Genomic DNA, 56174 nt, shown 5'->3' with positions numbered 1-56174 from the left:
ATTGGATCTTCATCTCGTCAGCCGCGGCCGGGGTGCAGATGATCGGGAATGAAATTAGCAGCAACGACGAAAATCTAATCATGGGCACGCCCCAAAAAGAAACCAGTGTATCGGCAGGGCCGCCTGATGCCAAGTTTACCCGTTTTTCGCTCTCGCAGCCCTCTTCGGGACGTCACAAAGAGGCCCGCCGTAGCGGGCCCTGTGGAGATGGAGAAAGTCCGGGTCACTTCTGATCGACGTTGCTGGTCCCCGAACCGGGTGTGCCGATCGGCAAGCCGTTCGCCGCATGACCGACGCCAACGCCCGGCGCACTGACCGCTCCTGGAGTTTGATCGTGTGGAAGCGTCTTGATCCCCGTTCTTGCTTGTTCCGCGGGGCTCATCTGGCCCTTGTTGTCGCTGTTGGCACCGTTGGTTGCCGTGATGCCGGACCTGTCGCTTCCGTTTGGCGTGCCCGTCTGTGTCGACCCGGACGCGGTGCCGCTCGTGCCCGAGCTGCCCGGTGCGGCCGGTGTGCTCGCGGTATTCCCGTTCGGCGTCGGGGGCTGAACGTTCGGGTTGACTGGAGAGTTGTTCGTGTGAGCGCCGGTCGAGGTTCCGTTTGTGCCCATGCCGGATGGCGCCGAGGGGCCTCCATTGGCGGCGCCAGACGTGCCAGTGCCTGCGCCTGAGCTGGCAGATGATCCGGACCCGCCGCCGCTCGCGGCCGCGCCACCTGCGCCTCCGCCGGCACCGCCACCACCACCTCCGCCGCCGCCTTGTGCGAAGACGGGAGCGGCAACAGCGAAGGACAGTGCGGCTGTAAGAAGAAGCGATTTTCGATTCATGACCTTCTCCGGTGTAAAGAAGGTCAACGACGCCGAAATGGCGATTGTTCCTTTCAATCCACTCGCTTCAAGGGAGAGGGGCGTCTCCGGCGGCAATGAAATAGGCCGCCTCAGAGGCGGCCCTTCATTCGTCCGGCTCGATTACCGGGTGTTGGTGCAAATACCCGGATGCGCGTCGCACCACTTCTTGGCATGGTCCGGGGCATAGCCATTCTTGATACCCTCGGCGACACACTTCGCGACGGTGCACTTATCCGCCTTTTGGTCGGTGTTCTTTTGGGCGAATACCGGTGTTGCTACCAGAGCAATAACTGCAATCATCAGGGCGCGCATGAAAACTCCTCGTTGGGGAAACCAGCAATGCTGCATAGGTAGACTCATTCCGCAACCACTTGGCGAATCTTCCGTTCGGAATTTTCAGTAGTCCACTCCCTCAGGGATACCGGCTCGTTCACTTCAAGAGATCGAAATGAAGCTCGGCCAACGGGCTTGGACGTGGGAGTGCGTGCTGGCCTACCCGGACTTCTTGCGGTGAGCGGGTTGGGTTCTGATCTTGCCGCGCTTCAGGGATGCCGGGCCGGCCGCTTGCCTGACTTCACCGCAGCCTCATCCCCTACATCCACCCCGGCATTCCGCAGCAACACCGTCGCCGCTTCCTTCGCGGCACGCGCCATGGCTGGGTCGTCGCGGACGAGGTCCTGCGCGATCGAGCCGTCGACCAGCAGCACGAGCTGCGTTGCGAGCGCCTCCGCGTTCGTCACGCCAAGCTCGTTCAGGCGGTCGCGAAACCAGACGCGGCGGCTTTCCTTGAAGGCGATGGCGATCTTCTTCACGGCGCGGTCCGCCGGGCCAAGCTCGGCGACCGCATTCACGAACGGGCAGCCGCGAAAGTCTTTTGCGGCGAAGCGGCGCTCCAGCGAATCGAAGGTGGCGAGGATCTGCTCGACCGGGGGCTTGTCGGAGGGGCGGGGCTGCACGAAGCGGCGCTCCAGGTAGGCCGCGATCAGCGCGTCCTTGGAGGGGAAGTGGTTGTAGAGCGTGCGCTTGGAGATGCCGATCTCGGCCGCGATGGTGTCGACGCCGATGGCGCGAATGCCCTGCAGATAGAACAGCTTGTCGGCGGTCTCGAGGATCCGCTCTTTCATCGTCTGTGGGGCGGGCGGGGGAGCCATGCGGCGGTGAATGTCCTGTTGGCTTGACAGTGTACGCCAACCATAGCCTAAGTACACAGGTCTGTGTAACCAAAATCAACCGATATTGCAGACTACGGCGCTCGCGCCCCCAAGGGAGACAAAAATGCCCCTGTTGCAGGTTCTGCGCCCGACATTGCCCATCCTGATCGGCGCCTCGATCATGCTGACGCTGAGCATGGGGCTGCGGCAGAGCCTCGGCATCTTCATGCAGCCGCTGACCCACGACATCCATCTGTCGATCTCCGACTTCACGCTGGCGCTGGCCGTGCAAAACCTCGCCTGGGGCTTTCTCCAGCCGCTCGCCGGCGCGATGACCACGCGCTACGGCTTCCGTCCGATCATGATCGCTGGCTCCTTCATGTACATCGCGGGCCTGGTGCTGATGGCAACCGCGAGCGGTCTCGTCGCCATCATGATCGGCGCCGGTGTGCTGATCGGGACGTCGCTGGCCTGCACCGCGGCGGCGATCGCAATGTCGGTGGCGGCGCGCGCCGTGCCCGCGACGGTGCGTTCCACCGTGCTCGGCATCGTCTCCGGCGCGGGCTCGCTCGGCGCACTGCTGTCGGCGCCGATCGGGCAGATGCTCAACGAGGGATTTGGCTGGCGCGTCGGGCTCGCCGGCTTCGTGGTGATGTCGGTGCTGATGATCCCCGCGGCCTGGTATGCCGGACGCGTCGACGCGGTCCCGCTGCCGAAGCCCGCGACTGACGAGATCGTCGATGCCACGGCCATGATCGCGGCGAAGACCGCATTCGGCAACGCGTCCTTCGTGGTGATGACCTGCGCCTATCTCGTCTGCGGCATGCAGCTCGTGTTCCTCACGACGCACCTGCCGTCCTATCTCGCGATCTGCGGCCTCGATCCGATGCTGAGCGCGCAGACGCTCGGCATGATCGGCGGCTTCAACGTGCTGGGCTCGCTGTTCTTCGGCTGGGCCGGCCAGCGCTGGAACAAGCTCGCGCTGCTCGGCGGCATCTACATCTTCCGCTCACTCGCGCTGGCCTGGTATTTTACGCTGCCGGCCACACCGGCCTCGACCCTGCTGTTCGGCGCGATCATGGGCTTTTTGTGGATGGGTGTCGGCCCGCTGGTCGCGGGCGCGGTCGCCGAGATGTTCGGCCTGCGCTGGCAGGCGATGATCCAGGGCCTCGCCTTCATGAGCCACCAGATCGGGAGCTTCCTCGGCGCGTATGGGGGAGGGGTGCTCTACGACGCGCTCGGCTCCTATACGATGGCCTGGCGCATCGGCGTCGCGCTGGGGCTGGCCGGCGGCATCGTGCAGGTGGCGTTCGCGCTGATCCGGCCGTCGCAGCCGCCGACGCCGGTGTTGCGGACGGCGTAGGCGAGCCGTGTCTTCAGTGGTGCCGGCTTTCGGGAGCCGGTTCGAAGTCGCACGGCTTTGTTGTCATTGGGGGCTTCAAGCCGAAGCGGTGGTCATCACCCGCGAGCAAGCTTCATGACAGGGTTCGAAGCTCTTCGACACCGACCGGCGGTTTGCTTCGCCAGTCGACGATGAAGGCACGTTTTGCGAGCCCATTCTGAACGCGAGCTATCTGCGTCCGCTCCGCAGCGAGCCGAAGCCGCAACAGGGGATCGCGCGTCCCCGAGACAGTGAGGCTTTTATTGATGACCCAGCCATATGGTTCGACTTCGGCACGCCGCAAGTCATCCTGAAGGGAGGCGGCCTCGGAAACCGGCGTCGTCTCCGGCAGCGTCACCAGAATCACCCTTGTGTGGGTTGGGTCCTGCAGTCTCATCAGCGGGGTAACGATCCGTCCCGGACCGCTCGTCGCAAGTTGGCTCGTCATCTGGCGGTGATAGGCGCCGGTGGCGTCCAGCAGGAGCAGCGTATGGCCCGTCGGTGCCGTATCGAGCACCACGAAAGCGCTCCGGGCCTCCGCAACGACGTGCGAGAAGGCATGGAAAACAGCGACCTCCTCAGTACACGGCGAAGCAAGATCCTCCAGCAGAAGAGCCTTACCCTGCGCGTCGAGGTCACGGCCACGATTCGCCATGATTTTCGCGATATAGCGCTCCGTCTCGGCCCGGGGGTCGATCCGGTCGACCGTCAGACCTGGCATCACGCCATCGACGACGAAACTGACGTGAGCTGCGGGATCGGTCGTGCTGAGATGGACGGCGTGACCCCGCTTCGCCAATCCCACCGCGATGGCGGCAGCAATCGTCGTCTTTCCGACGCCGCCCTTGCCCATCACCATGATGAGGCCACGCTTGCCCTGCGCGATGTCATCGACCAACCGGTCCAGGCCCGGCAAGTCGACCGGTTCTGTGTTTGACTCGCTGGATAGAACCGATGGCTGATTGGTGGGCGACAGGAGCGCCCTTAGAGCGGTCAGGCCGACGATGTCGAAGCCAAGCAAAGGAATCTCGTCTCGTGGCAGTTTCGCGAGCGACGCCGGCATCGCGGCCAGCGCCTCGTCCTGGTCCCGCTCAAGGGCAACCGCAACGACATCAGTCGGGTCCGTGGCGTGGAAGCGCCCGTTCACCACGAGGGCCTGATTCGAGAGATTGAGCGCGTCAAGTTCGCCCGATGTCCTCGCCGCCTCGCGGACGGCGCCGCGATCGGCGCGGGTGACCAAAATGATGGTGGTCTGCCTGGCATCACCCAGGGCCTGGAGCGCCTTTCGAAAGCGGTCCTCCTGCATCTTCAGACCTGAATGCGGGCCGAGGCAGGACGCGCCCCGATCGTTGTCCTTGAGAAAGCCCGTCCATGCCTTGGGCAGGCTAAGGAGCCGCAGCGTGTGACCGGTCGGAGCGGTATCGAATATGATGCGATCGAACCCAGCCACATCGCCGTCGAGCAGTCCCACGAACTCGTCAAAGGCGGCTATTTCGGTGGTGCAGGCGCCGGAGAGCTGCTCACGCACAGTCGATCGCTCGCCGGTGGTAACTTCGGGTCCGAGCTGTTCGAGGACTCGGCTACGATAGTTTTCGGCAGCTGCCTCGGGATCGATATTCATCGCCGAGAGTCCGGTCACGTTTGGCACCGGCGTAGGGCGATCGGTCAAAGTGACTGCGAGCATCTCGTCGAGGTTCGATGCAGGGTCGGTGCTGACGATGAGAACGCGCAGTCCACGGTCGGCGAGGCCAACGGCCGTGGCGCACGCAAGAGAGGTTTTGCCGACGCCGCCCTTTCCGGTGAAAAACAGATACGGGGTTGGGGCGGTCAGCGCGCGAAAGTGCGGCATCGTAGGTTCTCCTGGGGCTGTCGCGGTCATGCGACGGATTTTCGCCTGGTCCAGGTGCCGCGATGAGCACTGCGTTCGAGATGATTCATCGGCTCAACGCTTCCGGCATGCCGGACGACCGCCGCGCCCAGGCAGCTCATATCTTCTTTTCGCGAAGACGCGCTCAATTCATCGATTCAAGCGCAAGCGCGATTCCCTGGCCGCCGCCGATGCAAAGAGTGACAATACCCTTTTTGACACCATCGCGTTTCATAGAATGCAGCAGTCGAGTGGTAAGCACCGCGCCGGAGGCACCGATCGGATGACCATGCGCGATCGCGCCGCCCTCCACATTGACGATGCTGGGTTCGAGGCCCAGATCCTTCGCAACCGCAATTGCGATCGCCGCGAACGCCTCGTTGATCTCGATGCGCTGGATGTCCGAGTTTTTCCAGCCGGCCCGTTCGAGTGCCTGCTTTACCGCCGGAACCGGCCCCAATCCGAACATGCCTGGTTCGACGGCGCCGATTCCGTAGGCGACCAGGCGCGCCATCGGCGCCAGGCCCTTCTTGTCGGCCCAAGCGCGATCGGCCACGATCATCGCCGACGCGCCGGTGTTGAGCCCGGGCGCGTTGCCGGCTGTAATGGTGCCATCTTTACGGAACGCCGGCTTCAGCTTTCCGAGGCTTTCCATCGTGGTATCGGGCCGGTTGTGCTCGTCCTTGTCGAACTTTGTCGGACCCTTGCGGGAGGCAATTTCGACCGCCACGATTTCCGCGGCAAATTTGCCACCAGCCTGTGCCGCAGAAAAGCGCCGCTGTGAGCGTTCGGCCCAACGGTCCTGCTCTTCGCGGGTGATCTGATGTGAGGCCGCGAGATCTTCCGTATGCCATCCGGAATGTTGACCGGAGAAAGCGTCATTAAGACCATCCATCAGCATCGCATCGAATATCTTCGCGTCACCCATGCGATAGCCCCAGCGCCCGGAGCCCATGAGATACGGGGCACGGTCCATGTTCTCCATGCCGCCGGCAATCGCGCTGTCTGTGAATCCGAGCATCACCTCCTGAGCAGCACTCGCAATCGCCTGCGCACCCGAACCGCAGACTCGGTTGACCGTCAGCGCCGGAACACTAACCGGAACGCCGCCATTGATGGCCGCTTGCCGGGCTGGGTTCATCTTGTTGCCGGCCTGAATGACGTTGCCCATGACGATAGTGCCGACATCGCCGGGAGACAGTTTCGCGCGTTCAAGCGTAGCACGGATTGCCACGGCACCAAGATCGACCGCAGGTAGATCCTTCAGCGCGCCGCCATACGTGCCGATCGCTGTACGCACGGGTGAGCAGATCACGACTTCCTTATTGGCCATCAGTCATCTCCGATTCTGAAGCCGCACCGCTTGCGATGGGATATCGGCCAGTACTTAGTAACAGCGTCCGCCGGGGACTTTGTTGAGATGAATCAACGGACGTAGGAAACAGCCCGCGAATTAACGACCATGGGCCGCTCTCTGCGTGAGGCGCTACAGAACCATTCCGAGGAATGTCGTTTGTTGCATCCGAAGCCGGCATTGCAGTGGCCTGCGCTCACGTTGTTGTTTGACCGAGAACGGAATTGCCTGATCTCATACTTAAACGAGTCAGGAATTGAGCGCGTCGTAAACCATGCCCAAGATGACGCTGTAAGTCAGGAGCATCGCCAGCGAGAACAGTGCTGGCGAAATGCCAAGTCCAGCCTGCACTCCGAAAAATCCTAGCCCGATCATGGGAAAGAACACCAACCCCATGGTCGCCCATCCGAGCACGCCGTATGCCATCCCTTTGATCGCTCCGATATTGCCGGGCAGCCATCGATAGAGATGGCCAAAGGCGAAACTGACGAAGGTTGAGCCATTCAGGAATGAAAGTAGCCACGGCACCACTGGATGGATTGCCGTGCCGGTCACATGGCTCAGCGTCGCCTGGAAGCTTTCGTAGGGCTGGAATGATGGAAGCAGTCCAGCCCAAAACTTGAAGTACATCAGCAGCGAATGCGCGATGCTTCCGCACAATCCTGCAACAACTGCCTTCCAAATCATGTTGCCTGAAGGCATGCCAAGTCGTCCATTCTCGGAAGTAGCTTTCCAACATGGGCGCGCGGTCGCTGCCACTCGTTGCAATCATGGGCTCAATTCGGTTGAGGGCGTCAATCTCGTCTCGGCTAGTACGGCAGGTGCATGTCGGTTCCCGACGACGACGATCGGAACGGCAATGAAGCCGCTAATCAGAAGCAGCCAATCCTGCCGAACGTCCAGGAAGATAGCTGCGCTCCCACCGATGATTGACCAGATGAAGGGGATCACCAGGAGCCAGTATGAGAAGCGGTCGGTCGTCATAAGTAAAAGACCGAAGGTGAAGATGGTAACCGGGCAAGGAGCTACACCGAACATCGGTAACGTCGGCCAAGAATGCCCCGCTGCAATTCCGATCATCGGATAGATGAGAGATGCGTAGAGAATAAACCCCGCGCCGATCACTGCTCGAAGCCCGAAACTCATCGCGAAGCGAAGTCGGCCGCGGACGACACCCGTGTAGAGCAGTGCCACGCCCTCTATGACGAACAAGACGCCAAAGGCGAACGCGGCCTTGTTTACCGAGGAGAAGAAGACGCCGTGATAGAAAATGCCGGTGCTCAGCCACATCAATCCGAGGACGGCTGAGACAACGCGATCAGAGGCGCGGCCTTTCCAGAGAACGGCGGCGACGGCGATGGCGCCAAGCGCATAGGCAATAATTTGCGCGGGCCAGATCGCCGTATTGTAGGCCGCGAAGACGCTGAGGAACTGCTCAAGCGTGAAGGGAAGCATGGTGCGCTCCTGCCCGATCGTTTGAGCGTAGAGGACTGCGTTGCTTCGCTGCTTGATGAGGATCAACGTCCCTCGGGGTCAGCTCGCGGCCGAGGGGCGACATGGAGGCTGTCCGTCGCAGCCGCCGACACCGGTGCTGCGGATGGCCTTGCGGCCAGCAGAGCTCTTGTGAGAGCGCGGCTAGGACGCCGCGACCGTCACCTTGACCGAGACGGGCAGCGGAGGGCGCAGCCCTCGAGCCAACGCCGGACGTCTCGATTTAGGCTGTCTCTCCGGCAGCTTTCCGAAATACGCGACGGTCAGTGTCAGCGCGCTTCTGACGGCGGGCTCGACCTTCGCACAAATAAACCAGCAGACCAGAACAAGCATGCCCAACGCGACCCATACGGCCGAGGTGGCATCGAAGCCGGCATCGACCAGGGCACGAATGATTGCCGTGCCAATGACGTTGTGGGTGAGATAGAGCGGATAGGTGATCAGTCCGAGCGTTCTCAAATAGGCTGGCGTCTTGGGGGACGCGATGCCCGCAGAATGCCTGTGCCGATTCGCGGCGAGGGCAATGAGGAGTACCGCAGCCGCCCAAACCGCGATCGGCACAAGGGCTGATTGATCCGAGATGGCGGGGATGGACGTCAAGAAGAACGAGGCGAAAAAGTAGATTTCCGCTGCGCCCGAAAGACAGGTGATGGCGATTGCGAGCTGTTCGAGCGCCGTCAATTGTCTGTTCGCGGAAATGAACAGCCAGATCCCCAGCGCAAAGAAGCAGCCATGCGTCAGCAGGAATGCCGCGCACGGCACCCGAAACATCAGGATGACAAGATAAGGCAAGTCGGACGGCGTCGTGCATGACAGCACGAGCAGCGCGACGGCATTGAAGATTGCGCTGTAGATGGTGAGGCCCCAGGCCAGGTGTCGCAGGGTGACCTTCTTCGTGAACATCGCGCAGAACACGAGACCATAAAACGCCGTCTCGGCGGCCAGCGTCCAATAAACCTCGTCGAGCCACTGTCCCGTGACTCCCTTGGGAACCATCAGCATCGCGTGAATGTAGGGCAGAACGAGTTCGGATGCCGGTCCGCTCCCGAAGATAAAAAGAACGAGGAAGGTCGCGGTGGCGCAAACCCAAACCGCCGGATAAATCCGGAGTGCGCGACCAAGAAGAAACTCGCCCGGCGAAGATGTGCTTGCAGAATTCGCGATGACGAAGCCGGAAATGACAAAGAAGATTTCAACGCCGACCCAGCCGAACCATGTGAAGGGCGCGGCGGACGGGTAGAGAACATCGGCGGCGACGGTGCGTTCGAAACCCGGGACGCCAATCGACACCCAGGCCCAGGACCAGAACATCTGGTGAAACATGGCGACGCCGAGGGCGGCAGCGAAGCGCAGCGGATCCAGCAACGGCAAATGGCTCTTCACGGGAATGGACCGGGTTCATGCAACGATCCCGCTGGAGGTATTGAATTGCTCCATCAAGCTCTTTGAGATGGGTCACACTTGCTTCCTCGCGCTCCAGTCCATTGCCGTCGCAGGTCGGATTGTTGCGTGATGGGCGTCACAGAGCCGGAACTTGCCTTTTGGCAGGCTCCGCCTAGGCTGCGCATACTGCTATCTGGGGCTGTCATGAGCGCGTTTCGCTGGCTTTTATCGTGTCTTTTCATCGGACTGTCCTGCGGCTCAGCACAAGCCGAGCGCCGCGTCGCGCTGGTGATCGGAAACTCCGCCTACAAGAGCGTGCCGAAGCTTGCCAATCCGGCGAACGATGCCGCCCTGGTCGGTGGCATGTTCAAGAAGGCGGGGTTCGACTGGATCGACGTCAGGGCCGATCTCAATGCCTCCGCGATGCGAAAGGCTCTGCGCGATTTCGGCGGACGGGCGCGAGACGCCGAGGTCGCCGTCATCTATTACGCCGGTCACGGCATCGAGCTCGACGGGACCAATTACCTGATCCCGACCGATGCCACTCTGGAGACCGACAGCGACGTTCTCGACGAGACCGTGGGGCTTGATCGTGCGCTGTTCGCGGTCGAGCCCGCGAAGCAGCTTCGGCTTATCATTCTCGATGCCTGCCGCGACAATCCGTTTGCCAAGACCATGAAGAGGACTGTTGCTGCACGCGCTATCGGCCGCGGTCTCGCCAAGATCGAGCCGACCAGTCCGAATACGATGATTGCATTCGCCGCGAAGGCGGGGTCAACGGCTTCGGATGGCGATTCCAGGAACAGCCCATTCGCTGCAGCGCTTGTCGAGCGCTTGCCGACACCGGGCCTCGACTTGCGCAAGGCGTTCGGATTCGTCCGCGACGATGTATTGAAAAACACCGGCTACAAGCAGGAACCCTATGTCTACGGCTCGCTCGGCGGCGAAGATGTCTCGCTCGTCCCCGCAAAGCCGGTCGTTGCCGGACCGCAGGCAAACCCCGACAGCGAGATCCGGCGCGACTATGAATTGGCGCTCCAGCTCGGCACTCGCGATGTGTGGGCCGCCTTTCTCAACCGATATCCAAGCGGGTTCTACACCGACTTGGCCAAGGCCCAGCTGAATCGGATTGCTGCCGAGGATGCGCGTGCTGCGGCCGCAGAGAAGGCTCGGCAAGCCGAAGAAGAGAAGGCCCGGCTCATCGTCGACCGAGCCAAGAAGGGCGAGCAGGACAAGGCGGCAGCCGCCGCCAAGGCGGCCGAGGATGCCCGGCTCGCAGCCGAGAAGGCCAAGCAAGTCGAGGAAGCCAAGGCGGCCGCAGCCGAGCAGCGGAGGAAGGAGGCCGAGGCGGCAGCTGCGACGGCGCTCGCCGACAAGCTCAGGGCCGAGAAGGCCCTCGCCGACAAGCTCGCGAGCGACAAGGCCGTTGCCGAACTGGTCGGGAAGCAGGCGGCCGAGAAACAAGGCTCTACCGCCGCGGAGGAGAAGATCGCAGCTGTAACACCTTCTTCGATCGTGCCAGCGATGTCACCGCAGGAAGTGACAAGACTGGTGCAGTCAGAACTCCGCCGCGTCGGTTGTCTGGCAGCCTCGGCGGATGGCGACTGGAACGCTTCGTCACAGCGCTCCCTGACGCTGTTCAACAAGCATGCGGGGACCAAACTAGACACCAAGCTCGCGAGCTTCGATGCGCTGGATGCCATCAAGGCGAAGTCAGGCCGGGTTTGTCCGCTGGTTTGCGATCAAGGTTTCAGAGCAGAGGGGGATGCTTGTACGAAGATTGTCTGCAAGAGCGGCCTTGAGCTCCAGGAGGATGGAAGTTGCACGCGGCCCAAGAGCGGGGCGACAGCCCGATCTTCGCCGGCGGACGCCGCAGGCACGAATGCGAAACCGCAACGATCGATTCCGTCCGTCGATTTTTCGTCCGGTCGCAAACTCCCCGGAGAGCCGCCGGACGGGTCAATTCCAACCGGTGCGCGAATGATCGTCCAAAGCAGCGCTTGCGGTCGCGGACAGGTGCTGGAGCTGATCGGAGGATCTGTCGCTCACGGCGTTCGTCGCCAGAAGCGATGCATTTCAGCTAATTGATCGCAGCGGCCCCGCAATGGTCAGTCGCGTGAGACCCCAGGGAGACCAAATGCATCAATTCCGCTCATTGATCGAACTCGGTCAATTTTGCTCGATCTCGCAATATGATTTGTCGCTGGGACTGCCCGATGAAGCTGAGAATGTCACGGTCCCTGAGTTGTGACAGGGCACGTGACACCGTTTCCAGCGTCAGCCCCAGATAGTCCGCGATATCGCGACGGTTCATGGGAAGGCTCATCACTCCGGCCGCAGTCAAGCGGACGTCCATTTCGATCAAGAAAGCCGCGACTTTCTCGATTGCCGTCTTCCTCCCGAGCAGCAGCATGTGAGTTTCGGCATGTTGAAGGCTGCCCGTGACGAGCCTGAGCACATTGTTCGTCGCGGTCGCACTGCCACACTTCTGTTCGACGACATGCTGGCGATCGGTCAGCCGGACAATCGTTTCGACAATCGCCTCAGCGGTAAATCGGTGAGCTGAACCGTTCTCGACGCCGAAGATATCACCGGGCAGATGAAAGGCCATGATCTGTCGCCGACCGTCAGCCAACAATTTATAGCTCCGAACCGCTCCGCTCTTGACCTGGTAAAGATATTGGATCGGCTCCGCTTCTCCGAAGATCTCGGTGCCGCGTCGATACTTGAATTCGCTGCAAAACACCGCGTGCCCGGCGAGCGCATTCAGTTCGCTCGAGCTTGGCCGTTGAGGCACAATTTGTTGCTTTCTTACGAGCATCGTTCCTCCCCCGCGTTTTGCGGAACCCAACTGAGGGTATGGGAAAAAGCGGCAGGCAAGGTTGAGGAAGATCAAGTTCAATGTGATGAGCGCAGCGGTACGGAAGCAAGGCGACAAAGGCCGCCAGCTCTTGGGTGCGCTGGCGGCTCAATTGGGGGAAGTCGCTGGGTTCGCTAGGCACTGTTTTGGTTTAATGATCCGCCGGCAGACCATGTTGATCTGAATCGAGTTAAGCCCTTGCCGCAATGATCACGGGCGGAGGCGTAAACCAAGATGCCTGTGGTGGTTCAGATTTTTGAGTTCGCGGCCAACGCACGTCCGCTCGAAGATGTGCCGCAAAGCCGGGACCACGTCTCCGTATTGCGCTATGTAGCTTCTGGGTTCGGTTCTGCGCAGCCGCGCAAGGGCCCTGCAGCGCGTCCGGGACACGAGAGGATGGGGCGCATAATGAAACGGGGCCCGAAAGGGCCCCGCAAAAGTCTTCTACGTTCCGCGATCTTCTTACTTGATCTTGGCTTCGCGGAATTCGACGTGCTTGCGCGCGACGGGATCGTACTTCTTCTTGACCAGCTTGTCGGTCATGGTGCGCGAATTCTTCTTGGCGACGTAGTAGAAGCCGGTGTCGGCCGAGGACACGAGCTTGACCTTGATGGTGACCGCTTTGGCCATGTTCAGAACCTCAGGAATGAAGGGAATCTGGAGCCGGCCAAATGGCCCGCGTTGGCCGGCAACCTAGCCAGAAACGGCCTGATGTCAAGATTTTAGGGCTCGAAAACCGCTCAAATCGGCCCGATTACGCCTCGAAGAACCGGTTTTTAGGCCGCGGCAGGCCCAGATTCTCTCTCAAAGTGGGCCCTTCGTACTCTTTCCGGAAAATCCCGCGGCGCTGCAGCTCCGGGACCACCTTGTCGACGAAATCGTCGAGGCCGGCCGGCAGGAACGGGAACATGATGTTGAAGCCGTCGGAGCCGCGCCCGACCAGCCATTCCTCCATCTGGTCGGCGATGGTTTTGGCCGTGCCGACGAAGGATAGCCCGCCATAGCCGCCGACACGCTGGGCGAGCTGGCGCACCGTGAGCTTGTCGCGCGCGGCGAGGTCGACCATCCGTTGGCGGCCGCTCTTGCTGGCGTTGGTTTCGGGGATTTCCGGCAATTGCCCATCCGGGTCGAAGCCGGAGGCATCCGTGCCGAGGATGACCGAGAGCGAGGCGATGGCGCTCTCGTAATGCACGCGGCTGTCGAGCAGCGCACGCTTCTCCCTGGCCTCGTCGACGCTGTCGCCGACCACGACGAAGGCGCCGGGGAGGATCTTGAGGTGTTCGGGATCGCGGCCGACCTTCTCCATGCGGCCCTTGATGTCGGCATAGAGTTTCTGGCTGTCGGCAAGGCTGCCGCCGCCGGTGAAGACGGCTTCCGCGGTCTCTGCCGCGAGCTGCCTGCCGTCCTCGGAGGCGCCGGCCTGCACGATCACCGGCCAGCCCTGGACCGGGCGGGCGATGTTGAGGGGGCCGCGCACTTTCAGATATTTGCCGTGATGGTCGAGCACATGCATCTTCGCGGGATCGACGAACACGCCGCTTTCGACATCGCGCACGAAGGCGTCGTCGGCAAAGGAATCCCACAGGCCCGTGACGACGTCGTAGAACTCGCGGGCGCGCTTGTAGCGCTCGGCGTGCTCCATGTGGTCGTCGAGGCCGAAATTCAGGGCCGCATCCGGGTTCGAGGTGGTGACGATGTTCCAGCCCGCACGTCCGCCGCTGAGATGGTCGAGCGAGGCGAAGCGCCGCGCGACGTGATAGGGCTCGTCGAACGTGGTCGAGCCCGTCGCGACCAGGCCAATCCGCTCGGTCACGGCCGACAGCGCCGACAGCAGCGTGAACGGCTCGAACGAGGTGACCGTGTGGCTGCGCTTGAGCGCATTGACCGGCATGTTCAGCACGGCGAGGTGATCGGCCATGAAGAAGGCGTCGAACTTGCCGGCCTCGAGCTTCTGGATCAGCGTCTTGATGTGGCCGAAGTTGAAATTGGCGTCCGGCCAGGCCCCGGGATAGCGCCAGGCGCCGGTGTGGATGCTGATCGGGCGCATGAACGCGCCAAGCTTGAGTTGCCGTTGTGCCATCGCCCGGTGTCCGTTCTTGGTGTCGTTCCGGAAGACATAGGCATGCCGCGGAACTCCGCCATCGGGGAAGGCGGGAAGATTATTTTGTTTTTGAGTGGCCGCTCAGCACATTCCCGTCATTCCCGGGGCGCCGCGTAGCGGCGAACCCGGAATCCATCGAGCAGCAAGGACGGTGATGAATGGATTCCGGGTTCGCGCTTCGCGCGCCCCGGAATGACGGAGGAGAGACGTGGGCCCCGCGCGGCCAGTCAGCTCAAAATATCCTTCTGCATCTTGCCGCCGTAGAAATGGAAGAACGGCACCGGCGCATCGTGGCGGAGCGGGCCGGTGGCGAGGCGCGCGTCGAGTTCGTTGAGCACGTTGCGCGTCATCGGATGCAGATCGGCGAGCGGCTTTGAGCCGAGCTCGACCCAGACCAGCTCGACCAGCTCGGCATCGGCATGGATCACGCCGTCGACGCGATGGGCGATCGCGGAGGCGTCCGCCGTGAAGAAGCGCGTGTCGAAGCGCTTGACGCGACCGGGCGGGGTGATCGCGCGCGCGATCAGGAACAGGCTGGACGGGTCGGGCAGCAGGCCCGCATCCGCGAACGGCCTCCAGGCGCCTTCGAGCTTGGCCTTCACCTCGGCTTTGCGCCCGAGGCAGAGACCGGTCTCCTCGCAGGCCTCGCGGATCGCGGCAATCGCCAGCGACTTCGCGCGCGAGGCGGGCGTCTTCGGGCTGCCCTTGGCGAGATTGGCTTCCAGCTCAGCGGTGACAGGCGCCGCGCACGGCACGCGATAATCGTCCTTGTCGACGCGGCCGCCGGGGAAGACGAATTTTCCGGGCATGAACACCACGTTGTCGTGGCGCTTGCCGACCAGCACTTTTGGAGTTGTGCCGCTGCGATCGACCAGGATCAGTGTCGCCGCATCCCGCGGGCGGAAATAAGGATGGTGATCGGCTTCCTTGCCCTCGTGGATCTTTGCCTTCTCGGCTTGCGAAATATCCGTCATGTCCTCACCCAAACCACTTCTTGCTTATTTTGCTTACACCGGCGGAATACCATCCGTCGGGTTGTCGTCAAACCCATGCATGCGCAGAGCCCATTGCAATCCGACCACGGCTCCCTTCACCGGCTGCAGCAGTGCCAGCGAGGCGACGAAGGTGAAGGGCAGATAGGCCGCGAAGCTGATCCAGACCGGCGTGGAGTAATTGGTCTCGATCCAGAGGACGGTGGGCACCACGATGTGGCCAACGATGACGATGACGAGATAGGCGGGCAAATCGTCGGCGCGATGCGGCGTGACATCGAGGCCGCAGACCGCGCAATTGTCCGCGGTCTTGAGAAAGGCGCGGAACAGCTTTCCCTTGCCGCAGCGCGGGCAGCGGCCGCGAAAGCCGCGCCTCATCGCAGCAAAAACGTCGCGCTTCTCGACGAGGCCGGTCTCGCGGGTCCATATCTTCGGCGCCGTGCTCACCATGCCTTGCCCTTCTGGCCCTTGCCCTTGCTTTTTCCCTTGGCTTTTTTGCCCTTCCCGGGCTTTTTCGGCCTGTCCGGCTTGCGCTTTTTGTCGGGGCTGCGCCCGGGATGCGCCTTGAACGAGGGGCGGCGCTGCGGACCGGAGGACCTGCGACCGCGGGGCGCGGTCTCACCGGTCGAGGACAGCAGCTCGAAGCGCAGCGCGCCTGCGATGGGAGCTGCTTCGATCAGGCGGACGTCGACGACGTCACCGAGCTGATGCATGGTGCCGCTGCGTGTGCCGACCAGGGCGTGGCGGCCTTCGTCATAATTGAAATATTCCGTGCCGAGGGATCGGATCGGGATCAGGCCGTCGGCGCCGGTCTCAGCGAGCTTGACGAACAGGCCGGCGCGCGTGACGCCGGAGACGCGGCCCTGGAAGCTCGACCCGATGCGGTCGGCGAGGTGATGGGCGATCAGGCGGTCGACGGTCTCGCGCTCCGCTTTCATCGCGCGCCGCTCTGTCACCGAGATGTGGGCTGCGACTTCGCTCAATGTTTCCGGCGTCTCGGTGTCGGGCAGCGCGCCTTCGCCGAGGCCGAGCGCGCGGACCAGTGCGCGGTGCACGACGAGGTCGGCATAGCGGCGGATCGGCGAGGTGAAATGCGCATAGCGGCGCAAATTCAGGCCGAAATGACCGTAATTCTCCGAGGAGTATTCGGCCTGCGCCTGGGCGCGCAGCACGACCTCGCTCACCAGCGGAAAGTGGTCGTGACCTTCGAGCTGCGCCAGCACGCGGTTGAACAGAGCGGGGCGCAACGCGCCGCCCTTTGCGAACGGAACGTCCAGCGTCTCCAGGAATTCCGCGAGCGCGTGGACCTTTTCCAGGGTCGGCTCGTCATGCACGCGGTAGATCAGCGGCAGCGACTTCTTCTCGAGCATCTCGGCTGCCGCGACATTGGCGAGGATCATGAACTCCTCGATCAGCTTGTGCGCGTCGAGCCTGTCGGGCACGACGACGCGGTCGACCGTGCCGTCGGGCTTCAGCAGGATTTTGCGCTCGGGCAGGTCGAGATTGAGCGGATCGCGCTCGTCCCGCGCGCGCTTGACGCAGGCATAGGCCGCATAGAGCGGCCTCAGGATCGGATCGAGCAGGGGGCCGGTGGTGTCGTCCGGCCGGCCGTCGATCGCGGCCTGCGCCTGGGCATAGCTCAGCTTGGCTGCAGAGCGCATCAGGATGCGATGGAAGCTGTGCGATCGTTTCCGCCCGTCCGGGGCGATGATCATCCGCACCGCGAGCGCGCCGCGCGGCTCGCCCGGCACCAGCGAGCACAGATTGTTGGAGATGCGCTCGGGCAGCATCGGCACGACGCGGTCGGGGAAATAGACCGAGTTGCCGCGGTCGAGAGCGTCGCGGTCGAGCGCGGTGCCGGGCCGCACGTAGAAGCTCACGTCGGCGATGGCGACATCGACGATGAAGCCGCCCTTGTTGTTGGGATCGGGATCCGGCTGCGCGTGCACCGCGTCGTCGTGATCCTTGGCATCCGGCGGATCGATGGTGACCAGCGGGACGTCGCGCCAGTCCTCGCGCCCCTTCAAATTGGCCGGCTCCGCCGCTTCGGCCTCGCGCTCCGCAGCGGGGCGGAATTGCAGCGGGATGTCGTGCGCGTAGATCGCGATCAGGCTGATCGCCTTCTCCGACTTGACCGAGCCGAGCTTCTCCTTGACGCGGCCTGACGCCAGCCCAAAGCCGCGCGAGCGGATGATGTCGACGCTGACGAGATCGCCGTCCTGCGCGCCGTGCGTCTCGGTCGGGGCGATGTTCAGCTCGCGGTCGGCGGACTTCTTGTCGACGGGGATGATCCGCCCGCCGCCTTCGGGCAGGCTGCGGAAGACGCCGAGGATGCGGCTCTTGGTCTTGTCGAAGACCTTGATGATGTGGCCGCGATAGGCCGGGCCTTCGGTTTCATCCGAGCGCTCAACGCGCAGCAGCGCGCGATCGCCAACGCCGGCCGCGGTGCCGGGCTTGGGCCGGCGCGGCATCGTGATGAGGATCTTTGGCGGTTCGCCGCTTTCGACCTCGTCCCATTCGGTCGGGGAGGCGACCAGCTCGCCGTCGGCGTCGCGGCCGGTGATGTCGGCGACCAGCGTCGGCGGCAGGCTGTCCGGCTCTGAAATCGTATGGCGCTTTTTCTTGACGAGCCCGTCGTCGGCGAGCTCGCGCAGCATGCGCTTGAGCTCGATGCGGTCGGCGTTCTTCAGGCCGAACTCGCGCGCAATTTCGCGGGTTCCGACCTTTCCGGGATTTGCCTTGATGAAGGCGACGATGGCTGCCCGGTCGGGAAAGCCACGGTCATTCTTGCGTTTCACTTAACCTCTATTTGGTGCCGGCACTTTTCTTGGCCGGAGCTTTGGCGCCAGCTGCCTTGGTCGGCGACGTCTTGATGGCCGAAGTCTTGGCCGTCGACGACACGGCGGCGCGCGCCTTGCTGGTGGATTCGGATTTGGGTTTGGCCGCCTTCTTCGCGGCCGGCTTTTTGGTTTTTGGCGCGGCGTCATCGCCGTCGGCGGCCTTCGCCGCAGCCTTCTTGGCCTTGGCCGGCTTAGCCGCCTTCTTCGGCTTCTTGCCGCCGCCCTTGGCCGCGCGCTCGTCGATCAACGCGATCGCCTGCGGCAGCGTGATGGCGTCTTTCTCGATGTCGCTCGGGATCGTCGCGTTGACGCCGCCGGCCGTGACGTAGGCGCCGTAGCGGCCGCCCTTCACCGTGACGGTGCCGAGGGTGGGATGATCGCCGATCGCTTTGCCGGGATCGGCGCCGAAGCGGCGGCTCGGGCCCTTGGCGATCTTCTCCGCGATCAGGGTCACCGCGCGGTTGATGCCGATGTCGAACACTTCGTCGCCGGCCTCGAGGCTGGCATAGGTCTTCTCGTGCTTCACGAACGGCCCGAAGCGGCCGAGACCCGCGGTGATAGGCTCACCGGTTTCCGGATGCTTGCCGATCTCGCGCGGCAGCGACAGCAGCTTGAGCGCAAGCTCGAGCTCGACATCTCCAGGGGACGTCCCCTTCGGAATGCCTGCGCGCCTCGGCTTCTCGCCCTCCGCATAATCCTTCTGCTCGCCGAGCTGGATGTAGGGGCCGAACCGGCCGGCCTTGACCCAGACATCGCGCCCCGTATCAGGGTCCTGGCCGAGCGAGCGGTCAGCCGTGGCCTCGCCGTCGGCGGCGAGCTGACGGGTGTAGCGGCATTCCGGATAGTTCGAGCAGCCGACGAAGGCGCCGAACTTGCCGGCCTTGAGATTCAGCCGCCCGTTGCCGCAGCTCGGACATTGCCTGATGTCGCCGCCGTCGGTGCGCGCCGGATAGATGTGCTGTCCCAGCATGTCGTCGAGCACGTCGAGCACCTGGGCCACGCGCAGATCCTTGATCTCGTCGACGGCGCCGATGAAGCCGGTCCAGAAATCCTTCAGCACCTGCTGCCAGGAGATCTCGTTGTTGGAGATGCGGTCGAGCTGCTCTTCCAGATTGGCGGTGAAGTCGTATTCGACGTAGCGGGCAAAGAAGCTCTCGAGGAACGCGACCACGACGCGGCCCTTGTCCTCGCCGTGCAGGCGCTTCTTCTCGAGCTTGACGTAGCCGCGGTCCTTGAGGACCTGGAGGATCGAGGCATAGGTCGAGGGCCGGCCGATGCCGAGCTCTTCCATGCGCTTGACCAGCGAGGCCTCGGAGAAGCGCGGCGGCGGCTCGGTGAAGTGCTGGGTGACGGCGAGCGACTGCCGCTTCAGCGCGTCGTTGGGGCTCATCGCGGGCAGGCGGCGGGAGTCCTCGTCCTCCTCGTCGTCGCGGCCTTCCTGATAAAGTGCGAGGAAGCCGTCGAACTTGACGACCTGGCCGGTGGCGCGCAGGTCCAGCGTGCGGCCGCCGACCTTCGCCGTGATGTCGACCGTGGTGCGTTCCAGCTCGGCCGATTCCATCTGGCTCGCGATGGTGCGCTTCCAGATCAGTTCATAGAGTCTCGCCTGGTCGGATTCGAGCTTGCGGCTCATGCTGTCGGGGCGGCGCGACATGTCGGTCGGCCGGATCGCTTCGTGGGCTTCCTGGGCGTTCTTGGCCTTGGCCTGGTACTGGCGCGGCGCGTCCGGCACGTAAGCGTTGCCGTAATCCTCGCCGATCACCTTGCGTGCCTGGGTGATCGCGGACGGATCGATCTGCACGCCGTCGGTACGCATATAAGTAATGAGTCCGGTGGTTTCGCCGCCGATGTCGATGCCTTCATAGAGCCGCTGCGCGATGCGCATGGTGTGCGCCGGCGCAAAGCCATATTTGCGGCTGGCTTCCTGCTGCAGCGTCGAGGTGGTGAAGGGCGCCTGCGGATTGCGCCGGGCCGGCTTGGCATCGACCGCGGTCACTGCGTAGGCGGCTGCTTCCAGCGCCTTCTTGAAGTCTTCGGCTTCCGCGCCGGTGCCGATGTCGAGGCGCTGGATCTTCTTGCCGTCGGCGCCGACCAGACGGGCCTCGAAGGCGTCGCCGCGCGGCGTCAGCAGGGTCGCGATCAGCGACCAGTATTCGCGCGCGACGAACTTTTCGATCTCGAGCTCGCGGTCGCAGACCAGCCGCAGCGCCACCGACTGCACGCGGCCGGCCGAGCGGGCGCCCGGCAGCTTGCGCCACAGCACGGGGGAGAGGGTGAAGCCGACCAGATAGTCCAGCGCGCGCCGCGCCATATAGGCGTCGACCAGCGCACCGTCGATCTGGCGCGGATGCTTCATGGCGTCCGTGACCGCCTGCTTGGTGATGGCGTTGAACACCACGCGCTCGATCTTGTGGTCCTTGATCGCACGCTTCTCTTTCAGGACCTCCAGTACGTGCCAGGAGATGGCCTCGCCCTCGCGATCAGGGTCGGTTGCGAGAATCAGGCGATCGGCGTTCTTGAGGGACTTGGCGATGTCGTTGAGCCGGCCGGCCGCCTTGGGGTCGACCTCCCAGATCATCTTGAAATTGGCGTCGGGATCGACGGAGCCGTTCTTCGCGGGCAAGTCGCGGACATGGCCAAACGAGGCCAGAACCTCGTAGGACGAGCCCAAATACTTGTTGATCGTCTTGGCTTTCGCCGGCGACTCCACAATGACGATATTCATGTAGTTCCAGTAACTTATGGGGAAATTTGGGGCCGAATTCGATGAGATTCGGGTCGGCCCTTTCGTCCCGAACATGGGTGGTGAGGCCCTCGCTGTCAAATCGAGGGGTGTTGAAAGCCATCCCGATGGGAAAAGTTTCATATCGAGAAAGTTGCAAATTACCACCTTTGAGTTGCGGCCGATGTCGGCGTAATGTTTCTGCGGGGCGATGGATTCGGGTGGGGGCTGGTGACTAAGCCAGGAAAGAAACGGGCGGGCGCCGCGGCGCGCGCGGCGGGAGGCTCGCGTCACGAGGAACCGGGGGAGGGTGGCGTCGAGGAGGCGGTCGCCTTCATCGCCGAGCAGGTCGGGGCACTGCGCAAGCTTGCCGAGCGGCACAAGCTGGACGTGCTGCATTATCTCCTGGGAATGACCAAGCTGGAGGCCGACGAGCATCTGCGGCTACGGAGCAAGCGCAAGCTGTCGTAGCGGCGAAGACCGAGCGGATCCGTCACGCACGCTCTCTTTCTCTCTCCGGAGTCGTCCTGGCGAAAGCCAGGACCCATACCGCGAGGTCCATCGACCTGAGCGCGGTGCCAATTCCGGGGGACGCGGCTTCGCCAAACTCCTCCTTGTGGTAATGGGTCCTGGCTTTCGCCAGGACGACGTTGGAGAGACAGCGCGCGCCCGCTGACCGCCGCGCGGCGGCGGCCGCGACTTCAGCGTGGTATCCGCGTCGGCAAGGTACCGCGGGCCCTTTTCCGTCAGCACATACGCCTGATAGGCGCTGCGCCCGCAGTGACGCTGGGGTTAGCCGTTGCGGCTTGCCATTTTGGCCAATCGCTGGCCGAGATATTCGGCCGTGCTGAGGTCGCTTTGAGGCAAGGTGCTGTCGACCAAATGCGTCGCAAGGCCAAGCTGGCTGCCCAAACGATTGCGGCCGCTCGGGTCCTCCCCGCCCGGAATATCCAATCCGCACCACAGCATTCCGTGCTGCGCGGCCAGAATGGAAAAGTAGGACAGTGTGTGGAGTTGATCGCCGCTTGCGCAGGCGCCCGTGGTGAATCCGGCTGCGATCTTGTTGCCCCATTGCTGCCGGCTCTATCGATCGCTCGAAGCGTCGGCAAGCGCTTTGAATTGAGCGGCTGGTCCGCCCATGTAGGTCGGGCTGCCAAACGCAACTGCGTCGGCGCGGTCGATCGTCTCCAGTAAGCTCTCATTCTGGAAACGGCCTGACACGATGTCCTCGCCGGTGATGCGACATAGCGTGACCCGCGCCCTGTCATCCGCGCCGCGCGCAACCGCATGCGCCAGCTTCTCCGTGGTGCCGGAGATGGAAAAATAGACGATGGCGAGCAGGGGCATGGTGGTGCCACTTTGCGGTGTCCCCCATCTTTGACGCCGTCGATGGTTTGTACAAGCCCTGCCGCGCAACGTTCGCACTCTCTCCGGAGTCGTCCTGGCGAAAGCCAGGACCCATACCGCGAGGTCTGTCGACCTGAGCGCGGTGCGAATTCCGGGTGACGAGGCTTCGCCAAACTCCTCCTTGGGGTAATGGGTCCTGGCTTTCGCCAGGACGACGATGGAGAGACAGCGCGCCGCTATCCCGCCGACCGCCGCCGCGGCGCCGGCCGCGGTTTCAGCGTTGTATCGGCTTGCGTCAGCAATCGCCCATCCTCGGCGCGCAGCTCGAGCTTCTTCACCGGTCGGCCCTTGGCGCGATCGACCAGGATGGTCGCGATCTCCGACGGGCGATCGTCGAAGGCCTCGCTCCATTGCCGCAGGGCTACCAGGATCGGGAAAGTACCGCGGCCCTTTTCCGTCAACACATACTCCTGATAGGCGCTGCCGTCCGACGCGGGGGCCGTCGTCAGGATTCCGTGGTCGACCAGTGCGCTCAGCCGCGTCGACAAGATGTTTTTGGCCATGCCGAGCTTGCTCTGAAACTCGCCGAAGCGGCGCAGGCCGAACAGCGCCTCGCGGATGATCAGCACCGACCAGCGGTCGCCGATCGCTTCCAGCGATCGCGCGATCGGACACGCATCGCCCTCGAAGCTCGTTCGTTTCACCATGGTCTGGTCCTTTCGCGATCGCACGGTCCTGTCGCCGATCACGCGCTCGTGTGGTTGCATCATAAAACCATATGTCCTAGATGGCAATCATAGTTTTATGATGCAACCACTGGAGGCGAACGTGAGACTGAAGAACAAGACGGCCCTGATCACCGGCGGCAATAGCGGCATTGGACTGGCAACGGCAAAGCTGTTCGTGGCCGAGGGCGCCAAGGTGGTGATCACCGGGCGCAACAAGGAGACGCTCGAGGCGGCCGCGAAGGAGCTCGGTCCGAACGCGCTCGCGCTGGCCGCGGACGCCACCGACATCGCCGCCACCGAAGCTGCGATCAAAAAGGGCGCCGAAAAGTTCGGCAAGTTCGACATCGTGTTCGCCAATGCCGGCATCGCCGGCGGCACGCCGCTCGGTTCGGCCACGCTGGAGGTCTTCGAGAAGGTCATCAGCACCAATCTGACCGGCGTGTTCTTCACCGTTCAGTCCGCGCTGCCTTATCTCAACGACAACGCTTCGATCATCCTCAGCGGCTCGGTGATCTCCGTGCTCGGCATTCCCGGCTATTCGGCGTATGGCGCCGCCAAGGCCGGCGTGCGGGCGATGGCGCGGATCATGGCATCAGAACTGTCGCCGCGCGGCATTCGCGTCAACGTGGTCGCGCCCGGTGCGATCCGCACGCCGATCTGGGGGCCTGCGACCGCGACGCCCGAAGCCGAGAAGGCGTTCGAGAAGCGGATCGCACTGACGACGCCGCTGGGGCGCATTGGTGAAACAGATCACGTCGCGAAGACGGTGCTGTTCCTCGCCTCCGACGATTCCGCGCATGTGCAGGGCCAGGAAATCTTCGTCGATGGCGGCGCGGTCGCCTCGCCGAGCGGCGCGCCGATCTATCGCGGCTGATCGATTGAAGTGAAAATTGAATCGGTCGGCGCGCGCAAACCGGTTGCGCCGGCCGGTTCCCACGCCTCGCGAGCTGTATTTTCTGAACCTTGCGTGAGGCGTTGAACCTTCGCTTGCGCTGCCAAGACACTTTTACGGGCAGGGTCACGAAGACTCATTTTCAAGGGAGCCCGATATGCCAAAGGCAGTACGTATTATTTCCCCGATTTCAGCACCGCGTATTTACACCGAAAACTCCGCAGCTCCCGCCAAGCGTTCCGACACCTCCGAGTTCATCGGGATCGTTCTTTTCTCCGGCATCGGCCTGTTCGTTTCGCTGGTCGCCGTCATCCTGGGCATTCCGGGCGCCTGGTTCTAACTTCGCCGATCGCGCGCCGTTCAATCAGCCGCCGCGACCGAGTTGCGGCGGCTGATGATGTGCGGGTTGCCTCAGGCCGCGCGCAGGGTGGTCGCCGCCTCGAGCGCGCTTGCGAGCGACTTCTCGCGATGCTCCGGCCCGACCTGGATGCCGTCGGCACTGATGAATTCGGGACTGTGAATGCCCATGAAGCCGAACACGCCGCGCAGATACGTTTCCAGATGCTCCAGCGACGAGGCGGGCGAGCCAGCGCCGTAATAACCCCCGCGCGAGATCGCGAAGATCACGCGCTTGCCGCCGGCGAGACCCTGCGGTCCGTTGGCCCCGTAGCTGAACGTCTTCCCCGCCACCAGGATCCGGTCGATCCAGGCCTTGAGCTGGCTCGGAATCGTGAAATTGTACATGGGCGCGCCGATCACGACGATGTCGGCGGCAAGGAATTCGGCCAGCGCGGCCTTGCTGGCGGCGAGGTCGGGGCCGAGTTCCTCCGGGGCAGGCGCGCCTTGCGCGGCCGCGAGATGCGAACCGGAGAGATGGGCGAGCGGGCTCCGCGTCAGGTCGCGATAGACGATGTCGAGCGATGGCGTCGCCTGCCTGAGACGATCGACGATGGCGGCGGAGACCTGCCGGGAAACGGAGTGGGAGCCGAGCACGCTGGAGTCGATGTGGAGGAGTTTCATTCGGGATCACCCTGGTATAAGTTTGTAACCAGAGCTACATGAGTGACTATCGAAATCCCCGCAAGAACGCACCTTTTTGAGCCATGGGCACATCCCTGAAACCTGCGCACATCGATTTGCCTGCCACGCCGATGCCGGATCCCAACCATGCGGACTGCCGCGGCGTCGCCTCGATCCTCGCGCGCGTCGGCGACAAATGGAGCGTGTTCGTCATCATGATGCTGAGCGATGGGCCGAAGCGCTTCAACGAGCTCAAGCGCATGATCAACGGCATCTCGCAGCGGATGCTGACCTTGACGCTGCGCGGGCTCGAGCGTGACGGCCTGGTCACACGCACGATCTTCCCGACCATTCCGCCGCGCGTGGACTACGAGCTGACCGATCTCGGCCGCGGGCTGCAACAGCCGGTGAAGGCACTCGGCGAATGGGCGATCACGCATCAAGAGCAGATCGCCTCGGCGCGGACGCGCTTCGACAAGCGGAACACTCCTTAGAGCAGCGAGACCAAGCCTCCGCCGTGGCGTTCGAGCCGGCCGGCGAGTTCGAGCTCCAAGAGCACGGTGCGCACGATCGCAGGCGAGGCGCCGGACATCCGCACGAGATCGTCGATCGTGACAGGGGCAGGGCCGAGCAGGCCGGTGATCTGGTCGCGGTCGTGTCCTTGCGGATCGCTTTCGAGCGGCTCGCTGTCGGGCTCGCTCGCGGTGCGCATCAGCGGCCGCTCCATGATCGGTGCGACAGCGTTGACGACGTCGGCGGCTTCGGTGACGAGCGTCGCGCCCTGCTTGATCAGATCGTTGGTGCCGGCGGCGCGCGGATCGAGCGGCGAACCCGGCACCGCGAACACTTCGCGCCCCTGTTCGGCGGCCATTCGCGCGGTGATCAGTGAGCCCGAGCGATGCGCCGCCTCCACCACGACGACGCCGAGCGCGGCGCCCGAGATCAGCCGGTTGCGGCGGGGGAAGTCGCGGGCGCGCGGCTCGTGGCCGAGCGGCATCTCGGAGATCGCGGCACCCTTGCGGTCGAGGATCGAGGCCAGCAGGTCGCCATGCTCCGGCGGATAGATGCAGTCATGGCCGCCGGCGAGCACGGCGATGGTGCCGCTCTCGACGCTGGCGCGGTGCGCGGCCTGGTCGACGCCGCGGGCGAGGCCGGAGATGACGACAAAGCCGGCTTCACCAAGTTCGCGGGCGAGCTGACCGGCGAATTTCAAGCCTGCACCGGAGGCGTTGCGCGAGCCGACGATTGCGATCATCGGCCGCATCAGCGTTGCATTGTCGCCGCGCGCGGCGAGCAGCGGCGGCGCATCGTCGAGCGTTGCCAGCCGCGCCGGATAGCCGTCCTCGCCGGGCGCGAGCCAGGCGATGCCGAACTTGCGGCTCGCGGCGAGTTCGGCTTTCGCCTCGTCGGCGCTACAGATGCGCGCCGATCGCTGCGCACCGCCGCGGCGTGCGAGATCCGGCAGTCGCTCCAGCGCCGCGCGCGCCGTGCCGAAATGATCGACCAGCGACCGGAACGTGCGCGGCCCGACATTGTCGGACCGGATCAGCCGCAGGCGGTCGATCCTGTCGGCCTCGGTCAGCTCCACGCTCGGATTGATGGCGTCCACGGCAGCTCCTTGCAGGCACAGCATGGAACAACCTGAGGGCGTGGGCAACCGTGTCGTGCGCTTGCGCGGCGTCGGCTCGATGCTAAAAGCGATACCAATAAGAAGGGTATTGCCATGATCTCACTCGCCGATCTCCAGCGCCGCATCGAAGCGGGCGAGCTTTCGCCCGAGGCCGCCATCGCGCAATCGCATGCGGCGATCGAGGCCAGGGAGAAGGACGTCCACGCCTTCGTCCGTCACGACAGCTCCGCGAAGGCGCAAGGCGCCGGGCCGCTGCGCGGCATCGCGGTCGGGATCAAGGACATCATCGACACCGCCGATTTTCCGACCGAGATGGGATCATCGATCTATCGCGGCTGGCAGCCGCGCGCGGACGCGCCTGTCGTGATGATGCTGAAGCGGGCGGGCGCCACCATCATCGGCAAGACCACGACCACGGCATTCGCCTCGCGCGATCCGACCCCGACGCTCAACCCGCATAATCTCGGGCATACGCCGGGCGGCTCGTCCTCGGGCTCGGCCGCGGCCGTCGGTGCCGGCATGATCCCGCTGGCGCTGGGCACCCAGACCGGCGGCTCGGTGATCCGTCCCGCCGCCTATTGCGGCACCGCCGCGATCAAGCCGTCGTTCCGGATGCTGCCGACGGTCGGCGTCAAATGCTATTCGTGGGCGCTCGACACGGTCGGCCTGTTCGGCGCGCGCGCGGAAGATCTTGCGCGCGGACTGCTCGCGATGACCGGCCGCACCGAATTCGCCGGCATCGTTCCGGCGAAAGCGCCGCGCATCGGAGTCGTCAGGCAGGAGTTCGCCGGCGACGTGGAGCCGGCCGCGGAGGAGGGGCTGCAAGCCGCGATCAAGGCGGCGACGCGGGCGGGCGCCAGCGTGCAGAACATCGATCTGCCGCAAGCGGTGCAGGAGGCCTGGCGCATTCATCCGATCATTCAGGACTTCGAGGCGCATCGCGCGCTCGCCTGGGAATTTTCCGAACGCCACGACGAGATCGCACCGATGCTGCGCGCCAGTCTCGATGCGACGGTCGGTCTCACACCCAGGGACTACGACGACGCACGCCGGATCAGCCGTCGCGGGCGTCGCGAGCTTGGCGAGTTGTTCGAGGGGTTCGACGTGCTGCTGACCTATTCGGCGCCGGGCACGCCGCCGGCCAAGGAGCTCGCGAGCACCGGCGACCCCCGCTACAACAGGCTGTGGACGCTGATGGGCAACCCTTGCGTCAACGTGCCGGTGCTCAAGGCCAATGGCCTGCCGATTGGCGTGCAGGTGATCGCGCGCTTCGGCAACGACGCGCATGCGCTGGCGACGGCGTGGTTCCTGGAGCGGGCGCTGGCGAAATCAGGCTAGCGCAGGTTCGAGGGCGACGGTGCGCTGGCCGGATGCGGCCGGCGCTGCGCTGTGATCGGTACCTTGCTTGAGCCAGCGACCGGCGGCCTCGCGGCCGCTGCGGTGAAGCGCGCGAATGAAGCCGCGGCCGAGATCGGTGGACGAGCGCTGCGCCAGGCCGTCGACGAAATCTTCCGCGGCGATCCTGGAGAGCCGCAGCGACGATGCGGCCTGCGATTGCGCCCATTCAATCGCCGCGATCTCGGCATTGAGGGCGGCGTTGGCCGCGATCTGGTCCAGCCTGCGGTCGATCGCGGCGAGCGTGATCGGCACGTAGCTGTCGCGCGCCGGCGTGACCTGGACCAGCAGGATTTCGGCGCTCGTCGTGTCCTGCAGGAGCCGCAGCAGGGGCGGGTTGCCGCCGAGGCCGCCGTCCCAATAAGCCTCGCCATCGATCTCCACCGCGCAATGAACCAGTGGTGGACAGGTCGAGGCCAGCGCGACGTCTGCGGTAATCACGTCGTTGCTAAAGATCTGCTGCTGCCCGTCGCGGATTCGGGTCGCTGCGATCAGAAGCTTCGGGCAACGCGCATCGCGCAACGCGGAAAAGTTGATGTCGCGCGACAGCGCCTGCCGCAGCGGATCGAGATCGAACGGATCGAACTGGCCGGAGCGCAGCGTCGGACCGAACGCGACCGAGCTTCCCGCCGGCGAGAAGCCGCCGATCAGCATCAGCGATCGGAACGAGGCCTCGTGCATCAGCCGGATCCAGAACCGGTTCAGCCGCGCGCGGGCGCCTTCACGGCCACCCTCGGCGAAACCGGAGGCGAGCAGCAGTGCGTTGATGGCGCCGGCGCTGGCACCGCTGATGGTCTCGATCGCGATGGATGGCTCTTCCAGCAGACGCTCCAGCACGCCCCAAGTGAAAGCGGCGAAGGTGCCGCCGCCCTGAAGCGCCAGCGACAGTTTTTGCGGAGGCCATGAGTTAGCAGGGGGCCGCGCGGGTTCAATTGGTGCAGCAGCAATCACAGCCTCAACTGTCAGAGGAGCTTGCGCGATGCGAGCAGGCGGCGGCGCTGGTGGCGCAACGGGCAGAGGCTTGGGAGCAGGAGCCGGCGAGGGCCCAGCGGACCAGATATCCGTCGTCGAGAGCAGCCGGCTTGCTGCGGTGCAGGCAGCACCTCGCAAATCGCCATCGTCTTGCGCGCTGACAATCTTCTCGCTCATTCTGAGCAACCGCTTAGAGCCATGCCCACGATCAGGGCCAAGGCCTGGAACCCGTTCGTCCATACAGCCGTGATTCGGCTGCAAGTTGCGAACACCATTTGCGATATAACGCAGAAGGGGTGCCGCGGTATCCGTGGATTCCCGGCTTATGCCTTCTCGCCGATGCGGCTTTCCTTGCCCGATTGCAGCCGCTTGATGTTCTCGCGATGAGCGTAGAACAACAGCAGCGTCAGCACCGCCGCCAGCGCGGCGAGCGCGGGTTGGCCGAACCACAGCAGGAACAGCGGGGTGATGAACGAGGCCACCAGGGCCGAGAGCGAGGAATAGCGGGCGGTAAAGGCAGTCGCCAACCAGAGCAGGCAGAACACCACCGCGGCCGGCCAGAACAGCCCGAGCATGATGCCGATATAGACGGCGACGCCTTTGCCGCCTTTGAACTTGAGCCAGACCGGGAAGAGATGGCCGAGGAAAGCGCCAAGCCCGGCCAGGATCGCGGCATTGGGACCGGCGATGTAGCCGGCGATCACCACCGCCACGGTGCCCTTGAGCGCGTCGAACAGCAGGGTTGCGGCGGCAAGGCCCTTGCGCCCCGTGCGCAGCACGTTGGTGGCGCCGATGCTGCCGGAGCCGATCGAGCGGATATCCTGTGTGCCGGCGAGTTTCGTCAGGATCAGTCCGAACGGAATCGAGCCGAGCAGGTATCCGATGACGAAAGCCACCGGCAGAAACAATTCAAGCGCCATGTCTGCAAATTCCTTGGCTGCAGCTCCGCACGTCAGACGTGCTCGTACACCGTCCGCCCGCCGACAATGGTGCGCACCACGCGCCCTGTAAAGCGGGCCTCGTCGAACGGCGTGTTCTTGCAGGGCGATTTGAGGTCGGCGGGATCGACCACCCAGGGAACATCGGGGTCGATCACGATGACGTCGGCGGGGCTGCCCGTGCGCAGGGTTCCGCCAGGCAATCCCAAAATCTCGGCCGGCCGCGTCGACATCGCCCGGATCAGCGTCTTGAGGTCCAGCTCATCATTGTGCACGAGGCGAAGGCCCGCCGGGAGCATGGTCTCCAGCCCGATGGCGCCCGGGGCTGCTTCCGCGAAAGGCAGGCGCTTGACCTCGACGTCCTGCGGATTGTGGTCGGACATGATGACGTCGACGAGGCCGGAGGCGACGGCGGCGACCAGCGCGCGGCGGTCGTCCTCGGTGCGCAGCGGCGGCGACAGCTTCAGGAACGAACGGTAAGGGCCGATGTCGTTCTCGTTCAGCGCAAGGTGGTTGATCGAGGCCGAGGCGGTCACGGCGAGGCCGGCGTCGCGGGCGCGCTTGAGCACGTCGAGCGACTCGATGCAGGTCAGTGAGGCCGCGTGATAGCGACCGCCGGTGAGCGCGACCAGGCGCATGTCGCGCTCCAGCATCACGGCCTCCGCCGCGTTCGGGATGCCCATCAGGCCGAGCCGCGATGCGAACTCGCCCTCGTTCATCACGCCTTCGCCGACGAGATCGCGATCCTCGGTGTAGTGCACGATCAGCGCGTCGAAATCGCGCGCGTAGGTCAAGGCGCGGCGCATCACCTGCGCATTGATCACGCTCTTGTCGCAGTCGCTGAAGGCGATCGCGCCGGCCGCCTTGAGCAGGCCGAACTCGGTCATCTCCTCGCCGCGCATGCCCTTGGTCAGCGCCGCCATCGGCTGAATGTTGACGATGGCGGTGTCGCGGGCGCGACGCATCACGAAGTCCACGGTCGCCGAATTGTCGATCACCGGCAAGGTGTCGGGCTGGCAGATGATGGTGGTGATGCCGCCGGTCGCTGCCGCCTGGCTCGCGGACGCAAAGGTCTCGCGATGGCTGAAGCCGGGCTCGCCGACGAAGGCGCGCATGTCGATCAGGCCGGGTGCGACGATCTTGCCGGCGCAGTTGACGACATCGGTGCCCTCGGGGACGCCGGCAGCGCCAATGCCGCGGCGGGCCTCTCGGATGATGCCGTCGGCGATCAGGACATCGCCGGGGCCATCGAAATCCCTGCTGGGGTCGACGACGCGGGCGTTGGCAAGCAGGATGGGTCGGCGGTCGGTCAACATGAGCATCACGCGTTCGGCAGGTTGCGGGCGAGCGCTTCCAGCACCGCCATGCGCACGGCCACGCCCATTTCCACCTGTTCGCGGATCAGGGACTGCGCGCCGTCAGCAACCGCAGTGTCGATCTCGACGCCGCGGTTCATGGGGCCGGGATGCATGACGAGGGCGTCTGGCTTGGCGTAGGCGAGCTTCTTCTGGTCCAGCCCGAAATAATGGAAATACTCGGAGGTCGACGGCACGAAAGAGCCGTTCATGCGCTCGCGCTGGAGCCGCAACATCATCACGATGTCGGCACCGTTGAGCCCCTCGCGCATGTCGCGCGCGACCTCGACGCCCATCCGCTCGATGCCGGGCGGCAGCAGCGTGGAGGGGCCGACGACGCGGACGCGGGCGCCCATCGCGTTGAGCAGGATGATGTTGGAGCGGGCGACGCGCGAATGCAGCACGTCGCCGCAGATCGCGACCACGAGGCCTTCGAGCCGGCCCTTGTTGCGGCGGATGGTCAGCGCATCGAGCAGGGCTTGCGTCGGATGCTCATGCGCGCCGTCGCCGGCGTTGATCACGGAACCGTCGACCTTGCGGGCCAGCAGTTCCACCGCGCCCGAGGCGTGATGGCGCACCACCAGGATATCCGGGTGCATGGCGTTGAGCGTCATGGCGGTGTCGACCAGCGTCTCGCCTTTTTTGATGGATGAGGAGGACACCGACATGTTCATGACGTCGGCGCCCAGCCGTTTACCGGCGAGCTCGAACGAGGATTGGGTCCGGGTGGACGCCTCGAAGAAGAGGTTCACCTGCGTCCGTCCACGCAGGACGGTGCGCTTCTTGTCAACCTGGCGGTTGAGCTCGACATATTCTTCGGACAGGTCGAGGAGGCCGGTGATGTCGGCCGCGGAAAGGCCCTCGATGCCCAGCAAATGCCGGTGGCCGAGGACGAAGGTCGATTTCGATGTCATTAAAGCGAGAGCTATAGGCGGGGATGGCCGGGGGGGCAAGGACCAAAGCCCGGGCGGGGAGTTATCCCCCGACACTTGCCGGAGGGAGGGCTCCGCCAGCCCGTGTTCGGGGCTACCGCTTTGCACTAGACTCGCGCCATTCGTTGCGTCACGGGCCGGATCATGACGGACATGCGGTATTTTAATCGACTGGTGCGCAATGCTGCTGCGCTGGCGGCGGTTTGCCTTGTCGGTGTGGCGACACCGGCGCTGGCGGAGAAGCGCGTGGCGCTCGTGATCGGCAACGACCTCTATCCTAACCTCCCGCCGGACCGTCAATTGAAGAAGGCGACCAATGACGCAACCACCATCGCGGATGCGCTGCGATCACTCCGTTTTGAGATCGTGCTGGGGACCAACCTCGGCCGCCAGGGCATGATCGACCGGCTCGCGGATTTCACCGCGCGGCTCGAGCCGGGCGATACCGCTGCCGTGTTTTATGCGGGGCATGGCGTTGCGATCGCCGGTGTGAACTACCTCGTGCCGAGCGATGTGCCTGCTGTCACCGAGGGCGCTGAAGCGCGGGTGCGCGGCGCCTCAATCGCGGAGCCCGATGTGATCGCGGAGCTCCAGGCGAAGTCGGTGCGCGTGGCCTTCGTCGTCATCGATGCCTGTCGTGACAATCCGTTTCCGCGCGCCGCGGGTCGTTCGATCGGGAACACACGAGGGCTCGCTGATGCCCGGCCCGCGCGCGGGATATTCACACTCTATTCGGCGGGGATCGGCCAAACCGCGCTCGACCAGCTCGGCAGCAACGACACGGCTCATAATTCGGTGTTCACGCGGATATTCGTCGAGCAGCTGAAACGGCCCGAGCTGCATCTCGGAGATCTCGCGGTTGAGGTGCGCGAACGCGTGGCAGCTCTAGCGCTGATGGCGACCGATGGCGGCGGCCAACCCGCGCCGCACGAGCAAACACCGGCCTATTACGACCAGACCCTCGGCGGGCGCATCTATCTCTGGGCGCCGCTGTCGTCGGAGCGGCCAGTGGCGGGCATGCTGGTGAAGCCGCAGGCCGGGCCTGCGGTCGCGGAGCGCGCGACCATGCGTCCACCGCGCCCTTCCGCGCCTGGTGAAAGCTGCGCCCGCAGCGGCTTTGAAACTTATTGCGTCAGTTCGATGCTAAAGCCGCAATTCGGCAATTCATACGGCGCGACGAACCTGTTTGACGCCTCGACGGGGACGGCCTGGGTCGAGGGCGCGCCAGGCAACGGTATTGGCGAATGGGTCACGGTCGAGTTCGAAACCCTGCGGCGGGTCAAATCGATCCATGTGCAGAACGGCTACCAGAAGAGCCCCGACATATTTGCCAAGAACAATAGGGTTCGCCAGCTCCGCGTGTTGTTCTCCGGCGGCGAGTCGCAGATCTTCATCCTCGACGACAAGCTGTCGGCGCAGCTGCTGGGATTGCGCTCGCCAATAGCCGCCTTTTGGCTGAAATTCATCATCGACGACGTCTGGGCCGGCAATAAATACACGGATACCGCGATCACAAAACTTCTGGTCAACTCGGATACGGTGCAATGACCGCAAAGACTAGGATCGCGGCGCGCGCAGCGCTTATTGGGCTGCTTGCGACGTCGGCCCTCGCGCCGGTGCGGGCACAGACATTGCCCGGCGGTTTCGTCTATTTGCGCGACATCGACCCCAGCATCATCCAGGACATCCGCTACGCCACCTCGAACAATTTCGTCGGCCGTCCGCTCGCCGGCTACGGCGCCGGCGAATGCGTGGTGAAGCGGGAGGTGGGCCTGCGGCTGAAGGCGGTGCAGCAGGAACTGGCGGCGCAAAATCTCTCGCTGAAGATGTTCGACTGCTACCGGCCGGCGCGGGCCTCGCTCGACATGGTCAAGTGGTCGCAGAACGGCCACGAGACCGCCGCCGAGCGGCGCTACAATCCCAAAATTCCCAAGACCGAGCTGTTCCGCCTCGGCTACATCGCAAGCCGCTCGCAGCATTCGACGGGTGCTGCGCTCGACCTCACGCTGGTCGATCTCAAGGCCGACAATTTAGGCAAATACGACCCGTCAAAGGCCTACGCCGACTGTACCGCGCCGGTCGAGTCGCGCCCGCCCGAGGGCAGCGTCGACATGGGCACCGGCTATGACTGCACCGACGTGAAAGGGCACACCGCCGCACCGTCGATCAGTCCGGACCAACGCGCCTGGCGCAAGCGGCTCGTGGCAGCGATGGCGAGGCAAGGCTTTGTGAACTATGCGAAGGAGTGGTGGCACTTTTCACTGCCGGGGGCGGGAGGGGCGGCCTATGATTTCCCGATCCAGCCCCGGCGGAACTGATTCCGCGCCGAGGACACGAGATGACCCAGCCCAGCTTCGCGACCCACGAGGTCTTCAACCAGTCACCGCAGTTCGATGACGTCGATCTGTTCGCCGCGGACCAGCCGCTGGTCGCGGCGGTCAGGACCAATGGCGGTGCGGCCGCGGAACGGGAGCTCTCGGAGTTCGGCAAGCATTGGGGCTCGGCTGCGATGGCCGATCGCGGGCGCGTCGCAAACGAGAACACGCCGAAGCTGCGCAGCTTCGATGCCAAGGGCAATCGGCGCGACCAGGTCGAGTTTCACCCGGCCTATCATGAACTGATGGCCCACAGCGCCCGTGCCGGCGTGCACAATTCGACCTGGACCGCGGATGGAAGACCCGCGGGCGATGCCGCCGAGGTCGTCCGCGCGGCAAAATTCTACATGGCCGCGCAGGTCGAGACCGGCCATCTCTGCCCGATCACGATGACGCGCGCCTCCGTGGCGGCGCTGGCGATGCAGCCTGATCTGCTCGCCAGGGTGATGCCGGTGCTGTCGACGAAAAGCTACGATCCCACCTTCGCGCCGTGGTGGGAGAAGCGCGGCATGACGCTCGGCATGGGCATGACCGAGAAGCAGGGCGGCACCGACGTGCGCGCCAACATGACGCGCGCGGTGCGCGACGGCGATGCCTACCGCATCACCGGCCACAAATGGTTCATGTCGGCGCCGATGTGCGACGCCTTCCTTGTGCTGGCCCAGGCCGACCAGGGACTGACCTGTTTCTTCATGCCGCGCTTCGCGCCGGATGGCTCGGTGAACGCGATCCAGTTCCAGCGGCTGAAGGACAAGCTCGGCAACCGCTCCAATGCGTCGTCCGAGGTCGAGTTCGTCGGTGCCTATGCGGAAGCCGTCGGCGACGAGGGCAAGGGCATCCGCACCATCATCCAGATGGTGCAACTCACCCGGCAGGATTGCGCGATCGCCTCGGTTGGCCTGATGCGCTCGGGGCTCGCCCACGCGCTGCATCACGCCCGGCACCGCAGCGTGTTCCAGAAACATCTAGCCGATCAGCCCTTGATGCAGGCCGTGCTCTCCGACATGGCCTTGCACGTCGAAGCAAGCACAGCCTTGGTGATGCGGCTCTGCCGCGCCTTCGATCGGACGCCGCACGATCCGGCTGAGGCCGCCTACATGCGGCTGCTGACGCCTGCGATCAAATACTGGACCTGCAAGAGCGCGCCGCCGTTCCTCTACGAAGCCATGGAATGCCTCGGCGGCAACGGCTATGTCGAGGACGGCGTTCTGGCGCGGCACTACAGGGAGGCCCCGGTCAACGCGATCTGGGAAGGTTCGGGCAACGTCATGTGCCTCGACGTGCTGCGCGCGCTCTCGCGCGAGCCGGAGGCGGCGATGGCGGTGCTGCAAGCGCTTGCTGCCGAAACGAACGGTCTGCCAGGGGCAGGTGATGCCGTCTCGTTCATCGGCAAGACTTTCCGACGCTCGGACGGCGAACGCGTCGCGCGCCTTGCGGTCGAGAAGCTGGCGCTGCTTGCGGCCGCCGCCGCCCTCAACGGCCTGTCACCGCGTCAAGCCGAACTGTTCGCCGCCACGCGCCTCGCCACGAACCACGCCAGCATGTACGGCGCGGTCGATCTCGAGAGCGGCGATGTACGCGCGCTGCTGGAGCGGGCGCTGCCGTGAGCCTTCCTAACGAAAGCGCTTTAATGGACTCTCTCAATCCCGATCAGCCTCCGCTCACCGAGACGCCGGCGCCACCGCGCGTCTGGAAATTCTGGGGCACGGCACTGTGGGGCATCGCTATCTTCGCAGCCATGTTCGTCGGGCAGATCGGGGCCATCGTCTATCTGGTCTGGGTCGCCCGCGACCCCATCGACCTCGCGTCGATGCAGCACGTCGGCGGCGAGCCGGCGTCGCTCGCGTTGTCGGTCACGATGGGCCTGCCGGCGACGCTGGTCGCCGTGTGGCTGGCGATCCGCATCAAGAAGGCCTCCTTCGTCGACTATCTCGCGTTCTATTGGCCGTCCTGGAAGCAACTCCTGTTCGGCGCCGTCGGGCTGATCCTGATCGTGGTGGCCTGGGAGACGATGTCGCGGAGTCTCGGCCGCGAGGCGACGCCGGGCTTCATGACCGATCTGTTGAAATCCGGCCGTGACAAGGGCGCCGCCGTGATGCTGCTGTTCGCCTTCAGCGTGGCGGCGCCGATGTCCGAAGAGGTTTTGGCGCGCGGCTTTCTCTACCGCGGCTGGTCGGCGAGCTTCCTGCGCGTCCCCGGCGCGATCATCCTCTCGTCGCTGGTGTGGACGGTCGTGCACCTGCAATACGACCTGTACTTCCTCGCCGAGGTCTTCTCCATCGGTCTCTGGTTCGGCTACATGCGCTATCGCAGCACCTCACTGTGGCTCACGATCGTGCTGCATGCGCTGAACAATCTGACGGCGGTGGTGCTGACGATGTGGTTGGGGAGCTGAGGCCCCATACTCCGTCATTGCGAGCGAAGCGAAGCAATCCAGAATCTTTCGGCGGAGACAGTCTGGATTGCTTCGTCGCAAGAGCTCCTCGCAATGACGAGTTCTAGGCCACCAGCGCGATCGCGATCGGCATGGTGATCGCCGCCAAAATCGTCTGCAGCGTGATGATCTGCGCCAGTAGCGGTGCATCGCCGCCCATCTGGCGGGCCAGCACATAGGCGCTGGTCGAGGTCGGCACCGCGGCGCAGATCGCGACGATCGCGAGGCTGTCGCCGGACAGTCCGAACCAGACGGCGAGCACCAGCGCGATCACGGGCATCAGCACCAGCTTGAACACCACGCCGATAGCGGCACCCGTGCTGGGGCGCAGCAGGCCTTCAAGATGCAGGCCGGCGCCCGTGACGAGCAGGCCGATGGCGAGCGAGGAGCGGCCAAGTGCGTCCGCCACCTCATGCCAGATCTTCGGCAGGGGCAGATGGATGACGTTGACGACGAGCCCGATCACGCAGGCCCAGATCAGGGGATTGCGGACAACCGTCATGACAACGGTGCGCGCGGATTGCTTCTCCGGCGCTGCGTAGTGGGCGAGCACCGCGACGCTGAGGACGTTGACCAGCGGAATGATCGCCACCATCGCGACGGAGGCGAGCGCCAGCCCGACCTCGCCGAACATATTGGCGGAAACGGACAGCGCCACATAGGTCTGCCAGCGGATCGCGCCCTGGAAGATCGAGGTGAAGGCGGGGCCGTCGATATCGAGCCGCGACAGGGCCGGGCGGAGCGCGAGGCAGAGCAGCGACATCGCGAGCGCCGAGAGCAGCAGCGCGCCGCCGACGCCTGCGACCGGGACCTTGGACAAGTCGGCCTTCACCAGCGTCTGGATCAGCAGCATCGGAAACAGCACGAAATAGGTCAGCCGCTCCAGCCCGTTCCATTGCGTATCGAGCCGCATCAGCGTGCGCTTCAGCACCACGCCAAGGACGATCAGGATAAAGACGGGGAGGAGCGCCGCGATCACGACGGCCATGGATCAGTCAGGCCCCGGGGCTGCGCGCAGATTGGCGAGGCGGTCGAGCGCGCCTTGCAGGATGAAGATCGCGGCGTGCTCGTCGATCACTTCGGCGCGCTTGGCGCGGCTGACGTCCATGCCGATCAGTTCGCGCTCGACCGCGGCGGTCGACAGGCGCTCGTCCCAGAGGCCGATCGGCAGCGCGGTCAGGCCGGCGAGGTTGCGAGCAAAGGCCCGGGTGGATTGCGCGCGCGGGCCCTCGCTGCCGTCCATGTTGATGGGCAGGCCGAGCACGAAGCCGACGGCCTTGCGTTCACTGGCAATCGCGAGCAGCCGAGCGGCATCCTGCTTGAACGCCTTGCGCTGGATCGTCTCGACGCCGGTCGCCAACCGACGGTCCGGATTGGACACGGCAACGCCAATGGTCTTGGTACCCAGATCAAGGCCGACCAACCCGCCGCGTTCGGGCCAGTGGGTTGCAGCATCGACGAGAGGCAGGATAAGAGCCGGCATGGGATTAGCGCATATCACGCGTCGCGCTGCGGAGTGAACCCGGAACATGGATGCGCTGACATTATTCGGCTTGTTCGCCGTGACAGCCATGCTGGTCACTTACGCTCTGGAAGACCGCAGCCACTGGTTCGTGCTGCTGTTCGCAATGTCCTGCGTGCTCGGTTCGGCTTACGGCTTCCTGCAAGGGGCCTGGCCGTTCGGCGTGGTCGAGGCGATCTGGGCCGTCGTGGCGCTGCGGCGGTGGCATCTCAGGCCGGAGAGATAGGCCGGGCGAGGGCGTCTGCGGACTGCAGGCTCCTCGCCCGGTATCGGATCAACGGATCGCGATCGGGTTGATCATCGCCTGCACGCCGCCGGTCCAGCGCGGCTGGCCCAGCACGAACAGGAATTCGTAGCCCTTGTCTCGGGCGAGCGCGGCCGTGTCCATGTTCTCGAGGATGTAGGTCCCGTTCATCGCGAGCAGGATCTGGTGCACCTCGAACACGTTCTTGGATTCGAACGGCAGCACCTCGAGCGCCCAGGTGTCGGCACCGATCGCGACGACACCCTTGCTGGTCAGGTATTTTGCGCCTTCGACGCCGAGACCGGGCTCTCCGGCCGAATAGCGCTTGTCGTCCTTGCCGATCAGGCTGAGCCAGCCGGTGTGGAAGATGACGACGTCGCCCTGGCGGATCTCGACGCCCTGCTTCTTGGCAACCTCGTCGATCTCCTTGACGTTGAAGGCGGTGCCTTCCTTCACGATGTCGGTGCCGTAATAGGCCGCCATGTCGAGCAGCACGCCGCGGGTCACGATCGGCGGGACCTTCTCGATCCCGAGCTTCTTCAACCCGTTCGGGTCGGCGAAGTCGGCGAGCTTGTTGCCGTTGTAATAGACGTGCTCGACGCCGAGATGGCCGAGGCCGTCGATCTGGCTGCCGATGCCGACCCAGGTGTCCAGGATATCGTCGTTGTAGGTCGCCTTGTTGGGACCGAGACCCGGGATGCCGGCCTGTCCGGGTTGCACGATGGTGAGCTTGAATGCGCGCGGCGGATAGGCGGGCGTTTGTGGTGTAACGGGAATGCCGAGTGCGTAGGTCTTTCCGGTCTTCACCAGAGATGCAGCCTTCAGCACGAGTTCGGGCGTCATGTAGTTGGCGGCACCGATCTCGTCGTTCGGTCCCCATTTCGACTTGGTCCAGTCCTGGGCGCTTGCTGTTTCGATCGTCGCAGACAACGCGGCGACACAGCACAACACGAGCGTATTGCGCATCGATAGTCCTCCCGATGTTTTTGCCGATGTTTGGCTTCGTTATGATTTCGCGCTGGCCAGTCGCTCATCCTAACGTAGAAAAGCCGCGGGCTTCAAAACTTTTTGGGGGGCCATGCTGCGGCGGCTGAACGCAGCACTCACCGCGCGCAGCGTCGATTGAATTAAGTGCGACACATTTGTGACATTGAATTTCGCGCGGTGGAACGCGCTGGTATTCAGGCCGCGATGACCTCGTCGTCTTGCTTGAGGCAGGCGGCAAACCCGTTCAGCGCGCTGGTTTGATGTCCGGCACGACGCTGGATGAAGAGCGTCTCGACCTGCGCGTGCGAATGGCTCAGCGCGTGGATCGACACGCTGCCGTTGATCGCACTGCGTTCGACCACGGCGCGCGGCAGCAGCGTCACGCCCATGTCGGCGGCGACGCAGCCGATCATGCCGTCGAGCGTGCCGAGCTCGAAGCGTGCGGCCGACGGCCAGCCGAACTCGACAAAGATCTGTTCCAGCCGCTGCCGGTAGGTGCAGCCGGTGCGGAACGCCAGCGCGGTTGGACCGGATTCCGGCGTGCCGGCGCGCAGCTCGGCGAGCGTGGCCCAGCGCCGCGCGCTCACCAGCACCAGCTCTTCGCGGAACGCGCTTGTCGCGGTGAGATCTGCATGCGCGATCGGACCTGCGACGAAGGCGCCGTCGAGCGTGCCTTCGAGCACGCAAGCGACGAGGTCGGCGGTGGGCGCGGTGCGCAGGCTCAGCCGGACGGCGGGAAAGCGGTGATGAAAGTCCGCGAGCAATGGCGGCAGCCGCACCGCCGCGGTCGTTTCCATCGAGCCGATCGCGAGCGGTCCCTTGGGCTCGCCGTCGTCGCAGGCGGCGAGCACGGCCTCGCGCGCTAGTGCGGACATCCGTTGCGCGTAGGGCAAAAGGCGCTTGCCCGCTCCGGTCAAGGTCATGCCGCGGCTATGGCGTTCGAACAGCGGCGTGCCGATCTCGGCTTCCAGCGCCTTGACGCGCTGGGTGACGTTCGACTGCACCGTGTTGAGCTCTTCGGCAGCGCGGGTGATGCCCCCGGTACGGGCGACGGCAGCGAAGGTCTGGATGTCGCTGAGTTCCATAATATCGTTTCTCTTTTGAGATGGCAGCGTTCGCAAGAATTCAATTTTAGAGAATGGTATTCGCGCCTAGTCTCGGTGTCCAGACCTGGGAGGAGCCATGCCGATCGCGACGTCGCTGACCACACTGTTGGAGATTGAGCATCCGATCCTGCTGGCGCCGATGGACGTCGTGGCAGGCAGCCGCCTCGTCGCGGCGGTGAGCCGTGCCGGCGGCTTCGGCATCCTGGGCGGCGGCTACGGCGAGAGGATTTGGCTGGAGCAGGAGATTGCCAAGCTCGCTGGCATGAAGGCGCCGTTCGGGATCGGCTTTATAACCTGGAGCCTCGCCAAGCGACCCGAACTTCTCGATATCGCGCTCGCCGCAAACCCGTCCGCGATCATGTTGTCGTTCGGCGATCCCGCACCCTTCGCCGCCAGCATCAAATGCGCCGGTGCACGCCTGATCTGCCAGGTGCAGGACGAGACGATGGCGCGGCAAGCGCTCGATGCGGGCGCCGATGTCCTGATCGCACAGGGGACGGAGGCCGGCGGTCACGGCGCTTCGCGCACCACGATCGATCTCGTCCCGGCAATCGTCGATCTTGCCGCGGGTCGTGTGCCGGTGGTGGCGGCCGGCGGTATTGCCGACGGGCGGGGACTTGCGGCCATGATGATGCTCGGTGCAAGCGGAGTGCTGCTCGGCACGCGCTTCTACGCGAGCCAGGAGGCCGATGGCGCAGAAGAGGCCAAGCGGCGCATTTGCGCGGCAGATAGTGGCGCAACGGTGCGGGGCATCATTTTCGATCTCTCCCGCAACAATGTCTGGCCCGCGCCGTTTACCGGCCGGTGCCTAGTCAACGATCACGCCAGACGCTGGATCGGCCGCGAGGTCGAACTGATGCAGAATGTCGCCGCAGTCGGGGCCGACTATGCGGCTGCGAAGGCCGCCGGGAATTTCGACATCGCCGCGGTGATCGCGGGCGAGGCGGTCGGCCTGATCCATGATATTCCACCGGCGGCCGAAATCGTCGAACGTATCGCGACCGAGGCCGGGCAACTGCTAGCCGGCCGGCGTAATTCCAGCGTGTCCGCCTAAACTGCGAGAGAACAACCATGTGGCCGAACCGTCGACTGATCGATCTCTTCAAGACCGAATTCCCGATCGTGCTGGCGCCGATGGCTGGCGTGATGGACGCGGAGCTGGTGATCGCCGTTGCGCAAGGCGGGGGGCTCGGCTCGCTGCCGAGCGCGATGCTGTCGCCGGAGAAGGCGCGCGAGCAGGTCAACATCATCCGGCAGCGCGTCTCCGCGCCGGTGAACATGAATTTCTTCTGCCACACCCCGGTCGAGCTCACGGCCGAGGCGGAGGCGCGCTGGAAGCAGCGCCTCGCGGGCTACTACAATGAGCATGGCCTCGATCCCGCCGCACCCATCAATGCCGCGAATCGCGCGCCGTTCGACGCCGGCTTCTGCGAGGTCGTGGAGGAGCTGAAGCCGGAGATCGTCAGCTTCCATTTCGGCCTGCCGGAGGCCGCGCTGCTCAAGCGGGTCAAGGCAGCAGGATGTCTCGTCATCTCCTCGGCGACGACGGTGAGGGAAGCGGTCTGGCTCGAGCAGCACGGCGCTGATGCGGTGATCGCGCAAGGCGCGGAGGCCGGCGGCCATCGCGGCATGTTCCTGACCGACAAGATCTCGGAACAGCCCGGCACCTTTGCGCTGGTGCCGCAGGTGGTCGACGCGGTGAAGGTCCCGGTTATTGCGGCTGGCGGCGTTGCGGATGGCCGCGGCATCGCGGCGGCGTTCGCGCTCGGCGCGGCAGGCGTGCAGATCGGAAGTGCCTATCTGCGCTGTCCGGAATCCAAGGTCAGTGCGGCGGCCCGCGCGGCGCTCGCCGAGGGACGGGATGATTCCACCGTCATCACCAATGTCATGACCGGGCGGCCGGCGCGCGGCGTCCAGAACCGCCTGATGCGCGAGGCCGGCCCGATTTCGCCGGACGCGCCGCCATTTCCCCATGCCGCAACGGCGCTGGGACCGCTGAAGGCGGCTGCCGAAAAGCAGGGCAGGGTGGATTTCACAAATCTCTGGGCCGGGCAGGCGATCGCCTTGGGCCGCGAGGTCCCGGCAGCCGAATTGACCCGGGATCTGGCCAAATCGGCCCTGGCGCGCCTGCGCCAGATGGCTGGTTAGATTCCCGCCGCCGGTTGCGGCGCAAAAGCGGCCTCTGCTATACGGCACATAGGTTTTGCCGTGAGAGGCCTTGTATAATGTCCGTCGACGCCGCTACCGTCCGCCGCATCGCGCATCTGGCGCGCATTGCGGTTTCCGAGGGCGAGGTTCCGCATCTGCAGGGCGAGCTCAACGCCATGCTCGCCTTTGTCGAGCAGCTCTCGGAGGTCAACGTCGAGGGTGTGGAGCCCATGACCTCGGTCACCCCGATGCAGATGAAGAAGCGGCAGGATGTGGTCAATGACGGCGAGATCGCCGACGATATCGTTGCCAACGCGCCCGCGACCGAGGGTCACTTCTTCCTGGTGCCGAAAGTGGTCGAGTAATTCTTAGGACCAAGTCCGATGTGCATGCTTTGCGACGACGAGAAGGCCTATCAGGCCTACATGAACTATCTCGACAAGATGGAGCGGCAGGGCAAGGCTGCCGATCCCAATGTCGCCGTCAATGCCGTGCTCGACGAGATCGAGGCGGCTGCGAAAGCGGCCGCCAAGAAAAACGTCACGCAAGACGACCCGGCCAACGACAAGTCCCTGTCTCCCTTCTTTTGCAGCCCGATCAATAAATGACCGATTTGACATCGCTGACGCTGGCCGAGGCCCGCAAGGGCCTCGCGGCCAAGACTTTCACGTCCCTCGAGCTGACCGACGCGCATCTGAACGCGATCGAAGCCGCGCGCGTGCTCAATGCTTTCGTCATGGAGACGCCGGACCAGGCGCGGACCATGGCGCGCGAAGCGGACGCCAGGATCGGGAAGGGCGATGCGGGGCCGCTTGCCGGCATTCCGCTCGGCATCAAGGACCTGTTTGCGACCAAGGGCGTGCGCACCACGGCGTGCTCGAAAATCCTCGGCAATTTCGTGCCGACCTACGAGTCCACGATTACCTCGCAGCTGTGGCGCGATGGCGCGGTGATGCTGGGCAAGCTCAACAATGATGAGTTCGCGATGGGCTCGTCGAACGAGACCTCGTGCTTCGGCCCGGTCGGCAATCCCTGGCGGCGCGATGGCTCCAACACGACGCTGGTGCCGGGCGGCTCGTCCGGCGGCTCGGCTTCCGCCGTGGCGGCTCTCCTCTGCATGGGCGCGACCGCGACCGACACCGGCGGCTCGATCCGCCAGCCGGCGGCGTTCACCGCGACCGTCGGCATCAAGCCGACCTATGGCCGCTGCTCGCGATGGGGCATCGTGGCCTTTGCCTCCTCACTCGACCAGGCCGGTCCGATCGCGCGCAGCACGCGCGATGCCGCGATGCTGCTGCGCTCGATGGCCGGTCACGATCCGAAGGACACGACCTCCGTCGACATGGCCGTGCCGGACTACGAGGCTGCGATCGGCAAGTCCGTGAAGGGCATGAAGATCGGCATTCCCAGGGAATACCGTCTCGACGGCATGCCGGCCGAGATCGAAAAGCTTTGGGAAGCGGGCGCGGCCTGGCTGAAAGCGGCCGGCGCCGAGCTCGTCGAGGTATCGTTGCCGCACACCAAATACGCGCTGCCGGCCTATTACATCGTGGCGCCGGCGGAGGCGTCCTCTAACCTCGCGCGCTATGACGGTGTGCGCTTCGGCCTGCGCGAGCAGGGCCGGAACATCAACGAACTCTACGAGAACACCCGTGCAGAAGGTTTTGGTGCCGAGGTGAAGCGCCGCGTCATGATCGGCACCTACGTGCTCTCGGCCGGCTATTACGACGCCTATTATTTGCGCGCCCAGAAGGTGCGCACGCTGATCAAGAAGGACTTTGAGGATTGCTTCGCCAAGGGCGTCGACGCGATCCTGACGCCGGCGACGCCGTCGGCGGCGTTCGGCATCGGCGAGAAAGGCGGCGCGGACCCCGTCGAGATGTACCTCAACGACATTTTCACGGTCACCGTGAACATGGCGGGCCTGCCGGGCATCGCCGTGCCCGCCGGCAAGGACGCGCAGGGCCTGCCGCTCGGCCTGCAGCTGATCGGCCGTCCCTTTGACGAGGAGACGCTATTCTCGCTCGGCGAGGTGATCGAGCAGGCCGCCGGCCGCTTCACGCCGGCGAAATGGTGGTGAATGTCGCGGCTTTCATCGCGAGCCTCGGCGGCGCTACGCCGGCGCCGGACCTGAACGCGCCGCTCGCCGGTCTCTGGTGGGCTGCGAAGGGCGACTGGGACCAGGCGCACAGAATCGTTCAGGACGACAATGGTCGCGACGCCGCCTGGGTGCACGCCTATCTGCATCGCGTCGAGGGCGACCTCGGCAATGCCGGCTACTGGTACCGTCAGGCCGGCCAGCCCACGGCAAAGGATTCATTACAGGCAGAGTGGGAGCGGATCGCTGCCACGCTGCTCGGGAGCAAGACATGAGCACGGCCACGCACAAGCTTCTCAAGGGCTCAACCGGTGACTGGGAGATGGTCATCGGCCTGGAGGTCCACGCTCAGGTGACGTCGAGCGCGAAGCTGTTCTCCGGAGCCTCCACCGCGTTCGGCGGCGAGCCGAACTCGCATGTGTCGCTGGTCGACGCGGCGATGCCTGGCATGCTGCCCGTCATCAACGAGGAATGCGTCAGGCAGGCTGTCCGGACCGGCCTCGGGCTGAACGCGCAAATCAATCTGCGCTCGGTGTTCGACCGCAAGAACTATTTCTATCCGGACTCGCCGCAGGGCTACCAGATCAGCCAGTACAAGTCGCCGATCGTCGGCGAAGGCGAGGTCGTGGTCGAGCTGGATGGCGGCAAGACCGCCACGATCGGCATCGAGCGGCTGCACCTGGAACAGGACGCCGGCAAATTGCTGCACGATCAGTCGCCGACCATGTCCTATGTCGATCTCAACCGCTGCGGCGTGGCGCTGATGGAGATCGTGTCGAAGCCCGACATCCGCGATGCCGAGCAGGCCAAGGCCTATGTGACCAAGCTGCGCTCGATCCTGCGCTATCTCGGCACCTGCGACGGCGACATGGAGAAGGGATCCTTGCGCGCCGACGTCAACGTCTCCGTGCGCAAGCCCGGCGCGCCGCTGGGCACCCGCTGCGAGATCAAGAACATGAACTCGATCAATTTCATCGGCCAGGCGATCGAGTACGAGGCCAGGCGCCAGATCGAAATCCTCGAGGAGGGCGGCGCGATCGACCAGGAGACCCGGCTCTACGACCCCAACAAGGGCGAGACGCGGTCGATGCGGTCCAAGGAAGAGGCGCACGACTATCGCTACTTCCCCGATCCCGACCTGCTGCCGCTGGAGTTCTCGCAAAGCTTCGTCGACGAGCTGAAGGCTGAGCTGCCCGAGCTGCCGGACCAGAAGAAGACGCGCTTCGTCGCGGATCTCGGCCTGTCGGCCTACGACGCCAGCGTGCTGGTCGCCGAGCGCGAGAGCGCGGTGTTCTACGAGACCGTGCTGGAGAAACTCGCCAACCGCGCGCGCGACGGCAAGGTCGCCGCGAACTGGGTGATCAACGAGCTGTTCGGTCGTCTCAACAAGGAAGGCCGGGATATTACGGACTCTCCGGTCGATGCCGCACAGCTCTCGGGGATCATCGACCTGATCGGCGAGGGGACGATCTCCGGCAAGATCGCCAAGGATCTGTTCGAGATCGTCTGGCAGGAGGGCGGCGATCCCCGCGCGCTGGTCGAAAGCCGCGGCATGAAGCAGGTCACGGATCTTTCGGCGATCGAAAAGGTTGTCGACGACATCATCGCGGCCAATCCCGACAAGGCGGCGCAGGTCAAGGACAAGCCGCAATCACTCGGCTGGTTCGTCGGCCAGGTGATGAAGGCATCCGGCGGCAAGGCCAACCCGCAGAGCGTCAACGAGCTGCTCAAGTCCAAGCTCGGCATCTGACCTCGCGCGTTCGAACGAGGTGACGGACAGGCGTCGTCACCTCGCTTTCGGTTCGCGATGCGACGCTCGCGCGCATCCTCCGCGACGAACTTCATTCGCATCGAACGCGATACGCCGACCGAATCGCCGTCACGCGATTCGCGCAAAACGGCGACTTGCACGCGCTCTGACGAGCGCTCGCGCCGTTAATCATGAAAATATTTTCGTTGCCAAAAGTCGCGACTCAGAGTCCGCGAAGCGCCTTCGCGAGGCGCTCGCGCGATCGGCAGGATGCATCGTTGCAACGATCGCGCGCGATGCACGCGTGCAAGAAAATACTTGCCGCATAGTGTTTTTCTACAATCGTATCTTTTGCAACGGTCGATGCCGCGGGCACTCTCTGCGATCGCGAGCACACCTCATGCAGTCCGTTTGCATCGCGTTCGCCAGCGCAGGCGCGTTTCGCCGTCAACACTTCTTTAAGCGAGACGCTGTTTTTTTCGTTGTGTTGGTGTATTCGGGATGAGTGTGCACTCGATCCCCGACTGCATGCAGCGATTAAGCCATCTCACACATCGGAGGGCAACATGGCCAAGAAAGCTAAGAAGGCAAAGAAGGCGAAGAAGGCGAAGAGCGCAGTGAAGAAGACTGCGAAGAAGACCCGCAAGGTCGCCAAGAAGAAGTAACTTCGCTTTTTGAAGTTGCCGGCTCCTAGAGAGCCGGCACGTCATCAGCGCCTCTCAAAAGGTTCTGGTCGACGATAGAGGGTGTCGGCGAGACATCAGGTCAACGGTCGGATCGTTCTCTTCGCGGGTTCGCTCGCTAAGCCCGGTCCGGCAGAAGAAACAAGTTTTCTTCGTTCGGTGCGGTTCTCCGTAAGGGCTCCGCAATTTCACAGGCGGCCTTCGGGTCAACGTGGAATCTGGTCCTGACGTGTTCGCCGACGCCCTCGTTCTCTTGAGGCCGGGGTATTGCCGGCATTCCCATATCCCGACATTGCTGATCTGACCGCGGCGTAGCCGTTCTGCCCTTGAGCAGTCAGGCTATCGCATATGACGTCTCAGCGACGCCTGGGCGAGCACCTCGTCCTTCGCGACGACCGCTTCGCGGCCTCCTCGGGATGAGGCTCAGCTGCATCCATCTGCGTTGATGCTGCCGCATCCTCATCCTGAGGGCCCGCCGCAGGCAGGCGGGCGTCTCGAAGGATGGCCGCAGTCGAGCTTCCAGCCACATGTTTCTTCATATGCGCGCCCTGCTCGAGCAGGGAGGCTGCGGCGCAATTGCACGCTGTTCGCGCGCCGCTTCTCCATCCGCGGTGTCATCGCCCGGCTCCGACCGGGCGATCCAGTACGCCGCAGCTTCTCGTGAGACCATTGCTGTCTCTGGAATACTGGTGACGACAGCGGGCGGGGACACAACAGGACGCGCTCACCGTGCGCGATGGTTATCGTTCTCCCAAAATCCCAAGGTAAACCGAATCTGACGAATTACAGAAGTGCCTGCAAAACCGGGACTTCTTGCATTTGTCGTGCGCGCGTGGCGCGGGCGCGTTTACGTCTGCTTCATCGCGATACTTAAACTGCCATTCAAATTTGCCCGCCATCATTACCTCCAACAAGCCGGCAAACGGTACGGGCAAAAAGCCTCGGGGATGAGTTGAACAGTTGATTGGACGGGAGCCGCGCTCGGGGGACGAGGCGGCATAAAGAAAAAAGGGGATGCGTTATGTTTCAGGGTACTTTCGATCTGGAGACCGCGACGCCGATCGACGCAGGCGCGCTGTCGGACGTGCTGTTCGAGCGCGGCCTCTACTGGGCGAGCGGACGCTCCGGTCTCGTCGATCTCGTCGCCGCGCACAAATGGTTCAACCTCGCCGCGCTCAAGGGCCGCAAGGACGCCGTGACGCTGCGCCAGGAAGTCGCTGGGCAGATGTCGGACGCCGATATCTCGGCGGCGCAGCGCGAGGCGAGGGCGTGGGTCTCCGCCCACTGAGCGGAGAATCACGTTCCCGGCCGTCGTTTCGCAGGTGAAGCTGATTTGTGCTGAATCAGGTTCCCTCGTGGTCAGCCACCGGATTCGGAGCGGCATGAGGCCACCGTCGCGTGTCAGGTGAAGGAACGCACAGATCTCGGATTCTGCCGCGGAGTGGCGGAGAGGGAGGGATTCGAACCCTCGATACAGCTTGAGACCGTATGACGCTTTAGCAAAGCGTTGCCTTCAGCCACTCGGCCACCTCTCCGGTGCGAGCCTTATGCATCTAATTACTTGGCCTGGTCAATTTGGAAGCGTGTGTTTTTGCTCGAATATTCCCAGCGAATTCCGAGACCAAGCGGTTTGCTCCCGGGGCGAGAACGTAACGCCGCGATAACGGACACAAAGCCGGAGGTTCTGGCGCTTGTATTAGGCGTGGTTCTGGCGTGGACAAAGGCTCCTTTCATCCACATAAACGATTGATTTTGCTCTCAGATTTGATCGGATGGCTCGCGCGGGGGACGGCTGCCTTCGTCGGGATAACTCGCTCGCCGACCGAGGAGCCGCCCCGTCGCGCCAGGTGTCGCCGCAATCAGGAAGAGTCTGTCCTGGCGCGCTTTCGGTCGGAACGGCGCCCGGGAGATCAAGCGGGGAAGGCTGCCGGGCTGGCACGCTTCGCTCGTCCCTCGACCGCCGGGCTAACCTGCAACGGTCTCATCTTGCAATGGGTTGGCCGAGGTGAAGTTTTCACCGATCTCAATCGCTTGGACGAGGCGCTTGCCGCCTACGACAAGGCGCTCTCGATCAAGCACGACATCGAGGGGCCTGCATTGGCCGCGGCAATGTCTTTACCGAGCTCGGGCGCTATGACGAAGCTTTCATCGGCTTCGACAAGGCGGTGTCGATCAGGCCTGACCTCGAGGGCATCGAGGGTTGCGTCTTCTTGTGAAGACGAACCTGTCCAATTGGGACAATCTGGACGAAGATATCGCCCAGTGATTTTCGCAAGCATCCGGTCGGGTACCTCACTGCCGAGAGCTCCGAGAGTCACGATCCCGACTGTTTCCGAGACGTACGCGTTTCAATCGGCTCCCGACGACAACAGCGATCTGCGCGAGCGCCTCGAAAACTCATTTCATCGCGGCGTCGATTGCGAGCACGAGCTCGACGGTGAAGTCCTGAAAGCGATCGACGATGTGCGGGTCGATATTCTTGTCGATTTTGCCGGCCATACGCACAATGCCGGGCTGTCCTTGTTTGCGTCCAGTCCGGCTCCGATCGTCGCCAACCATCTTGGGTTCGCGGGAACGTGGGGGAGCAGGGAGCTCTTCGACTACATCATTGCCGGTCCAATCGTGCTGCCAGATCAAAACAGCTATTCTTCGACGAGTAGGTCGTTGGTTTGCCCGGCAGCTTTATGCCGCGGGATAATCACGTCGGGACTCGACGATGCTGCGCCCAATCGGGCTGATCACGATTTGCGGCAGGAATGGACAGTGTTTTGCTGCTTCGACAATGCCTGCAAAATCCAACCCGGCTGTCTTTGGCTCCTGGATGAATATCCTGAAGAGCGTGGACCAGTGGGTCTTGTGGCTGTCCGACGTGGGCGAGATCGCAAAATCGAATCTGCGGAAGGAAGGCGAGGGCCGGGGCGTCGATCCAGATAGCCTGGTGTTTGCAAGGCGCGTTGCGTCTTCACGAGGCTATGTATCAACGACATCAGGCCGGCTTGCCGCCGGAACATATCGACGTTCAAGCGCGCGGATGAAGACGACCGTCGCGGCCGCTGATTAGTCAGGCCGGCCAGTTCCCGAAGGGGAGCGCCGAGTCCCAAGTTGAATCCACGATTCGGACGCCTCAGACCCACAGCAGAGCGTCTCCACGGATGTGAGGGGCCGGGGTCGGAACTTTTGGCGCAAATGAAAGCTGTCAAAAAAAAGTAATAGATTCAAGATGTTACAAGGCCGCCTCGATCACATCTGCGTGTTATTTGTGCAACACCCGTCGGAAAACACGCTCCATCGGCTCGTTCTGAAGCGTTCTGTTGTTGTGTGTGCAAGGGCGTTCGGTAATTGTGACTGAGCGACGGAGGGGGGCATCCCGAGGTCGTCCCGTCTTAGGTGGTTCGCTTAAGTCCCTCGCGTTCAGCGGGTGTGTCCGAAGGCGCGAAGCGACTAAGCGGTGAATTTAAGGGACAAGGGAACCAACCTTAGGGTGTCTTCACCCAGCGGATCCGGAACCTTCCCTATGGCAAACTTGGAGGTTTAACATGAAGTTGGTTAAGAGCCTTTTGCTCGGTTCCGCGGCGGGTCTCATCGCCGTTGGCGGAGCGCAGGCAGCCGATCTCCCCGTAAAGGCCAAAGCGGTCGAATACGTGAAGATCTGCTCCCTGTACGGTGCGGGTTTCTACTACATCCCCGGCACCGACACCTGCATCAAGCTGGGTGGTTACTTGCGTGCTGACATGATTGCCGGCGGTGCGGGTGACTATGGTTTCAATCAGAGCTCGTCGGCGACGAACGGCGGTTCGAACAACCGTCTGACGAACTACTTCTACGGCCGCGCTCGTCTGGACTTCAATATCGATACCCGCACGGCGACCGAATACGGCGTTGTTCGTACTTACGCCGATACGATCTTCTCCTATGATTCGCTGAACGTTACTGGCAGCAATCCGTCGGCCTTCTCGACCGGGCAACCGTCGCTCGGCCTTTACCACGCGTTCATCCAGTTCGCTGGCTTCACCTTCGGCCGCACGGTCTCGATCTTCGATGCCCCGTGGCAGAGCTATCCGGCTGGCGGTCCCGATACCATTCCGGGCGGCTCCAACCACGTGACCGGTATCAACCAGGTCGCTTATACGGCTGACTTCGGCCAGGGCATCACCGCTTCGATCGCTATCGAAGATCCCACGACCCAGTCCAACGGCCAGGGCAACCTGTGGAACGTCAACGCTGCCAACGCGGCGACGTTCATTCAGGGCACCTACGGCAACAACGGCTGGGGTGGAACGCGTTCCCCGGACATCGTCGGTCAGGTTCGCGTCGATCAAGCCTGGGGTCTGGCCCAGTTCTCGGTTGCCGCACATGACCTGCATCCTGGCTACTACGGCACGACGGAACCCACCGGTCACCCGTCGGACACGTGGGGCTGGGCTGTGCAGGGCGCGATGTCGATCAAGAACATCCCGACCGGCGCTGGCGACTCGCTCAACTTGCAGGCCGTCTACACCGATGGCATGTCCCGTGAGAACTTCCAGATCCTGTTCCCGCAGACGTTCTTCATGTACAGCGGTTCGGGCATCGGCGCGTACCAGAGCGTCGGTTTCGCTGGTATCTCTGACGGCGTTTACAGCGCTGCCGGTGGTGGCATCGAGAAGACCAAGAGCTGGGGCGTTCGCGGTGGCTTCACCCACAACTGGAGCCCCTTCTGGGCGAGCGGCATCTACGGCGGTTATGCTGCTTTGAGCTACACCACCACTGCCAAGGGCATTATCTGCGCGAACTTTGCTGCCCTCGGCCCCTCCGCTGGTGCGACGTGTAACCCGGACTTCAACTTCGGTGTCATTGGTGTCAACACCGTCTGGACCCCGGTCAGGGGCTTGGCGTTCACGGCCGACCTGAGCTACACGCGTCTGGATCAAAAGTACTCCGGTACGGTCAGTGGCGCGAACACTGCGGTTGCTACTGCTGCGAAGCCCGCGGCGGTGTACGAGCTGAAGGATCAGAACTCTCTTACTCTGCTCCTCCGCGCTCAGCGCACCTTCTAAGATCAATCCTCGGATTGGTTAGAGACCCCGGCAGGAAACTGCCGGGGTTTTTATTTGCGGGCCGTGCACCGAGTACCTAAATGGTAAATCGTCGAGAGCACGGTAAGGGAGCTTCTGGTCATGACCATTTCGTCGATATGGGGACGGATGCTGAGCGTGCTCGCCGGGACATCAATGCTCGCCGTGATCGCGCCGGCAGCTGCCGCGCCCTTGGACTCCAGCTATCCGGTGTGCCTCCAGCAATGGGAGTGGGGCGGCAGCAGCAACAAGTACTGCGGTTACCGGTCATGGGAGGATTGCCAGGCTGCTGCGCGGGGATTGCCGGCGATGTGCCTCACGAACCCATATTGGTCACAGCCAACTTCAGTTCGCCCGCCTCACCGCCGGTACGTCCCCGACAGGATGTGGTGAGAAACGACCTGCGCTCAAAGGAAGCGGGGCGTTGGCTTGCCTGCGAGTTGCGCCCTCTCGACGAGCGGATAGCGCTTGTTCCAATCGCCATGTGGTCGGCACAGTAACGGAATTTTGCTGAATCCTGCCGCATCACGGCCCCGGGATCGGCTTCATCGACGGGGGCTATTCCACGCTGCCGGCGCCGCGGCGCAAATCGGCCTCGATCTGCAACCGCGTGCCGCCGCCGAAGCGAGCGCGGTAGACCTGAAGGTTCTCCATGATCCGCTGCACATAGTTGCGCGTCTCGGAGAACGGGATCAGCTCGACCCAGTCGACCGCATCGACTTTGGGGTCGCGCGGATCGCCGTAGCGGTCGATCCACTTCTTCACACTGCCTCGGCCGGCATTATAGGCGGCGAAGGTCATGATGTAGGAGCCGCGGTAGTCCTCGAGCAGCCCACCGAGCTCGGCCGAGCCGAGCGTGGCGTTGTAGGCCGAATCGTTCTTCAGACGTCCCAGATCGTAGGTCCCGCCGTGCCGCTTGCAGACATAGCGCGCGGCGTCCGGCGTCACCTGCATCAGGCCATAGGCCTGTGCCGGCGAGACCACACGGGGATTGAAGGCGCTCTCCTGCCGCGCGATGGCGTAGATGATGCTGCGCTCGACCTCGGGGCCGATCGGCGTGAACTGCGGAATGCCGTTGACGGGATAGGCATAGAAATCGAACGGCAGGCCGCGATTGAGCGCGGCCTTGCCGAGCAGCAGCATGCCGCGCGCGTCGTTGTGGCGCTGGGCGAGCTCGCCAAGGCCAGCAAGCGCTTCGGGATCGCCGTTCTCGCCCATGTCGGCGAGCAGCGGTATCGCCATCTCGCGCTCGTCGAGTTCGTAGAGCAGCTGCGCGGCGCGCACGATCTCCAGCCGTTCGGCACCGCGGCTGCGCGGCGGAGCATCGAGCTCGATCTGCGGCAGGCCGAGCTTGGCGCGTGCGAGCTGGCCGTAATAGCTGGTGGATTGCTCGGCGGCCCGCGCGTAGGCGTTGCGCGCCTCCTGCTGACGGCCTGCAGCTTCGGCGGCGCGGCCCTGCCAATAGCCGGCGCGCGCCAGCGTGGTCGGATTGACGCTGCCGATCCCGATGCGGGCAAAATGCTGGGTGGCGGCCGCGGGATCGTTGAGGAAGCGCAGCGCGATCCAGCCCGCAGTGAACTCCTGCTCGGTCTTGTAGATGTCGCGTGAGGGCAGGGCGGCATCGCGCGCGATCAGATAGGCGCTGCGGAATTCCTCGGTGTCGATCATCTTGCGCGCCAGGAGGCGCCGCTCGATCCACCATTCGTCGAGATTATAGAGACGGCCCGGATCCTTCGGTGCCGACAGCATGAGCTGGGCGGCCTCCGCAAATTTCTCCTCGCGGCGCAGAAGCTGGATCTTGCTGAAGATGAAGCCGGGATCGCCGTGCAACTCGCGCGGCACGGCTTCGAGCAGCGCACGAGCGTTCGGAGCTTTCTTGAGGGAGGCGATGCGAGCCTTGGCGAGTGCGACATAGCCGGCCCCGAGGCGCTTCGCGGCACGCAATGCGGCTTCGTTCTCGCTGCCGTAGAGCAGCGTGTCCATCCGCGCTTTCTGATCGCCGGGCGTCAGCAGCGCGCCGAACTGGTCGAGTGCGTTGTTCTCGGTCTCTTCCGACATCGGGTCACTGCGCCAGGCATCGCGCACCAGACGTTCGGCGTTGGCGCGGTCGCCGCGCGCCAGCATCGCCTTGGCGAGCGTGAAGCGGCCCTTGGCGGACACGGGGGATTCGTTCTCGAACCACGACCACGCGACGGAATCGTCGCGCCTGTCGTCCCACATCGCGGCCTCCAGGCGCCGGCGCAGGAAGGTCTGCGAGGGCCAGCTCGGATTGGCCGACAGGAAGGCGCGGTAACGCTCCACAGTCGCGCCATTGTCCTCGCTGCGCAGGATGATCCATTCCGCGAGTTTTCGCGCGACGGGATCCGAGATCGTGGCCGCGGCATTGGTGGCCTCGCCCGCCTTGCGCTTGCGCACGAGCTCGATCACGGTCTCCAGCGTGTCCTTGTCGGCTTGCGACGTCGAGGAGGTCGCAGCGACCGCAGCCGGTGTGACCGGCTTGCGCGGGGCGGCATGCTGGCGGGTCGCCGGAGCCAGGACCGGAGCAGCGACGGGCTTGGCAGCGGCCGGGGCGGTCGGTCTGACGGTGGCCGTCGCCGCCGGCGCGGGTGCGGTCTTCGGGGCCGAGCCACCAGAAGTCGGCTGAGATTTCGGCGCGGCAGCCGTAGGCTTCAGCTTGTCCTTCGCAGGTTCCTTGCCTGCGTTCTTGGCTGCGTTCTTGCCAGCATCCTTGCCGGCGTCCTTGGCAGACTTCTTCGCGGCATCCTTGGCGGGGGCACTGGTCGCGCCCTTGCTTGCGCCCTTACTTGCCCCCTTGGCGGCGTCTTTCGAAGTTTCCTTGCCGGTTCCCTTGGGCGCGCCCTTCGCAGCATCCTTGGCGGCTGGCTTGGCGGCGGGTTTGGCGGCTGGCTTCGCGGTTTCCTTCGCGGTCTCCGCGGTTGTCTCATTCGATTTGGCCCAGGCGGCGCAGCCGGCCGACAGCCCTGCCATCAGGCACACGATCAGACCGGTGGATCGCCATGCGGCGCGCGGAAAGGAGATCACGGCGTTTCGTCGCCCCGAATCAGTCAATTGGCTCAAGACCCAGCTGTACAAGATCTGGCTGTATTTGATTGAATATGCGGACAAAATACCAACAGCCGCTTACCTTTGCCCGGTTTGCACCACCACCGCGGCAAAATCGCGGCCTAAAGCCGTGCGTCACACCGAAGCGGGTCTTTTACCGGCGGGATAGACCCGATATGAATGCGGCTTGCTCGAGATCGCCGCGTACGGAGGAAGTCCATGGCAGCCAAGACAAAATTCCGGGGATCGTTCACCGCCTTGGTCACGCCGTTCAAGAACGGCTCGCTGGACGAGGCGGCGTTTCGCTCCCTGGTCAACTGGCAGATTTCAGAGGGCACCAACGGCCTGGTCCCGGTCGGCACCACCGGCGAGAGCCCGACGCTGAGCCATGACGAGCACAAGAAGGTCGTCGAATGGTGCATCGAGGAAGCGAAAGGCCGCGTGCCTGTCGTCGCCGGCGCCGGCTCCAACTCGACCAAGGAGGCGATCGAACTCGCCCAGCACGCCGAGAA

52 protein-coding genes, 1 tRNA gene and 1 pseudogene (1 of these 54 cut by a window edge) are annotated in these 56174 nt (G+C 64.0%); 26 read left to right on the top strand and 28 right to left on the bottom strand.

The window, feature by feature from the left end; translation table 11 throughout:
* Positions 1-347 precede the first annotated feature (347 nt).
* Complete coding sequence (locus tag AC0L2F_RS08015; protein WP_473248036.1) at positions 348-548, top strand: hypothetical protein; 201 nt, start codon at positions 348-350, stop codon at positions 546-548.
* Between the two features lie 419 nt (positions 549-967).
* On the opposite strand, the gene AC0L2F_RS08010 is transcribed toward AC0L2F_RS08015, so the two are convergent.
* Both AC0L2F_RS08010 and AC0L2F_RS08005 read right to left on the bottom strand, forming a co-directional pair.
* Positions 968-1159, bottom strand: a complete 192-nt coding sequence (locus tag AC0L2F_RS08010) for a hypothetical protein (RefSeq protein WP_473248035.1) — start codon at positions 1157-1159, stop codon at positions 968-970.
* Between the two features lie 230 nt (positions 1160-1389).
* Entirely contained in the window at positions 1390-1998 is a 609-nt protein-coding gene (locus AC0L2F_RS08005) for a TetR/AcrR family transcriptional regulator (RefSeq protein WP_473248034.1), read from the bottom strand.
* Between the two features lie 124 nt (positions 1999-2122).
* Between AC0L2F_RS08005 and AC0L2F_RS08000 the strand changes: the two genes are divergently transcribed.
* Positions 2123-3361, top strand: a complete 1239-nt coding sequence (locus AC0L2F_RS08000) for an MFS transporter (RefSeq protein ID WP_473248033.1) — start codon at positions 2123-2125, stop codon at positions 3359-3361.
* 112 nt (positions 3362-3473) lie between these two features.
* Here AC0L2F_RS08000 and arsA read toward each other — a convergent pair whose 3' ends face one another.
* From arsA to AC0L2F_RS07975, 5 genes are all read right to left on the bottom strand, one after another.
* Positions 3474-5228: an arsenical pump-driving ATPase gene (arsA, locus tag AC0L2F_RS07995; protein WP_473248032.1), complete on the bottom strand. Its 1755-nt coding sequence runs from the start codon at positions 5226-5228 to the stop codon at positions 3474-3476.
* Between the two features lie 163 nt (positions 5229-5391).
* Complete coding sequence (locus AC0L2F_RS07990) at positions 5392-6579, bottom strand: thiolase family protein (RefSeq protein WP_473248031.1); 1188 nt, start codon at positions 6577-6579, stop codon at positions 5392-5394.
* A 270-nt stretch (positions 6580-6849) separates the two neighbouring features.
* A complete protein-coding gene (locus AC0L2F_RS07985; RefSeq protein WP_063996043.1) occupies positions 6850-7302 on the bottom strand; it encodes a DUF6789 family protein in 453 nt (150 codons plus the stop codon).
* A 66-nt stretch (positions 7303-7368) separates the two neighbouring features.
* Positions 7369-8121 carry a DUF6064 family protein gene (locus AC0L2F_RS07980; RefSeq protein WP_473248030.1) on the bottom strand — a complete coding sequence of 251 codons (753 nt, stop codon included), beginning with the start codon at positions 8119-8121 and terminating at the stop codon, positions 7369-7371.
* A 114-nt stretch (positions 8122-8235) separates the two neighbouring features.
* Positions 8236-9456 carry an acyltransferase family protein gene (locus tag AC0L2F_RS07975; protein WP_473248029.1) on the bottom strand — a complete coding sequence of 407 codons (1221 nt, stop codon included), beginning with the start codon at positions 9454-9456 and terminating at the stop codon, positions 8236-8238.
* A 222-nt stretch (positions 9457-9678) separates the two neighbouring features.
* On the opposite strand from AC0L2F_RS07975, the gene AC0L2F_RS07970 reads away from it, so the two are divergent.
* On the top strand, positions 9679-11562 hold the full coding sequence (locus AC0L2F_RS07970) for a caspase family protein (RefSeq protein WP_473248028.1): 1884 nt from the start codon (positions 9679-9681) through the stop codon (positions 11560-11562).
* Positions 11563-11626: 64 nt separating this feature from the next.
* Here AC0L2F_RS07970 and AC0L2F_RS07965 read toward each other — a convergent pair whose 3' ends face one another.
* The 7 genes from AC0L2F_RS07965 to topA all read right to left on the bottom strand — a co-directional run bounded on the left by AC0L2F_RS07965 (position 11627) and on the right by topA (position 20992).
* Positions 11627-12295, bottom strand: a complete 669-nt coding sequence (locus tag AC0L2F_RS07965) for a helix-turn-helix domain-containing protein (protein WP_473248027.1) — start codon at positions 12293-12295, stop codon at positions 11627-11629.
* Positions 12296-12796: 501 nt separating this feature from the next.
* A complete protein-coding gene (gene rpmG, locus AC0L2F_RS07960) occupies positions 12797-12964 on the bottom strand; it encodes a 50S ribosomal protein L33 (protein WP_007603295.1) in 168 nt (55 codons plus the stop codon).
* A gap of 124 nt (positions 12965-13088) precedes the next feature.
* Positions 13089-14414 carry an LLM class flavin-dependent oxidoreductase gene (locus AC0L2F_RS07955; RefSeq protein ID WP_473248026.1) on the bottom strand — a complete coding sequence of 442 codons (1326 nt, stop codon included), beginning with the start codon at positions 14412-14414 and terminating at the stop codon, positions 13089-13091.
* 248 nt (positions 14415-14662) lie between these two features.
* Positions 14663-15409, bottom strand: coding sequence for an NUDIX hydrolase (locus AC0L2F_RS07950; protein ID WP_473248025.1), 747 nt, complete (start codon positions 15407-15409; stop codon positions 14663-14665).
* Positions 15410-15442: 33 nt separating this feature from the next.
* The gene (locus AC0L2F_RS07945) at positions 15443-15877 is read right to left on the bottom strand and encodes a DUF983 domain-containing protein (protein WP_473248024.1); all 435 of its coding nucleotides are present in this window, start codon (positions 15875-15877) and stop codon (positions 15443-15445) included.
* A complete protein-coding gene (gene rnr / locus AC0L2F_RS07940; RefSeq protein ID WP_473248023.1) occupies positions 15871-18225 on the bottom strand; it encodes a ribonuclease R in 2355 nt (784 codons plus the stop codon). The genes AC0L2F_RS07945 and rnr overlap by 7 nt, the downstream gene beginning before the upstream one ends.
* A gap of 7 nt (positions 18226-18232) precedes the next feature.
* Complete coding sequence (topA, locus tag AC0L2F_RS07935) at positions 18233-20992, bottom strand: type I DNA topoisomerase (protein ID WP_007611239.1); 2760 nt, start codon at positions 20990-20992, stop codon at positions 18233-18235.
* A 228-nt stretch (positions 20993-21220) separates the two neighbouring features.
* Here topA and AC0L2F_RS07930 point away from each other — a divergent pair, with 228 nt between their 5' ends.
* Positions 21221-21460 carry a hypothetical protein gene (locus tag AC0L2F_RS07930; RefSeq protein WP_473248022.1) on the top strand — a complete coding sequence of 80 codons (240 nt, stop codon included), beginning with the start codon at positions 21221-21223 and terminating at the stop codon, positions 21458-21460.
* A gap of 612 nt (positions 21461-22072) precedes the next feature.
* Here the strand turns inward: AC0L2F_RS07930 and AC0L2F_RS07925 are convergent.
* Complete coding sequence (locus tag AC0L2F_RS07925; protein WP_473248021.1) at positions 22073-22336, bottom strand: flavodoxin family protein; 264 nt, start codon at positions 22334-22336, stop codon at positions 22073-22075.
* A gap of 236 nt (positions 22337-22572) precedes the next feature.
* A complete protein-coding gene (locus tag AC0L2F_RS07920) occupies positions 22573-23043 on the bottom strand; it encodes a winged helix-turn-helix transcriptional regulator (protein ID WP_473248066.1) in 471 nt (156 codons plus the stop codon).
* 121 nt (positions 23044-23164) lie between these two features.
* On the opposite strand from AC0L2F_RS07920, the gene AC0L2F_RS07915 reads away from it, so the two are divergent.
* Complete coding sequence (locus tag AC0L2F_RS07915) at positions 23165-23938, top strand: SDR family oxidoreductase (RefSeq protein ID WP_007611234.1); 774 nt, start codon at positions 23165-23167, stop codon at positions 23936-23938.
* A 175-nt stretch (positions 23939-24113) separates the two neighbouring features.
* The gene (locus tag AC0L2F_RS07910; RefSeq protein WP_473248020.1) at positions 24114-24296 is read left to right on the top strand and encodes a hypothetical protein; all 183 of its coding nucleotides are present in this window, start codon (positions 24114-24116) and stop codon (positions 24294-24296) included.
* Between the two features lie 71 nt (positions 24297-24367).
* On the opposite strand, the gene AC0L2F_RS07905 is transcribed toward AC0L2F_RS07910, so the two are convergent.
* Positions 24368-24976, bottom strand: a complete 609-nt coding sequence (locus AC0L2F_RS07905; protein ID WP_473248019.1) for an FMN-dependent NADH-azoreductase — start codon at positions 24974-24976, stop codon at positions 24368-24370.
* Between the two features lie 83 nt (positions 24977-25059).
* Between AC0L2F_RS07905 and AC0L2F_RS07900 the strand changes: the two genes are divergently transcribed.
* Entirely contained in the window at positions 25060-25470 is a 411-nt protein-coding gene (locus tag AC0L2F_RS07900; protein WP_473248018.1) for a winged helix-turn-helix transcriptional regulator, read from the top strand.
* On the opposite strand, the gene dprA is transcribed toward AC0L2F_RS07900, so the two are convergent.
* Positions 25467-26609: a DNA-processing protein DprA gene (dprA, locus tag AC0L2F_RS07895; RefSeq protein ID WP_473248017.1), complete on the bottom strand. Its 1143-nt coding sequence runs from the start codon at positions 26607-26609 to the stop codon at positions 25467-25469. The two genes, AC0L2F_RS07900 and dprA, sit on opposite strands and share 4 nt — an antisense overlap.
* 90 nt (positions 26610-26699) lie before the next feature.
* Between dprA and AC0L2F_RS07890 the strand changes: the two genes are divergently transcribed.
* Positions 26700-27944 carry an amidase gene (locus AC0L2F_RS07890; protein WP_473248016.1) on the top strand — a complete coding sequence of 415 codons (1245 nt, stop codon included), beginning with the start codon at positions 26700-26702 and terminating at the stop codon, positions 27942-27944.
* Here AC0L2F_RS07890 and AC0L2F_RS07885 read toward each other — a convergent pair.
* The 4 genes from AC0L2F_RS07885 to AC0L2F_RS07870 form a co-directional block, all read right to left on the bottom strand.
* Positions 27936-29150: a patatin-like phospholipase family protein gene (locus AC0L2F_RS07885; protein WP_473248015.1), complete on the bottom strand. Its 1215-nt coding sequence runs from the start codon at positions 29148-29150 to the stop codon at positions 27936-27938. The two genes, AC0L2F_RS07890 and AC0L2F_RS07885, sit on opposite strands and share 9 nt — an antisense overlap.
* A 146-nt stretch (positions 29151-29296) precedes the next feature.
* The gene (plsY, locus tag AC0L2F_RS07880; protein WP_473248014.1) at positions 29297-29893 is read right to left on the bottom strand and encodes a glycerol-3-phosphate 1-O-acyltransferase PlsY; all 597 of its coding nucleotides are present in this window, start codon (positions 29891-29893) and stop codon (positions 29297-29299) included.
* 32 nt (positions 29894-29925) lie between these two features.
* Positions 29926-31227, bottom strand: a complete 1302-nt coding sequence (locus AC0L2F_RS07875) for a dihydroorotase (RefSeq protein WP_035974174.1) — start codon at positions 31225-31227, stop codon at positions 29926-29928.
* A 5-nt stretch (positions 31228-31232) separates the two neighbouring features.
* Positions 31233-32180 (bottom strand): aspartate carbamoyltransferase catalytic subunit, encoded by a 948-nt coding sequence (locus tag AC0L2F_RS07870; RefSeq protein ID WP_007603315.1) that lies wholly within the window; start codon positions 32178-32180, stop codon positions 31233-31235.
* Positions 32181-32351: 171 nt separating this feature from the next.
* Here AC0L2F_RS07870 and AC0L2F_RS07865 point away from each other — a divergent pair, with 171 nt between their 5' ends.
* Genes AC0L2F_RS07865 through AC0L2F_RS07850 form a run of 4 tightly spaced genes read left to right on the top strand, consistent with a single transcriptional unit; the run spans position 32352 to position 36968 of the window.
* Entirely contained in the window at positions 32352-33746 is a 1395-nt protein-coding gene (locus AC0L2F_RS07865) for a caspase family protein (RefSeq protein ID WP_167552303.1), read from the top strand.
* Positions 33743-34516 carry a M15 family metallopeptidase gene (locus tag AC0L2F_RS07860; RefSeq protein ID WP_473248013.1) on the top strand — a complete coding sequence of 258 codons (774 nt, stop codon included), beginning with the start codon at positions 33743-33745 and terminating at the stop codon, positions 34514-34516. Before AC0L2F_RS07865 ends, AC0L2F_RS07860 begins: the two co-directional genes overlap by 4 nt.
* A gap of 20 nt (positions 34517-34536) precedes the next feature.
* The gene (locus AC0L2F_RS07855; RefSeq protein WP_473248012.1) at positions 34537-36180 is read left to right on the top strand and encodes an acyl-CoA dehydrogenase family protein; all 1644 of its coding nucleotides are present in this window, start codon (positions 34537-34539) and stop codon (positions 36178-36180) included.
* Between the two features lie 23 nt (positions 36181-36203).
* A complete protein-coding gene (locus AC0L2F_RS07850) occupies positions 36204-36968 on the top strand; it encodes a lysostaphin resistance A-like protein (protein WP_473248011.1) in 765 nt (254 codons plus the stop codon).
* Positions 36969-37071: 103 nt separating this feature from the next.
* On the opposite strand, the gene AC0L2F_RS07845 is transcribed toward AC0L2F_RS07850, so the two are convergent.
* Both AC0L2F_RS07845 and ruvX read right to left on the bottom strand, forming a co-directional pair.
* Positions 37072-37995, bottom strand: a complete 924-nt coding sequence (locus tag AC0L2F_RS07845) for an AEC family transporter (protein WP_035975064.1) — start codon at positions 37993-37995, stop codon at positions 37072-37074.
* Positions 37996-37998: 3 nt separating this feature from the next.
* On the bottom strand, positions 37999-38490 hold the full coding sequence (ruvX, locus tag AC0L2F_RS07840; RefSeq protein WP_007603328.1) for a Holliday junction resolvase RuvX: 492 nt from the start codon (positions 38488-38490) through the stop codon (positions 37999-38001).
* A gap of 46 nt (positions 38491-38536) precedes the next feature.
* On the opposite strand from ruvX, the gene AC0L2F_RS07835 reads away from it, so the two are divergent.
* On the top strand, positions 38537-38755 hold the full coding sequence (locus AC0L2F_RS07835; protein WP_007611216.1) for a hypothetical protein: 219 nt from the start codon (positions 38537-38539) through the stop codon (positions 38753-38755).
* A gap of 48 nt (positions 38756-38803) precedes the next feature.
* On the opposite strand, the gene AC0L2F_RS07830 is transcribed toward AC0L2F_RS07835, so the two are convergent.
* Both AC0L2F_RS07830 and AC0L2F_RS07825 read right to left on the bottom strand, forming a co-directional pair.
* Positions 38804-39739, bottom strand: a complete 936-nt coding sequence (locus AC0L2F_RS07830; protein ID WP_007611215.1) for a cyclase family protein — start codon at positions 39737-39739, stop codon at positions 38804-38806.
* A gap of 215 nt (positions 39740-39954) precedes the next feature.
* Positions 39955-40845, bottom strand: a complete 891-nt coding sequence (locus AC0L2F_RS07825) for a LysR family transcriptional regulator (protein ID WP_007611214.1) — start codon at positions 40843-40845, stop codon at positions 39955-39957.
* A 97-nt stretch (positions 40846-40942) separates the two neighbouring features.
* Here AC0L2F_RS07825 and AC0L2F_RS07820 point away from each other — a divergent pair, with 97 nt between their 5' ends.
* From AC0L2F_RS07820 to AC0L2F_RS07785, 8 genes are all read left to right on the top strand, one after another.
* Complete coding sequence (locus tag AC0L2F_RS07820; RefSeq protein WP_473248010.1) at positions 40943-41920, top strand: NAD(P)H-dependent flavin oxidoreductase; 978 nt, start codon at positions 40943-40945, stop codon at positions 41918-41920.
* Between the two features lie 17 nt (positions 41921-41937).
* Positions 41938-43014 (top strand): NAD(P)H-dependent flavin oxidoreductase, encoded by a 1077-nt coding sequence (locus tag AC0L2F_RS07815; protein ID WP_007611212.1) that lies wholly within the window; start codon positions 41938-41940, stop codon positions 43012-43014.
* A gap of 77 nt (positions 43015-43091) precedes the next feature.
* Entirely contained in the window at positions 43092-43379 is a 288-nt protein-coding gene (gatC, locus tag AC0L2F_RS07810; protein WP_007611211.1) for an Asp-tRNA(Asn)/Glu-tRNA(Gln) amidotransferase subunit GatC, read from the top strand.
* Positions 43380-43397: 18 nt separating this feature from the next.
* Positions 43398-43622, top strand: coding sequence for a hypothetical protein (locus AC0L2F_RS07805; protein WP_473248009.1), 225 nt, complete (start codon positions 43398-43400; stop codon positions 43620-43622).
* Positions 43619-45094 (top strand): Asp-tRNA(Asn)/Glu-tRNA(Gln) amidotransferase subunit GatA, encoded by a 1476-nt coding sequence (gene gatA / locus AC0L2F_RS07800; RefSeq protein WP_007611209.1) that lies wholly within the window; start codon positions 43619-43621, stop codon positions 45092-45094. The genes AC0L2F_RS07805 and gatA overlap by 4 nt, the downstream gene beginning before the upstream one ends.
* On the top strand, positions 45085-45387 hold the full coding sequence (locus AC0L2F_RS07795; RefSeq protein ID WP_473248008.1) for a hypothetical protein: 303 nt from the start codon (positions 45085-45087) through the stop codon (positions 45385-45387). Before gatA ends, AC0L2F_RS07795 begins: the two co-directional genes overlap by 10 nt.
* Positions 45384-46862, top strand: coding sequence for an Asp-tRNA(Asn)/Glu-tRNA(Gln) amidotransferase subunit GatB (gatB, locus tag AC0L2F_RS07790; RefSeq protein ID WP_473248007.1), 1479 nt, complete (start codon positions 45384-45386; stop codon positions 46860-46862). Before AC0L2F_RS07795 ends, gatB begins: the two co-directional genes overlap by 4 nt.
* 1704 nt (positions 46863-48566) lie before the next feature.
* Positions 48567-48833 (top strand): hypothetical protein, encoded by a 267-nt coding sequence (locus AC0L2F_RS07785; protein WP_007611206.1) that lies wholly within the window; start codon positions 48567-48569, stop codon positions 48831-48833.
* Between the two features lie 154 nt (positions 48834-48987).
* On the opposite strand, the gene AC0L2F_RS07780 is transcribed toward AC0L2F_RS07785, so the two are convergent.
* A tRNA-Ser gene (locus tag AC0L2F_RS07780) sits at positions 48988-49080 on the bottom strand.
* A gap of 574 nt (positions 49081-49654) precedes the next feature.
* On the opposite strand from AC0L2F_RS07780, the pseudogene AC0L2F_RS07775 reads away from it, so the two are divergent.
* From AC0L2F_RS07775 to AC0L2F_RS07760, 4 genes and pseudogenes are all read left to right on the top strand, one after another.
* Positions 49655-50122 (top strand): annotated as a pseudogene (locus AC0L2F_RS07775) (O-linked N-acetylglucosamine transferase family protein); the annotation flags it as partial.
* Between the two features lie 139 nt (positions 50123-50261).
* On the top strand, positions 50262-50606 hold the full coding sequence (locus tag AC0L2F_RS07770; protein ID WP_473248068.1) for a hypothetical protein: 345 nt from the start codon (positions 50262-50264) through the stop codon (positions 50604-50606).
* Between the two features lie 475 nt (positions 50607-51081).
* Positions 51082-52581, top strand: a complete 1500-nt coding sequence (locus AC0L2F_RS07765) for a porin (protein WP_063996069.1) — start codon at positions 51082-51084, stop codon at positions 52579-52581.
* 120 nt (positions 52582-52701) lie between these two features.
* A complete protein-coding gene (locus AC0L2F_RS07760; protein WP_084777554.1) occupies positions 52702-52992 on the top strand; it encodes a DUF3551 domain-containing protein in 291 nt (96 codons plus the stop codon).
* A gap of 165 nt (positions 52993-53157) precedes the next feature.
* Here the strand turns inward: AC0L2F_RS07760 and AC0L2F_RS07755 are convergent, their stop codons facing one another.
* Entirely contained in the window at positions 53158-55587 is a 2430-nt protein-coding gene (locus AC0L2F_RS07755; protein ID WP_473248065.1) for a lytic transglycosylase domain-containing protein, read from the bottom strand.
* A gap of 294 nt (positions 55588-55881) precedes the next feature.
* Here AC0L2F_RS07755 and dapA point away from each other — a divergent pair, with 294 nt between their 5' ends.
* Positions 55882-56174, top strand: the 5' portion of a protein-coding gene (gene dapA, locus AC0L2F_RS07750) for a 4-hydroxy-tetrahydrodipicolinate synthase (protein WP_007603384.1). Its footprint extends 598 nt past the window's final position; the window shows 293 of its 891 coding nt (coding positions 1-293); it begins with the start codon at positions 55882-55884; its stop codon lies off the right edge, out of view.

The organism is Bradyrhizobium sp. Ken64 (assembly GCF_055807555.1).
This window is presented reverse-complemented; position numbering and strand designations above follow the sequence as displayed.

What these genes read in the sequence shown, in the direction of transcription:
- AC0L2F_RS08010 (WP_473248035.1), bottom strand. Translation starts at nt 1,159, where the DNA reads ATGCGCGCCCTGATGATTGCAGTTATTGCTCTGGTAGCAACACCGGTA.
- AC0L2F_RS08005 (WP_473248034.1), bottom strand. Translation starts at nt 1,998, where the DNA reads ATGGCTCCCCCGCCCGCCCCACAGACGATGAAAGAGCGGATCCTCGAG.
- AC0L2F_RS08000 (WP_473248033.1), top strand. Translation starts at nt 2,123, where the DNA reads ATGCCCCTGTTGCAGGTTCTGCGCCCGACATTGCCCATCCTGATCGGC.
- arsA (WP_473248032.1), bottom strand. Translation starts at nt 5,228, where the DNA reads ATGCCGCACTTTCGCGCGCTGACCGCCCCAACCCCGTATCTGTTTTTC.
- AC0L2F_RS07990 (WP_473248031.1), bottom strand. Translation starts at nt 6,579, where the DNA reads ATGGCCAATAAGGAAGTCGTGATCTGCTCACCCGTGCGTACAGCGATC.
- AC0L2F_RS07985 (WP_063996043.1), bottom strand. Translation starts at nt 7,302, where the DNA reads ATGCCTTCAGGCAACATGATTTGGAAGGCAGTTGTTGCAGGATTGTGC.
- AC0L2F_RS07970 (WP_473248028.1), top strand. Translation starts at nt 9,679, where the DNA reads ATGAGCGCGTTTCGCTGGCTTTTATCGTGTCTTTTCATCGGACTGTCC.
- AC0L2F_RS07965 (WP_473248027.1), bottom strand. Translation starts at nt 12,295, where the DNA reads ATGCTCGTAAGAAAGCAACAAATTGTGCCTCAACGGCCAAGCTCGAGC.
- rpmG (WP_007603295.1), bottom strand. Translation starts at nt 12,964, where the DNA reads ATGGCCAAAGCGGTCACCATCAAGGTCAAGCTCGTGTCCTCGGCCGAC.
- AC0L2F_RS07955 (WP_473248026.1), bottom strand. Translation starts at nt 14,414, where the DNA reads ATGGCACAACGGCAACTCAAGCTTGGCGCGTTCATGCGCCCGATCAGC.
- AC0L2F_RS07950 (WP_473248025.1), bottom strand. Translation starts at nt 15,409, where the DNA reads ATGACGGATATTTCGCAAGCCGAGAAGGCAAAGATCCACGAGGGCAAG.
- AC0L2F_RS07945 (WP_473248024.1), bottom strand. Translation starts at nt 15,877, where the DNA reads ATGGTGAGCACGGCGCCGAAGATATGGACCCGCGAGACCGGCCTCGTC.
- topA (WP_007611239.1), bottom strand. Translation starts at nt 20,992, where the DNA reads ATGAATATCGTCATTGTGGAGTCGCCGGCGAAAGCCAAGACGATCAAC.
- AC0L2F_RS07925 (WP_473248021.1), bottom strand. Translation starts at nt 22,336, where the DNA reads ATGCCCCTGCTCGCCATCGTCTATTTTTCCATCTCCGGCACCACGGAG.
- AC0L2F_RS07920 (WP_473248066.1), bottom strand. Translation starts at nt 23,043, where the DNA reads ATGGTGAAACGAACGAGCTTCGAGGGCGATGCGTGTCCGATCGCGCGA.
- AC0L2F_RS07910 (WP_473248020.1), top strand. Translation starts at nt 24,114, where the DNA reads ATGCCAAAGGCAGTACGTATTATTTCCCCGATTTCAGCACCGCGTATT.
- AC0L2F_RS07905 (WP_473248019.1), bottom strand. Translation starts at nt 24,976, where the DNA reads ATGAAACTCCTCCACATCGACTCCAGCGTGCTCGGCTCCCACTCCGTT.
- AC0L2F_RS07900 (WP_473248018.1), top strand. Translation starts at nt 25,060, where the DNA reads ATGGGCACATCCCTGAAACCTGCGCACATCGATTTGCCTGCCACGCCG.
- dprA (WP_473248017.1), bottom strand. Translation starts at nt 26,609, where the DNA reads ATGCTGTGCCTGCAAGGAGCTGCCGTGGACGCCATCAATCCGAGCGTG.
- AC0L2F_RS07890 (WP_473248016.1), top strand. Translation starts at nt 26,700, where the DNA reads ATGATCTCACTCGCCGATCTCCAGCGCCGCATCGAAGCGGGCGAGCTT.
- AC0L2F_RS07885 (WP_473248015.1), bottom strand. Translation starts at nt 29,150, where the DNA reads ATGAGCGAGAAGATTGTCAGCGCGCAAGACGATGGCGATTTGCGAGGT.
- plsY (WP_473248014.1), bottom strand. Translation starts at nt 29,893, where the DNA reads ATGGCGCTTGAATTGTTTCTGCCGGTGGCTTTCGTCATCGGATACCTG.
- AC0L2F_RS07875 (WP_035974174.1), bottom strand. Translation starts at nt 31,227, where the DNA reads ATGTTGACCGACCGCCGACCCATCCTGCTTGCCAACGCCCGCGTCGTC.
- AC0L2F_RS07870 (WP_007603315.1), bottom strand. Translation starts at nt 32,180, where the DNA reads ATGACATCGAAATCGACCTTCGTCCTCGGCCACCGGCATTTGCTGGGC.
- AC0L2F_RS07865 (WP_167552303.1), top strand. Translation starts at nt 32,352, where the DNA reads ATGCGGTATTTTAATCGACTGGTGCGCAATGCTGCTGCGCTGGCGGCG.
- AC0L2F_RS07860 (WP_473248013.1), top strand. Translation starts at nt 33,743, where the DNA reads ATGACCGCAAAGACTAGGATCGCGGCGCGCGCAGCGCTTATTGGGCTG.
- AC0L2F_RS07855 (WP_473248012.1), top strand. Translation starts at nt 34,537, where the DNA reads ATGACCCAGCCCAGCTTCGCGACCCACGAGGTCTTCAACCAGTCACCG.
- AC0L2F_RS07850 (WP_473248011.1), top strand. Translation starts at nt 36,204, where the DNA reads ATGGACTCTCTCAATCCCGATCAGCCTCCGCTCACCGAGACGCCGGCG.
- AC0L2F_RS07845 (WP_035975064.1), bottom strand. Translation starts at nt 37,995, where the DNA reads ATGGCCGTCGTGATCGCGGCGCTCCTCCCCGTCTTTATCCTGATCGTC.
- ruvX (WP_007603328.1), bottom strand. Translation starts at nt 38,490, where the DNA reads ATGCCGGCTCTTATCCTGCCTCTCGTCGATGCTGCAACCCACTGGCCC.
- AC0L2F_RS07835 (WP_007611216.1), top strand. Translation starts at nt 38,537, where the DNA reads ATGGATGCGCTGACATTATTCGGCTTGTTCGCCGTGACAGCCATGCTG.
- AC0L2F_RS07830 (WP_007611215.1), bottom strand. Translation starts at nt 39,739, where the DNA reads ATGCGCAATACGCTCGTGTTGTGCTGTGTCGCCGCGTTGTCTGCGACG.
- AC0L2F_RS07825 (WP_007611214.1), bottom strand. Translation starts at nt 40,845, where the DNA reads ATGGAACTCAGCGACATCCAGACCTTCGCTGCCGTCGCCCGTACCGGG.
- AC0L2F_RS07820 (WP_473248010.1), top strand. Translation starts at nt 40,943, where the DNA reads ATGCCGATCGCGACGTCGCTGACCACACTGTTGGAGATTGAGCATCCG.
- AC0L2F_RS07815 (WP_007611212.1), top strand. Translation starts at nt 41,938, where the DNA reads ATGTGGCCGAACCGTCGACTGATCGATCTCTTCAAGACCGAATTCCCG.
- gatC (WP_007611211.1), top strand. Translation starts at nt 43,092, where the DNA reads ATGTCCGTCGACGCCGCTACCGTCCGCCGCATCGCGCATCTGGCGCGC.
- AC0L2F_RS07805 (WP_473248009.1), top strand. Translation starts at nt 43,398, where the DNA reads ATGTGCATGCTTTGCGACGACGAGAAGGCCTATCAGGCCTACATGAAC.
- gatA (WP_007611209.1), top strand. Translation starts at nt 43,619, where the DNA reads ATGACCGATTTGACATCGCTGACGCTGGCCGAGGCCCGCAAGGGCCTC.
- AC0L2F_RS07795 (WP_473248008.1), top strand. Translation starts at nt 45,085, where the DNA reads ATGGTGGTGAATGTCGCGGCTTTCATCGCGAGCCTCGGCGGCGCTACG.
- gatB (WP_473248007.1), top strand. Translation starts at nt 45,384, where the DNA reads ATGAGCACGGCCACGCACAAGCTTCTCAAGGGCTCAACCGGTGACTGG.
- AC0L2F_RS07785 (WP_007611206.1), top strand. Translation starts at nt 48,567, where the DNA reads ATGTTTCAGGGTACTTTCGATCTGGAGACCGCGACGCCGATCGACGCA.
- AC0L2F_RS07770 (WP_473248068.1), top strand. Translation starts at nt 50,262, where the DNA reads ATGCTGCGCCCAATCGGGCTGATCACGATTTGCGGCAGGAATGGACAG.
- AC0L2F_RS07765 (WP_063996069.1), top strand. Translation starts at nt 51,082, where the DNA reads ATGAAGTTGGTTAAGAGCCTTTTGCTCGGTTCCGCGGCGGGTCTCATC.
- AC0L2F_RS07760 (WP_084777554.1), top strand. Translation starts at nt 52,702, where the DNA reads ATGACCATTTCGTCGATATGGGGACGGATGCTGAGCGTGCTCGCCGGG.
- AC0L2F_RS07755 (WP_473248065.1), bottom strand. Translation starts at nt 55,587, where the DNA reads ATGGCAGGGCTGTCGGCCGGCTGCGCCGCCTGGGCCAAATCGAATGAG.